Below are 53537 nucleotides of genomic sequence, written 5' to 3' on the forward strand. Positions count from 1 at the left end.
CCAACGCGATGTCCTGCGTGTTTGGCTACACCATCGGCAACGACGTCAGCGAGCGCACCTGGCAGCGCGGCGACCGGACGTTCTGGCGCGGCAAAAACACGGACACGTTCAAGCCGATGGGGCCGTGGATTGAGACCGATGTCGATCTGGATGCGATGGAAACCGTCGTCAGCGTCAACGGCAAGGAAGATTTGCGCTTCAAAACCAACGACATGATCTTTGGCATCGCGCATTACATCGCGGCGATGACCCAGTACCTGACACTGTACCCGGGCGATGTCATCTGGATGGGAACCGACGGAACCTCGCCCGATCTGGTGGATGGCGACGTTGTCGAAGTGGAACTGACCGGCATCGGCGTGTTGCGCAATCCGTTCGTGCGCGAGAAAGCCTGATGGGCAAGCTGACGGGCAAGGTCGCCATCGTTACGGGGGCCAGCCGCGGCATCGGGCAGCAGATCGCCGAGTTGTTCGCCTCGGAAGGGGCGAAGGTGGTCTGCGCGGCGCGGACGCTGAACGAAGGCGACCACCGGATGCTGGAGGGTTCGCTGTCGCGGACGGTCGCGCTGATCCGCGAGAAGGGCGGGGAGGCGACGGCGGTGACGGCCGACGTCTCGGCCGAAGCGGACTGTGTCGCGCTGGTCCAGGCGGGCCGGTCAGCCTATGGCCCGATCGATATTCTGGTGAACAACGCGGCGCTGAACTACTACGTGCCTACTGAAAGCTATCCGACCAGCCGTTGGGTGCGGTGTTTCGCGGTGAATGTGCATGCGCCGTTCATTCTGGCGAAAGAGGTGCTGACCGACATGATCCCTCGGCGATCCGGCGCGATCGTCAACATCAGTTCGGGGTCGGCGATCGGTCCTGGCCGGGGGCCGTACGACGACAAGGTGGCGCATGGCGGCGTGATGTATGGCGCGACCAAGGCGGCGCTGGAACGGTTTACTCAGGGGCTGGCGCAGGAAGTCGCGCAGTATGACGGGATCACTGTCGCGGCGGTGTCTCCGTCGCAGGTGGTGCCGACGCCGGGGACGATCCACTTCAAGCTGGTCGACGGTGTCGATGATCCGAGGGGCGAGCCGCCCATTCTGATGGCCCGAGCGGCGCTGCTGCTGGCGAGCGAGGGGGCGGCGAAGGTGAATGGACGGGTGACCTACAGCCAGCAGATATTGAAGGAATTCGGCTGGATCGAGGACGCGAAAGGCCGTGGCGTCACCATCCGTGGGTCTGGGTATTCGCTGGTCTGATCAAACGAAACGGGGCGGACATTGCTGCCCGCCCCGCTTTCAGCATCGTTTCGGTCGTGTCAGGAGACCAGGTGGCCGCCGCTGGCGCCCACAAAGCCGACCAGCGACAGGCTGCCGATGGTGTCGCCGAGGTGCATCGCCTGGCTGCCACTCGTGTTGTAGGCCATGGTCTGGATCGGTGCCGAGCCAGCCTGGAAGGCCGCCTGGCTGGTGAACACATAGGCGAACATGTCCGCACCGGCGGTTGTCGAGAAATGGCCGCCGGCGATCGGGGTGTTCGTCAGCACGTTCGTTGTCGCATCGGCGTAGATTTTTTCGCCAGACGTGACTGAGCCCTCAAAGTAGATGTTGGCGTTCGATGCGAACGGGTTGGCGTTGTTGCTGATCTCGATAAAGGCCATGGTGTTGCTGTTGGTGCCGGAGACCGTTGCCAGACCGTTCTGCACCTGCTTCAGCGAGACGGTGTTGCCGGGGGTGTAGGTGAATTCCAGCGTATCGGCCGTGCCGTACAGCTTGGTCAGGCTGCTGGTGGGCGTGGTGCCATTGACCGAGATGTCGCTATTGTTGCCGAGTACCTGGACCTCCTTGGTGTCGGAGGCGGTCACCGTCGTGTTGGCGGTGGTGGCGGCGGTCACGGTCACCGTATCGGCGGCGCCCAGAATGTTGCCTTGGGTTTGTGTCGCGGAGCCGGAGTCGCCGCACGATCCGCCGTTGCCGCCGTTGCCGCCGCTGCTGCCACCACCGCAGCCGTTGTTATTGCTGCTGCCGCCGCCACCGCATCCGTTGTTATCGTAGCCGCCACCATAGCCGTTGTTGCTGCTGCCGTAGCCGCTGCCGTAGCCGTTGTTGCCGCCGCCAAAACTCGAGCCACCGCAATTATTGTTCGTGTTCTGGTTTTCCGGCGTGCCGGCGCAGTCGGAGGAAGAGCCCTGCCAGCCGCAGGAATTGTAGCTGCTGCCAAAACCGCCGCCATAGCCATTGTAGCCGGTATCGCAGTAGCTGGATCCGTTGTAGCCGTAGCCGACGTTGCACGAACCGCCGCTGCCGTAGCCGGCGTTGTTGTCGCAGGATTTGACGCCGATGTTGTTGTAGTTGCTGGTGCCGCTGAGGCCGTTCTGGTTGAAGTTGCTGTAGCCGGTGCAGTTCGTGTCCCAGTTCAGGCTGGACGATCCGCAGTTGTTCGAACTGTCGGAAATCGACCAGGTAACACTGGAATTGTTCAGGCTGCAGCCGTTGGGGATTGTCAGCGGCACGCCGGTCAGGAAGACGCTGCCGGGGCTGCAGTTCGCCGGCAGTGTGGTTACCCAGCAATCGGTCGAGCTGTTATAGACCGTGGTCGCCGATTGGCAGGCGCTTGAGAAGGTGACGATCGAGTCCGGGCAATCCACGGTTATCGGATTGCGTCCGACGCCGCCGCCGCTGATCTCGCACGTGACGCCCTGGAACTTGTAGGTCGCGCCGTTGGCGCATGAGGTGGGATTGAAGGTGGAGGACAGCCAGGCGGTGCAGCCGCTGCTGAGGTTCGAGCCGCTGGCCGTGTGGCAGACCGAACCGGCGTTGCCCGGGGTGCAGGCAATCTGGTTGACCGTTTCGGTGTAGGTCAAGGACGTGCCGGCGGCGAGGGTGCCATTGAAGCCCTTCGTCACCAAGGTCGGGACGACGTAATCCGGGTTCGCCGCGGTCCCGATGTTGTCCTTGATGTTGATGTTGCTGAGCGGGGTGGAGCCGGTGTTGGTGACGGTAAAGGTGTAGGTCACCTGTCCGCACGAATTGACCACCATCGAACTGGGCTGTTTCAGCACGCTGAGGCCGCTGCTGGGTTTTTCCAGGCCCGCTTCGACGTTGTTGTCGACCTGTCCCGCGGTCAGGGTGATGGGCGAGGTCACGCCGGTCGTCTGGTTCGCGCTGCTGTTGACGGCAGCGTTGCTGTCGACACCTTGCGTGGTGAAGGTGTCGCCTGTTGGCGACAAGAACTTGACTTCATACACGCCGGCGTTCAGGCCGGTGAACTCATACCCGCCGCTGCTGTTGGTCGTGGTTGTCGCCAGGATCGAGCTTCCGGTTCCATTCAGCAGTTCAACCGTGACGCCGCCGACACCGGCTTCCCCGTTGTTCAGCAGGCCATCCTTGTTTGTGTCCATCCATACGATGTCACCGATCGCCCCGGTCGGGGGGGGCGGCGGGACGGTCAGCCCGGCATTGACGTTGTTATCGACTTCCCCGTTCGTGAGGGTGATCGCCCCTGTCAGGCCGGAACTGTTGGCGACGCTGTTGATTTCACCCGGGGTGGCGGGCGTGACATTCGGTGTCGTGAAGCTGTCACCGCTGGGCGCCACGAACTGCACTTCGTAGGTGACGTTCGTGGGCAGGCTGGTGAACGAATAATTGCCGGACGCGTTGGTTGTCGTGGTCGCGATGATCGTATCCGTCGTCGCGTTCAACAGATCGACCGTGACTCCGGCGACGCCTTGTTCGCCATTGTCGTCCAGGCCGTTGTTGTTGGTGTCCAGCCAGACGGTGTTGCCGAGCGAGGCGGTGCCGGTTCCGGCGGATCCGCCCGGGACGAGCCCAGCTTCGACGTTGTGATCGGCTTCGCCGGCGGTCAGGGTGATCTGGGCGGTGATGCCGGTGGTCTGGTTGGCGCTGCTGTTGACCGCGGCGTTGCCTCCGACGCCTTCGGTCGAGAAGCCATAGCCTGTGGGGGAGACGAATTTGACCTCGTAAATGCCGGCCGCCAGTCCGGTAAAGCTGTACAGACCGTTGGCATTCGTCGTCGTGGTCGCCAGCACGCTGGTGCCGGTGCTGTTCAGCAGGTCGACCGTTACGCCGGCGACACCCGGACCCGCGTCGAAGCCACTTTCCAGTCCGGTGTTGTTCAAGTCGGCGAAAACGATGTCGCCGATGGACGCGGTCGCCGGCGCGGCGATTGTGCCGAAGCTCTGCTGAAACGCACTGATGACCACCGAGGACGCACTGGTGCCGGTCGAGCCGATCGACATCGTCAGCGTGACCTGCACGTTGACCGTCTGCTCCGGCGTGCTGAGTGTGATCGTGGGCAGGTTCGTTGCGCCCATGGTGTAGCTATCGGTCCCGAGCAGGGTGCCCGACGTGCTATAGATGTTTTCAACGGCGGTGAGACTGACACCCGGGCCTGAAAATACGTCGGCGGTGTAGAGTTGACCAACCGTATCGATCAGCGTCGAGGCGGATGTGCTGCTGACCGTGTAGTCGAAGTTCACAACCTCCGACGAATTGGCGCCATAGACGCCCGCGTTGACCGCACCCCAGGTCAGCGCTGTGCCGAATGGTGTTACCCCGACGCCCGCTATGCCTGGAAAGGTGGTGAACGACGCCACGGAGCCGGCGTCGGTCTCGGTAATATCGATGTTGGTGAACGACAAGGCATTGTAGGCGATTGGATTTAGCGTAAGGATGGACATGTTTCATCGTCCCCGTAAGAGGTTCGAAATCTTAAGAAACTGGAAGACTGGATCAGGCTAGCTGAGCCTACGTGTCTTCCGGCGAACAAAACCGAGCCCGGCGACGCCAACCGCGAGAAGGCTCGCGGATAGTGGCTCGGGCACGGTTGTGAAACTGACTGTGGCGGTCGACATCGTCAGACTGCCGGTTGTGATCGAGGCTCCATTCGTTTCGATATCAGTGCTTAGCACACTCTCGGAACTGACCGGCGTGAAGGCGACCGATTGCAGTGTTGGTGAAGTGGCAAGACTTGTTTTGGCGCCCGGACCACTTGGATTGCTGATCGTGCCTTCAGTGACGGTCATTTTGTTGGCAAAAGCCGAATTGCCCGCACTCTCCGATCCACTGACATTGACCGAGGTGGCATCGATCGATTTGCCGGCATAGGTAGCTGTTATCGATCCGAAGGAGAGATCGGAAATCTGACCCGCTCCGACGGTTTCCAACGGTTCGGCGGTGGATCCTGAAAACGACGAAAACACCAGCGACAGCGTGCTGCCGGAAATGGAGGGCGTCACCTCATCCGTGCCTGAACACGCGCTGGCGGTCCCGCCGGCGGGGAGAACGTCGCAATTGCTGAGCGTAATGGACCACGACCCGTCGGTTATCGTTGTCGTGGATTGTAACACAGTCGCGCCGGCCGTCTGAGCCTTCGCGGGGATCGCGATGGTCAGCACAATGGCAGCAGCCCCGACGGCTAACTTCAACTGTCTGTTCACACCAAACTCCGCCCCAAGATGGTCTCAAGGCGACACAATTAACGCATCGCCACAATGATTAGATCGCAACATATCAATAGAAAGATGATATGTAAATTGTCTATGTGATTTTCTAATTCTTTGGATGAATCTGTCCAAATTATGGTATGACAGAGACGGAGCGTTGAAAGTGTTCTGTAACTATTGTAATCTAATGAGATTTTGCATTCGCGGGTGTGTCTCGCCCGCTTGTGCCTGTCACGCCGTAATCCTTCACGGTGACGGCGGCACGTGCCTTGCGCGAAATTTCCGCATCGGCCTGTCGTGTCAGTGACGCGACGATCTGTTCTCGCACCGAGTCCAACGGGGGTGCCGGCGTTTGCTGCCGGCCCTCGACCTGGATAACAAACCAGAGTCCGTTGCTTCGCACGGGGTACGCCGTTGTCTGGCCCGGCGACAGTGCGAACGCGACCGCACCGATCTCGGGCGTCAGGAGGTCGCGCCTGGTATAGTTGATCTCGCCACCGTCGAGGTTGGATGGGTCCCGGCTTTCGTCACGCGCGAGCTTGGCGAAATCGGCGCCGTTCCGCAGTGCGGTCAGCACATCGTTCGCGGCCGACTCGGTGGTGGTGGCGATAACGCGGAACCGTACTTCATCCGGGCCCGGCTTGCCGGCGAATATGGCGTCGTATCGATCCTTGATCGCTTTTTCGGTGATCAGTTCCGGCAGGATGCGCTGGACCATCGCCCCGGCCAGTGCGTGATCGGTTGCTTCGCCGATGTGCCGTTGTGCCACCGCGTCCTTGTCGACACCCAACTCCCTCGCCTTTATCGCCAGGGCTCGTTGTTGGATCAGATCGTCCAGCGCGGCCTTGTAGACGACAGTCTCGGGCAGCGCGGCCAGTTGGGGCGGGAGGTCGCGTAGACGGTCCGCCACCATGCCGAGGGTAATGGGTGTCCCGTTCACATCCGCCACGATCGTGCCGGACGATTTGTCGAACTGATCGGCGAGTTGGACCAGGCTGTTGACGGCGGGAACCGGTGGTTGTGCTTCCGGTTTGCCAGAGGGGGTGGCAGAGGGCGGGCCGGACAGCACGGTTTGGGCGAATGCGGCGGAGCGCATTGGAGTTGTCAGTGCCGAGGCGCACATCAAGGCAACTGCGATTCGCCACGGCGTGTGTCGGTGGGGCGGGCGAAGAATGGGACCACGCGATTCGACGCGAACGGGCATCGGTAAACATCCCCGATTGGCTAGATTCCAGGTTTATTAGGCGCGGAATGTTCGTTGAAGGCGGTTTGCACCGCCGATGGGCGGAATCGCTAGGCCGCGATGCGTTTCTGCCGCGTCGAACGCTTCGACCGGCGGTGGACGACGACTAAACCGGTCAAGGCGGTTCCGAACAGCGCGATCGAAGCGGGTTCCGGGGCCTGGTAGGTGACGCTGGTCAGCGTGATCAGACCCTGGTTTCCGGCGGACAACTCCGTGCTGACTTTCAGATCGATGCCCAAATATAACGACGGGCTGCTTGTCGCTGTGTTGAAGGCGGCGAAACTTGCTGTATCGGTCAGATTGGTGAGATTGGTCGTTAAATTAAAGTTGGGGTTTGTCAAGTTCGAACTGACTGCGGCGCTGACTTCACCGGCTGCCGCGCTGTTGCCGCTGTTGCCGCTGCCAGCAAGCGTGTCGGTGAAGGATGTCAAGGCAATGCCCGGCGTGCTGGAGGTGATTGTTAAATCGAACGTTATGTCACTGACGGTCTGCGCCCCCGTGCCAGCGAGGCTGAGCAAATTCGCGCCTGGCGTGGAATCAAGCACTTCCATGGTGGTCGAGCGGCCTGTGCCGGACGTTTCGAGTTCGGCACCCGTTGGCCCGCAACTACTTTGTGACACGCCTGACAACGCATAGGCGCAGTTCGAAATCGTGTAGGTCAATCCGTTGGCTGTTGTAAGGGAATTGCCATTCGCCAATGCGACGGTCGTCTGAGCCGACGCGCCATGGCTCACGCCAATCGCGGCCAGGACCGCCAAGCTTAGGACCTGATATTTCCAGCTCGATCTCAAAGGTCAGCCCTCAACTGCAGCCCGCACGCCTTTTAGGGCGAAATCACCGCGAGACGATGATGTATCATAATTAAATTGCGACGTAAATAGACGCGCATGTATCTTTTATAATAAAATTACGTAAAAATAGATCGCTTATCGAATCGTGAGACTGGCAACGTCAGTTGGCGCCGCCGCTCGAGACCTCTTTTCCGTTAATGCTGTATTCCCGCACTGTTGCGTCTGCCAGCGCCTTGGTCACCACGTCACCCACGCCCTCACGCAGCATCTCTTGTATCAGTCGGCCCCTTACTTCCGCGAAAGTCGGCGTGCCGACGCGCTTCCGGTCCTCGACCTTGACGATGAACCAGGACCCGGCGCTGTGTACCGGATAGGGTGCGAACTGACTTGGTTGCAGGGAGAAGGCGACCGCGCCTACCTCCGGGTTCAATCCATCCAACCGCGCGTAGCCCAGATCGCCGCCCACGGACGCCGTGGTATCCAGGCTCGACTTCTTGGCCAGCGTCGCGAAATCGGTCCCTGCTTTCAGTTCGGCGATCAGCGCCGTCGCCGCGTCCTCGGTCGGGACCATGATGACCCGGACATGCACTTCCTCCGGTCCGGGCTTGCCGGCGATTTCCTTGTTATAACGGTCCAGCAGCTTCTGCTCGGTGATCGTGCGCGAAATCTCCTGATGCAGCAGGGCATCCGCCATCACCTGGTCGCCCGCGGCCTTGACCTTGCGCCGGACGGCCGGATCCTCATCCAACGCCTGCTGTTGTGCCCGGATGACGAGGGCCTGCTGACGTACAAGCTTCGCCAGCACGCTTGGGTATAGTTCGGCGAACGGCAGCGCGGACACGCTTGCGGGCAATTCCTTGATGGCGTCCCCTACGTCGCCCAGGGTCACCGTGCGTCCGTCAACCTCTGCCACCACCGTGCCGGCGCTTTTTTCCGCCGCGTGGGTCGTGTCGTATACCGGCGTCTGGGTGTCGAAGATCGGCTTCTTCAGGTCGCCCGGGGCCAAGGGGGATGGATCCGGGGCCGGGGCGAGTTGCGCCTGGACCGCAGTGCCGCCCACCACCGAGCCGATAAACGGGATTAGCGCCAAAAGCAGCCATCGCTTGCGTGGAGACATATCTATCCATTTGAAATCATTGACCTGCCGCCGTCCATAGCACAGTCCGGCCCGGCAACGCGACAACACTGTTCCGCGGCAAGGATTATCCCTGCCGCCGGGCGTTCGGTTGCTGGAGGCTACGGCGACTCGAGGTGGGCTATCCCTGGGCGCGACGAAAAAAGCGACGCCGGGCGGCGGTCAAACCGATAAGACCGGTCGCGAACAGGGCTACCGAGGCAGGCTCCGGCACCGGCTCGAAAAGCAGCGCCACGTTGGTAAGCGTCAGCGTGTCGCCGGCCGTTCCGCTGCCGGTACTATCAAGTAGCTGGTCGTCGAACGAGAATGAGCTGAGCGAATTGGTGAAATTCACTGTGGTCGAGGGTGTGGACAGATTTGATGTCGCCGATGTGGGGCTGACATTGGTCAGGGGGTTGCCGAAGGAACTGAGCGTGGATGAAACCAGACTTTTGTCGGAGGTGTCGGTTGATACCGCCAGTGAACCGTTTACTATATTCGTAACGGATGAAATACCGTTACTTCCTGCTATCTGACCGACAGTAATACCCAGGGTATTCCCATCCTGCGCGCCGCGCGCGGCGCCGCTGAAAATGGCTGAAGCGGGCGGATCACCTTCAATCTCGATCTCTGATCCGTTATCGTTCGCAATCCCGAGCAAAGCGAGGCCACCACATGCGGAGGTGCAGGAAAAGCTGAACGTTGCATCATCAAATTCATAGGTGGTGCCGGCGACGATCTGTGTGGCGGTCGAGGTGGACAGCGGAACGGTCTGGGCGCCTGCAGGTCCAGCCACGCCGAGTATCGCGAGCAGCACTAATCCCGAGCTGGCGAACTTCCAAACGTTTGTCATATGTCCCCGCAAACCCGGATCAACCCATGTCCGCCCGTCCATCGGCGTGCAAAAGAATGGCAGAGCCACTCACTGATGTAAAGTCCAACGATTGTGACTAAAAGCCAATTTATAAAATTTCTGTATTTCTCCGGCATGAAACCAATTTGCAACCTTTGCTGTATGATAGATTTGTTACCTGCGGAACATTCGCCGATATTGGTCTGAAATCGATATGATAAACCGCAAGGTGTCGGCTGATGCGGCGGTCAGGCCTGGACCGCCACCGTCCGCCCTTGAACGGCCGACGCGGCCACGGCCTCAAACACGGCCACGCCGTGCATGATCTGCCGCAACGGTGTCGGGAATGGCTGTCCGCCCGCGATGCTGGCCGCGAATGCCTCCAATTCGGCCGTCAGCATGTTGAAGCCGGTGGTTTCGGTCACTTCCGGCGTGCCGGCGCTGAAGTGCCCGCTGTCCCCCACCGGGACCAGCCGGAACGTCGTCATCTGATGCCCTAGCACCTCGGCGAAACCCTTGGTGCCGTAGACCGCCATCCGGTAGTGCGGCGTCGCGGCGGTCGAGCAGAAGATGTGCCCGGATGCACCGTTTTCGAAGCGCAGCAAGACATCCGTGGTGTCGTCGGCCAGCGGCGCGGCGCGTCTGGCGACCTCGGCGTAAACCTGGCGAACCGAACCGAACAGGTCGATCATGCCGTCAACCAGATGCACGCCGATCGCAGTCATCGCCCCCGCCGGGGCTTCGTCCGGCCGAACGCGCCAGGCATCGGCTTCCATCGCGATGCCGTGAAGGGCCGTCTGCTCGGCGCTGATCGTCACCAGGGTACCCAAGCGACCGCTGGTCACGGCGTCCCGCAGCAAGCCCATCGAGGGGTGGAAGCGCCGGTTGAACCCGACCGCCAGCACGACGCCTGCCTTGTCCGCCGCCGCCTTTGCCTGGATGGCTGTGGCGAGCGACAGGCTGAACGGCTTTTCCACGAAGACATGCTTGCCGGCACCGGCGGCGCGAATCACCTGTTCGGGGTGCTGGGTATGCGGCGTCGCGAACACGACGGCGTCGATGTCCCTGTCGGCCAGGATGGCGTCCAGCGAGTCGACCCAGCACAGGCCGGCATTCGTGCAGAAGCCGGCGGCCGTCGTTCGGGTGCGCGTATTGGCGGTCGTGAACCGAATCGCCTCACTGGTGCGCACGCAGTTGACCAGGTTCTGGCCCCACCGGCCGAGTCCGACGATCGCCGCGCGTATCATTTGTTTCCCCCGTCGATTTCGTCCAGCAATGCGGCAACGAAGTCCCGCATTGTCCGGGTTCGCGCGTCGGCCAGTGCCTGACCTGCTTTGGTCTGGAAATTTCCCGCAACCCTGAACAGTTTCGCACCGAAGTGGTCTAATGCGAAGTGCCGATCGTCCAGGTCCCGGTGGACCGCTTGCGGATCGTCGGGGTTGTAAAGACCCGATCCCATCCGGCCGGCCACGTAGAAGCAACGGGCGATGCCGATCGCACCGATCGCGTCCAGCCGGTCGGCGTCCTGCACGATGCGGGCCTCCACTGTTTCCGGGGCGATGCCGGCGGAGAAACTATGGGCCTCGATCGCATGTGCCGCGGCGTCGATCCGTTCGGTGTCCCAGCCCATGTCCGCCAGGACGACACGAGCGCGGGCGGCCGCCAGCCGGGACGCCATCGCGCGTTGCGGCGAATTCTTTTCCACGGCCACGCAGTCGTGCAGAATGACCGCCGCCGTCAGCACGGTCCGGTCGCACCCGGACTCCTGTTCGGCAATGGATGCCGCGTTCTGCCAGACGCGCAGCAGGTGGGACCGGTCGTGCGACCCGTCGTCGCCTTCGGTGCCGAGGACGGCCAGCAAGCGTTCCGCTAATTCCGCCTGATCCCCGAAAATTGCCGCAATCGCACCCATACATCCGTTCCCGCCCGTCAAGGAGACGCACCATGCCGACCCGCCGCCGCATCCTGCAAGCCGCTGCCGTGTTGGCCTTGCCTTCGGTGGCGCGAGGCCAAGGGGCACACGTGCTGAAGGTGGTGCCGCAGGCGGATCTGGCGGTGCTCGATCCGGTATGGACGACGTCCTACCAGACCCGCGATCACGGATTCCTGGTGTTCGATACGTTGTTCGGGTTGGATTCGAACTTTCGGGCGTCACCGCAGATGGCGGATGGGGTGGTGACCGAAGCGGACGGCAAAACCTGGCGGATCACCCTGCGCGACGGACTGACGTTTCATGACGGCAGCAAGGTCCTGGCCCGCGACGCCGCTGCCTCGATCCGGCGCTGGGGCGCCAGGGATGGGTTCGGGCAATCGCTGCTGGCGGCGTGCGACGAGATCGCGGCGCCGGACGACAAGACGATCGTGTTCCGCCTGAAGCGGCCGTTTCCGCTGCTGCCGGATGCGCTGGCCAAGGCGTCGCCGAGCATGTGTCCGATCATGCCGGAACGTCTGGCTCGCATTGATCCGTTCACTCAAGTAACGGAAATGGTCGGCAGCGGGCCATACCGCTACAAAGCGGACGAACGGGTGGCGGGCGATCGCGTGGTCTATGAGCGCAACGACGCCTATGTGCCCCGTTCGGATGGGACGTCAGACGGCACCGCGGGGCCCAAGGTCGCGCATTTCGACCGGGTCGAGTGGCATATCATCCCGGATTCCGCGACCGTCGCGGCGGCGATGCAGCAGCAGGAGATCGACTGGTGGCTGATCCCCGACGCCGATCTGTTGCCGCTGCTGCACCGGCAGACCCATACCACGGTGGAAACGGTCTGGCCGACGGGGTTCATCGCGACGATGCGCTTCAACCAATTGATCCCACCGTTCGATAATCCGGCGATCCGCCGTGCCATCATCGGGGCGGTGTCGCAGCCGGACTACATGATTGGCATGGTCGGCACCGATCCGGCGCTATGGCGCGACCAGGTCGGATATTTTTGTCCGAACACGCCGATGGCGAGCAGCGCGGGGATGGAGGCGCTGACCAGCCGGCGCGATCTGGGCGCGGTTCGGAAGGCGCTGGCCGACGCCGGCTACAAAGGCGAGACCGTGGTGGTGCTGACGCCGACCGACATCGCCTCGGCCAAGGCGCTGGCGGAGATCACGGCGGATATGCTGCGCAAGCTGGGCATGACGGTCGAGGCGCCGGCGACGGACTGGGCGACGCTGGTGCAGCGGCGGGTGAAGACCGATCCTGTGGAGAAGGGCGGGTGGAGCATCTATCACACAAGCTGGGCCGGTCTGGACATGATCAATCCCGCCGGCCACCCGTTCCTGCGCGGCAACGGTCGCGCCGCCGGTCCGGGATGGCCCAGCAGTTCGGCCATCGAGGCCCTGCGCGACGAATGGTTCACCGCGCCCGACCTGGCCGCGCAGCAATCCGTCGCGCGCCGGATACAGCTTCAGGCGTTCACGGACGTTCCTTACATTCCACTGGGGCAGTATTTCGCGCCCACCGCGTACCAGTCGAATTTGACTGGCATCCTGAAGGGGAATCCGGTGTTCTGGAACGTGCGGCGGACGTGACCGGGCGATTGGCCTCCGATCAGTTCGTCGCGGCGATCGCCTCATTGATGCGGGCCTGGATGTCGGGGGAAATCTTCATCTCCAGCGCTACCTTTGTCTGGTCGGCCATCATCAGCTTGCGCACCGCCTCCAGTTCTTCGGGCGGAACGTAGGCGAGCTTGACCCCCTTGGCCTTGAGTTCCTGTTCTGCCCGCTGCTGGTCGGTCGCCAGGTTCGTCCGGTAGATGCCGATGTTTGCCGCCCATAGATCGGTGACCAGGGTCTTCATCGCCGGGCTCAGCGTATTCCAGAACGAATCGCTGATCATCGGGATGTAATCGCCCATGGTCTGGTGGTCGATCAGCCCGTAGCGCAGCCCGGCATCCCACAGTTTGGCGCTGGCGCAGCTTTCGTTGGTGCTTTGCAGGGCGTCGAACGTTCCCTGCGACAGGGCCAGCGGCACATCCGGCCATGCCGTCATGTTCGGGACCGCGCCGAAGAACCGTGCCCGCCACGGCTGTGCGAACCCGCCGGAGTTGCGGATCTTCAGGCCTTTCAAATCCGCCAGCGTGGTCAGTGGCTTACGGGTGCCGTACCAGTTGGTGTATCCCAGGTCGATCCATCGTCCGGGGATCATGACCCGCAGCTTTTTACTGACCTGAGCGTTCACGAGATCACCGGGGATGCCGTCGATGGCGCGGTGTGTGGTCTCGACTGGTTGGCCGTAGAAGATGGGCAGTTGGGCGAAATCGGCCTCCGGCACGTAGGCGGACACCAGCCAGGTGCCGGGCGCGGCCATCTCGACCTGCCCGAGCACCATGGCCTTGATGACGTCCCGATCGGCGAAGAGCTGGCCGCTGTCGAAAAGCTTCGGCGCGATCTCGCCCTGCGAAGCGGCTTCCAGCTTCTTCAGGAAGTCGGCGATCGACCGGGTGCGGCCATGGGTGGACGTGGTATCGACCGACACCCGCATCTGGATCGGATTGGCCCGCGCCGTCCGGATGAACGGCGCGGCAAGCGCCGAACCCAGAAGGATCCGGCGCCCAACCATTGTGCTCATGCCCGGCTGGTCGAAGCGGGGGCGGTGAGGTCGCGTGCGTTGATCGACTGGATCGCCGACAGACGCTTGAACAACACATCCGCCGGGATCGGTGAATCGCCCGCATCCAGGCAATCGGCGAATTTCTCGAAGATCTGCTGGTCGGTCAGCGGCCGTGACGGATGGCCGGTGGCTCGTGCGACCGGCTGACCTTCGAGGGTGCGGCCATTGGCCAGTTTCACCGAGACCTGGTCGTGCGGGGCCGCGCCGGGCAGTTCAGGATCGTAGGCGGAGGTTGTGACGACCTCCACCTTCTTCATCAGCGCCTGGATGTCGGGGCGCTGGACGAAATCGTCGGTCAGTTCCCGCAGGCCGACGCGCTGGGCGACGATGCCGCTGGCCATGCAGAACTCGATGCTGAACTTCGCGGCCAGGCCGGTGTCGGGCTGATGATTGCGCAGCACGGTGGCGAAATAGTCGCTGATGTTGACGGTGATCTTCTCGACGTCATCGACTTTGATCGGGCTGGCCTTGACCAGATCCAGGATGCCGTCGATGGCTCGGTGGGTGCAGTAGCAGGTGGGGTATTTCTTGATGCCCAGGCCCTGGGTCAGGATCGCCCATTCGGTGCCGGCCTTGCTGTCGCTGGCGCGATCCTCTGTGCCGGTAGGGGAGATCGCGTGCAGGAACCCCTGCGGATGCTCCAGCGCGTCGGTGTTGGCGGTGAAGCCGGCTTCCGCGAGACGTGCCGCCATAATGCCGGCGTGGGCGGCTTTGCCGGCGTGGAAGGGCTTGGTCATCGTGCCGAAATTCGACATCAGTCCGGCGGACTGGGAGGCACCCAGGGCGATGGCGATGGCGGATTTCTCGGCGTCGAGCTTCCGCAGTTTGGCGCAGGCCGCGGCGGCGCCGACCGCGCCGTACAGGCCGGTGGGGTGCCAGCCCTTCTGATGCAGCAGGCCGCTATCGCGGCGGAACAGTTCGGCCCAGGTCTCGTATCCCGCCACGTAGGCGGTGATCATGTCGGCGCCCGACGATCCCAGATGTTCGGCTTCGGCCAGGATCGCTGGCACCAGGACGGTGCTGGGATGGCCACGCAGGGCCACGTCGTCGTAGTCCAGCGCATGGGCGGCGGTGCCGTTGATCCAGGCGGCTTCCGGGGCAGGGGCCTTGCGGTCGCCGAACGTCAGGGTGGCGGGGCCGTCTCCGGGGGCGAGGGTTTCGGTCATGATCCGCACGCTGTCTTCGTTGCGGCCGGCGATCATGGTACCGATGGTGTCGATGAAACCCATGCGGGCGATACGTGCGGCTTCTTCCGGCAGGCGATTGGGTGACAAATCGGCGACGAACTGGCCCACCGATCGGGTCAGCGGCAATGATGTCGACGTCATGGACGGTTCCTCCGGGTTCGGACGGCAGCTTCAGGCAGGCTGTCGGGGCGCCCGATATTCCCCCGATCGGCCGGAACGTCAACCGGCACGCCGGAGGTGACGGGCGATCACCTCAAGGCGACGTGACCATTGCGAAAAGTGCCGCCGGACCCATTTTGTCGAAGGGAAACCGCGTGGCTGGAGAAATCCCGTGGGGCCCTCTGACAGACAAGCGCCATCACTGAAAAACGGGAGGTTGTATGCTTCGACGTTCATTGGCTCTCGCCAGCATCGCTGTGCTCATCGCCGGGACCGCTTCGGCGGCAACCCAGAAATTCACCGCGACACTCACGGCCCAGGCGGAGGTGCCGCCCACCAACTCCACCGGGTCGGGGACGGCGACGGTGTCGCTGGATACCACGACGCATGAGATCACCTACGACGTGACCTTCAGTGGCTTCGCCAGCGCGGTCGCCGCGGCGCATATCCACGGGCCCGCCGCGGCCGGCAAGAACGCGGGCGTCGTCGTGCCGCTGGGTAATAGCCCGACCAGCCCGATCCATGGCACTGCCAAGCTGACCGCCGAACAGCAGCAGCAACTGGTGGCTGGCGAGTACTATGTGAACGTGCACACCAAGAACCACCCCGGCGGGGCCATTCGAGGTCAGTTGGCGGCGGCGCAATAGGCCGGACGCGTTCGAGGTGGCGGCCATGAGTCCGGCCGTCACCGACAGCGTGAGGCGACCCGACGCGTGGCCGATGGGTCAATCGTCCGTTGAAGCAGCCTGCAGCAGCGCGACGATCATGGTGTTGACCGGCGTCGCGATACTGTGCCGGCGGCCAAGGCGCGCGACCGCGCCGTTGCGGGCATCGATCTCGATCCGCCGTCCCGCCAACCGATCGGCGTGCAGGGAGTTGATCGCGTCCGCCGGTCCGTCCCGGTAGCGCTGCACCACCGTTTCCACCCAATCGTCGTCCAGGATCGCACCCTCCGCTCGGCCCACGGCGATGCACTCCCGCACCAACGATCGCATGATGTCCGCGATCGGTTCCCGCGCGGCGATGCCGGCGGGCTTCAGTACCAGCGCCGACACGGCGCCCGCACAGTTCAGCGCGAGCTTGCGCCAGGCATGCGAACGAAAATCCGGGGTTGTCGTGACTGTCAGGCCGGCGCTGTCGAACAATCCCATGAACGCCTGACCGTTGGCATCGTCCGGGACCGTCAGCAGGCCGTCGCGGCGTTGCCGGACGCGGCCAGGTGCGGCGCGTTCCGCCGGCAGATCGATCACCACGGGGACGAGCGCGGATACCGGGACGACGGAGCAAAACCGCTCTATGTGCTCGACGCCGTTTTGCAGCACCGCGATGCGTGTTCCTGGCCTGCTGAGTCGCGGCAGCCAAAGCGCCGTGGCGGCGACGTCGTACGCTTTTGTGGCGATCAGGACCCAATCGACCGGGTTGGCCTGTTCAGGTGAAATCAGCACCTTGGGTGTCGCGGTGATCAGGCCGTGCGGGGTGTCGATCACCAGGCAGTCGAACGGTGTCCGAACGCAGACTGTCACTGTGTTGGCCGGATTTTGCGCAAGCCAGGCGGCGACTGTTCCGCCGATCGCACCCGGGCCGATTACCGCGATAGTGGGCATCTTCTATGACGGTATCTGGGTGCGATCGGCACGGAACCTCCTAGCCCTTTGCCGTCGAGCGCTGAATGGCGTCGACGATCAGCGCCTTTGCCTCGGCGGCGTCACCCCAGCCGTCGACCTTGACCCATTTGCCGGGTTCCAGGTCCTTGTAGTGCTCGAAAAAATGCTGGATCTGTTCCAGCGTAATCGCCGGCAGGTCGGTGTAGTTGTGCACGTTCTTGTAGCGTTGGGTCAGCTTCGGCGACGGCACGGCGATGATCTTTTCGTCTCCACCGCTTTCGTCCGTCATTTTCAGAACACCGACGGGGCGGACGTTGATCACCGCGCCCGGCACGATCGGGCGGGTGTTGGCCACCAGCACGTCGATCGGGTCGCCGTCATCCGATAACGTGTGCGGCACGAAGCCATAGTTTCCGGGATACCGCATCGGCGTGTAGAGGAAGCGATCCACCACCAGCGTGCCGGCTTCCTTGTCCATCTCGTACTTGATGGGTTCGCCGCCGATGGCGACTTCGATGATGACGTTGACGTCCTCCGGCGGGTTCTTGCCGATGGCGATGGCATCGATGCGCATGCGTGTTCTCTCCTTCGATCGTGTCGCCGGCCTGGCAGGGCAGGCGGCAGGGATTCGGCCAGGCGCACGTCTGGGCGACGCGACGCACAAAGCACGTCTTGGCGACGCGACGCCACAAAGATAGCAGATGTGTGGGCCGCGATCAGCTTTGCTTGAAACGCCAGCCCATGGCGTCCAGCCGCTGACGCGAGGCGACCAGGTCGGGCAGCGTGTTTTGGCTGATCGCCTCGATCACCACGCCCTGTGTGTAGCCGATATCCGTCAGGGCATCTCGGATCGCGCTGAAGTCGATGGCGCCGGTGCCGATGGGATCGTGGCGCCACTGACCGGGCGGGGCGTCCGACAGGTGAACCAGCTTGATGCGTTCGGCCAGCGTGCGGATGCCCCGCGCCGGGTCTTCGCCGATCGCGGCGGCGTTGGTCACGTCGTAGAGGACATCGACGTTGCCGTAGTCCTCCGCGTCCAGGAACGCCTTGGCCGCCGGGGCGTCGGACAGCAGCATGCCGGGAATGTTCTCCAGCAGCAGGCGGACGCCGCGCGGTTGCGCGGCCTTGGCGAGGTGTTCGAGCGCGCCGCGGTAGATGCCCAACAGCCGGTCGTCCGGTGGTGGCAGCAGCCCGTGCTTGCGGCCGGAATTGATCGTCAGCCAGCGTGCGCCAAGTTCCGATGCCACATCGAGGACCTTGAGGTAGGCGGAGACCGAGAAATCCACCACCGCCGCGTTCACGCTCGCCAAATTCGTCTCGCTGCTGGGTAGATCGACCGCCAGGATCGAGCCGCCGATCCGGTCCACGGTGCGCCGCATGGCGGCCAGCATGGTGCGATCCGAGGCCCAGGGATCGAGATGGGGTGAGCCGGCGAGATACTGGAAATCCCGAAACCCTGCCGCCGCGAGATCTTCGGTCGCCTGCGCCGCGTTGCGGTCCCAGATAAAACCGAACGTGTGGACTCCTAGAAATTCCATTTGTGCCCTTGTCGTCTATCGCGGGCCGTGTTTCGCCTGAATGACGAGGCGGTTCAAGTCGTTCGGGCGATGCTGCCGGCGGTTTCGTCCCAGCGCCACTGTCCATCCGCCAGGATATTGCCGACCCAGCGTTCGGGCGGCCGCAGCGACAGGTAGTCGATCCGTTCGGCAACCACCTGCCGTCCGGTGTCGGTGATCGTCGCTATGCGGGGGAACGGTTTTTCGCCGGGTTCTATCGTCAGCGCCGGCGGGTTGGTGCGCGCCATCGCCTCGACGGTGCCCAGAAGTCCGATATCGCCCATGAACACCAGCGGTTCCCGCCCGTTCACCATGGCGGCGAGGATTCGCCCGATGGGCGTTGGGCTCTCGGTCAGGATATCCAACACAAGGCGTTGGGTGAGCGACAAGCCGTCCGCGACGCCGGGCAGTTCCCGCAAATGCCGCCAGAGCGCCGGCGCGGCGATCGGGAGGGCGGGCGTGGCGGTCTCGGCGATTGCCTGTAATCCGGTTGGGTCGGGTTGGCGCAGTGCCGCCCAGATTGCCTGTCCGAGCGCGATCTGTTCGGGGGTGACGGATTTGCGGGCTGGCCAGAGGGCTGCCAGCGCCGTCGGTCCCAATTGGCCCAGGCCATTGAAGCGCGGGATGTCCGGGTGCCGGTCGATGCAGATCAATTCCAGGCATTCCGGCAGTGGGCCCTCGGCGAGCCGCGACAGGCAGCGGGCGAGGATGAGTTGGTCGTAGGAGTCATGCTCGAACCACAACACAACCCGCTGGTACTGGTGCGCCGAGGACAGGCGCTGTTCGGCCTGCCGCAGGCCGGCGAGGCATTGGGCTTCGGAGAAACCCATCAGTTGTCCAGGACCGGCGGCCAGTATGCGCGCGCGGGCCGCGACCAGGTCGGGGATTCCGGGCAGCGGGCCGTCGTGGACCGGATCCGAATATTCCAGGAACTCGCCGCCGAACCCAGCCGAACGCAACGTGTCGCGGATGTCGGACCCGCAACGGATATGCAGCGTCGGACGATCGTCATCGATCATGCCAGCATTTCCTGCAGCCGCGATGAGACGACGGACAGAACGCTGGCCCAGTCGCCACGTTCCGGCTGCCGCAGCAGCCACATCGATGGATACCACGGGCTGTCGTCGCGTTCCATCAGCCAGCGCCAGTCCGCCAGATGGGCCAGCAGCAGCCAGACCGGCCGATTCAGGGCGCCGGCCAGGTGGGCAATGGACGTATCGACGGATATCACCACGTCCATCAGCGAAACCAGGGCGCCGGCATCGCCGAAATCCTGTGGAATATCGGCGTGGTTCCGCACGTAGGGACGGTCTTGCAGGCCGGTTCGATCTGGCGCGCGGAGTCCGGTTTGGAGGACGTGGAACTCGATGTCCGGCCGATCGGTCAGCAGCGTCGCAAAGACGTCGAACGGGATGCTGCGGCGGGCGTCGTCGCGGTGCCTGGGGTTGCCCGACCAGGCGATCCCTACGCGCAAACCTCGCCGCGGACCCAGCGTGTTGCGCCAGCGTGCCATTCGGTCCTCGGGGACCGTCAGATAGGGGACAGCGGCGGGAATGCTGTCCAGGTCTGTGCCAAACACACGCGGCAGACTCAGCAACGAACAATGCACGTCGAACGGCGGCGGTGTCGTTGCGGTGTCGATCAGCCTGGCCACGCCTGGAAGTTTCGTCAGCAACGGGATTATCTCGGCGTAGGCCTGCAATATCACCCGGCCGCCGCGCGCTGCCACCAGGGGGGCATAGCGGGCGAATTGCAGCGCATCGCCCAGGCCCTGTTCGGCGTGCAGCAGGATGGCGCGCCCGTTGAGCGGCTCGCCTTCCCAGTTCGGCTGGGCGAAGGCACGCCACAGATGCCGATTGGCTCGGGTGCGAAACCGAGCTTCGTATTTGCGCCAGCCCTCGTGGAATTGGCCGTAGCGGAGCAGCCACATGGCGTCGGTTTCCTGCGCCTCCGGCAGGTCGGGACGCAGGGTCAGGGAGCGGCTGAGGCAGGCAAGGGCCTCGGCGTCGCGTCCCAGGACGAACAAGGCGGCGGCCAGGTCGTTGAACGCCTCGGCGCGGGTCGGATCCATGCGGGTGGCGGTGGTCAGAGCAATCGCGGCTTCGGCGCAGTCTCCCGCCAGGAACTGGCAATTGCCCAGGGCGTATAGGAAGAAGGGGTCGTCGGCGCCGGATTGGATCGCCAGTTTGAGCAGCGGGATGGCTTCTTCGGTGCGGCCGGCTTCCAGCGCTGGAATCAAGGCATCGTGCAGCGCGGCGGTGTAGGGGTTCATCCGCGGCGGATCGCCCATTGATCGAGATTGTCGCTGACCTGGCCGATGACGGTGTGCCAGTCGCCGCGCCGCTTCTGGCGGAATAGCCGCAGGCTGGGGTACCAGGGCGAGTCGTCCCGGTCCCGCATCCACCGCCAGTCCGCGCTGTGTGCCAGCATGACCCAGGTGGACATGTTCAGGGCGCCAGCCAGATGGGTAACCGCGGTATCGACGGAAACGATCATGTCCATCGACGCGATCAGCGCGGCGGTCTGGGCGAAGTCGGTCAGCGACGCGCTGTGGTCGGACAAGGCCGGGAAATCGGCCATCGTCTGGCGGTCGGCGTCATGGATGTCGCGCTGGATAACGTGACAGGCGATATCCGTCCGTTTCAGTAACGGTGCCAAAAGGCTGAGCGGTATGGAGCGGTTTCGGTCGTCGGCGTGCTGCAGGCTGCCGGACCAAGCCAGGCCAATCCGCATCTTTTGCCAAGGACCCAGCTTGTCGGACCACGCGGCGACCAGCGCGGGGTCGGCGGCCAGATACGGCATGGTCGAGGGAATGGCCTGAAGGCCGGTGCCGAACGCGGCGGGCAGGCTCATGAGCGAGCAATGCAGGTCGAAATGGGGCAATGGGTCGCCTGGCTCGAAAAGCTGTGTCACGCCGGGGATCGATTGGAACAGCGTGCCCAGGCCGCGCTGTACCTCCAACAGGACGGTGGCGCCGCGAGCGGCGACCATGGGGACGTAGCGGACGAACTGGATGGCGTCGCCAAAACCCTGTTCGGTGGACAGCAGGATGGTGCGTCCGGCCAGGTCTTCCCGGCCGGTCCAGATCGGGCCGGGGAAGGCGCGCACGCCGGACATCGCGGCGGGCAGCGTGAGGCGGGCCTCGTGTTCGGCCCAGGCGTCCGGCATCTGGCCGAGGGCCAGCCGCATCAGACTGCGAAAGTAATGGACGCGCGCGTTGCCAGGCTGGAGGGCCAGCGCCAGGTCGTATTGCCGGATCGCTTCCTTGGTGCGGTTCAGGCGGCCGAACAGACTGCCCAGGTCGCAGTGAGCGATGGTTTTGTCGGTCGCCCGGCGCAGTGATTCCTGCGCCCAGAGCAAGGCTTCCTCCGGCCGGTTCAGGGCGACCAGCGTGGCGGCGAGGTTGCCGTAGGCGTGCGCCAGTGTGGGTTCCAACGTGATCGCCCGTTGTAGATGCGGCAGGGCGTTTTCGTTACGGCCGAGGCTGCGCAGCGTCTCGCCCAGGTCGTTGTGCGCTCGGGCATGGTTGGGGTCGATCGCCAGGGCGTGCGTCAGCAGCCAGGCGGCGTCGTCGAACTGGCCCCGCAGGTAGGCCAGATGGCCGAGGAAATGGACCGCGTGGGCGTCGTGGCCGCTGCGGCCGATCACCAGACGCAGAACGGCCTCGGCTTCGCCGGCCCGGCCGGATTGGTGGGCCTGGAAGGCCGCTTCCAGCAGCAGATCGGTGTAGAGGCTCACGCGAGGGGGGCGGTTGCGTCGGACAGGGCGGCGTTGATCGCTTCCACCACTTGCGGCCAGCCGAACAGCTCGGGTTGGCGGAACAGGCGCATGGTGGGGTACCACGCAGTGGTGGTGCCGGCGGTCAGCCAGCGGTATTCGGCACCGAATGGCAGCATCGTCCAGGTCGGCTTGGCGAGGGCGCCGCCGAGGTGGATCAGCGCGGTGTCGACGCTGACGATCAGGTCCATCAGTTCCGTTACGGCGGCGGTGTCGGCAAAGTCGGCCAGATCCGTGCTGTGGTCGATCAGGTGAGGAAGGTGTTCCAGCGTGGTGCGGTCATCCGGCTCCATGGTGGTCTGGATGATGTGAAATTCGCAGTCGGTACGATCGAGCAGAGGCTCCAGCAAGGGGAGCGGGATGGACCGGTTCCAGACGCTGCTGGTGCCGGTCCAGGCTATGCCGATGCGGCGGCGGCCGTCGGAGGGACCAAGCCGCTCCTGCCATTTGGCCAGGCTGTCCGGGGGAACGGTCAGATAGGGGGCCGCGGCGGGGATGGTGTCCGGCGTGGTGCGGAAGGCGCGCGGCAGGCTCATGAAGGAGCAGTGGGTGTCATAGGGCGGTGGGTCCTCGCCGCGGGCATAGACGTCGGGCAGGCCGGCCAGCATCGGCTTCAGCGCGGGCTGGACCTCCAGGATCACGCGGGCGGCGCGTTGGCGCAGCAGGGGGATGTAGCGGAGGTACTGGATGGTATCGCCGTGGCCTTGTTCGGCATGCACCAGGATGGTGCGGCCCGTCAGGTCGGCGTCGCCCAGCCAGTACGGCCCGGGGGCGACGCGGCGCAGGGGTTGGCCGAGATGGGCATACCAGCGGGATTCGTGCTTGCGCCAGCCGTTCTCGAAGTCGCCCAGCGCGAGGAGCGCTAGCGCTTCCAGATAGCGGGCGTCGTTGGCGCTGGGCTGGATCTCATACACGCGCCGGTAGGCAGCGAGGGCTTCGGTGTAGCGGTTCATGCTGCACAGGCACATGGCGATGTCCGAATGGACCTGCATCTGGTTCGGATCGAGTTCGGCGGCATGTTCGAGATGCGGCAAGGCGAGGTCGGGGCGTTTCATCGCCACCAGTACTGAGCCGAGATTGGCGGCGATCGGACCTGCGTCCGGCGTCAGTTGCAGGGATCGGCGGAACAGTGCGGCGGCTTCGGCCAGGTGGCCTTGTGTCCGGCGGGTTTCGCCCAGGTTGTTGTGCAGGTGGGCGTCGGTTGGGGAATGCTCCAGCGCGTCGGCGTAGCGGGCGGCGGATTCGTCGAGGTCGCCGCGGGTGCGGGCGATGAAACCGAGGTGATGATGCACGTCCGCGTCGTCGCGGCCCGCCGCCAGGGCGTCACGGAAATGCACCTCCGCGGCGACATGGTCGCCCTGCGCGAAGGCTGCGCGTCCACGTTCCATGACGGTTTCGATATTGATGTCCACGGGCGGGGTCTTACCAGTGGCGTGTTGGAAGGTTCAACAGGCTGGCATTAAAATCAGAGCGGGTGCCAATATGGCTGACCATGCCGCATCCAGAGACTTGGCTGAAAGTCTTACCCGCCGGCCTGTTCTGCGAACCGGGCGGGTTCTTTATCGACCCGCTGCGGCCGGTGGACCGAGCGGTGATTACGCATGGGCATTCGGACCATGCGCGGCCGGGGCATCGCGCGATGCTGGCGACGGCGGACACGCTGGCGGTGATGCGGGCGCGATTGGGCGACTGGGGAGAGTCTCGGCAGGCGCTGGATTGGCATGAGCCGATCACCCTGGGCGATGTGCGGGTCTGGCTTGCTCCGGCCGGGCATGTGCTGGGCAGCGCGCAGGTGGCGATGGAGTATCAGGGCTCCCGAGCCGTGGTGAGCGGCGATTATAAGCGGGTGGCCGATCCCACCTGCGCGGGGTTCGAGCCGGTGCCGTGCGACGTGTTCGTCACCGAGGCGACGTTCGCCCTGCCGGTGTTCGTGCATCCGCCGCCGGCGCATGAGATCAAGCGGCTGCTCGATAGCGTGGCGTTGTTTCCGGAACGGACGCATGTCGTCGGGTGTTATGCACTGGGAAAATGTCAGCGGCTGATTGCGTTGTTGCGGCAGGCGGGATGGGACCGGCCGATCTGGCTGCACGGCGCCTTGGAGTCGATGTGCAAGGTCTATCGCGAGCGTGGGGTCGAACTGGGCGATCTGCGGCCGGCGACGGTGGCGGCGAAGGCGGAATTGGTAGGGGCGATCGTGCTGGCTCCACCCAGTGCCATCGCGGACCGGTGGGCTCGGCGGCTGGAGGACCCGGTGGTGGCGCTGGCATCGGGCTGGATGCGGGTGCGGCAGCGGGCGAAATCGCGTGGGGTGGAGTTGCCGCTGGTGATCTCCGACCACGCCGACTGGAACGAGTTGAATGCGACTCTGGATGATGTCGGTGCGCCGGAAGTGTGGGTGACGCATGGGCGGGAGGAAGCGCTGATCCATGCCGCCGGCCTGCGCGGGATACGCGGACGGGCGCTGCGGCTGCTGGGGTATGGGGATGATGACGAAGCGGAGGTTGCGTGAGATGAACGAGCCACTGGTGTTTACGTTCGCGGACGATGGGGCGATCCCGAATTCGCGGTTGCCTTTGCTGGTTTACCGGGATGCGGCGCTGGCGGACGCGGTTGCGATCGAGCGGATGTTTGCCGCCAATCGGTGGCCTCCGGCGTGGCGCGACGGGGTGCATCCGTTCCACCATTTCCATAGCACGGCGCATGAGGTTCTGGGTGTTGCGCGAGGCGAGGCTTCGGTGCTGTTCGGTGGTCCGAACGGGCAGGTGCTGACGGTGCGGGCGGGCGATGTCGTCGTCGTGCCGGCCGGGGTGGCGCACTGCAATCAGGGGCAGTCGAGCGACCTGCTGATCGTGGGGGCTTATCCGGATAATGGGCCGGGGCCGGATTTGCGGCGCGGGAAGCCCGGCGAGCATGATGCGGCCGCTCGCGCGGTTACGGCAGTGCCGGTGCCGGCGGCTGATCCGGTCACCGGGGCGGATGGCGCGTTGCCTCGGCTGTGGGGGTGATATGCCGCCGTGGGTGACAACCGGGGCGGCACGCCGCCGTCCCCGGTTGACACGCTGCTATTCGGCGGCGGTGCGGGCGCCGCCCAGGCCCGGGGAGGCCAGGAATTCCGCTACCTTGGCGGGCTCAAAACCGAGCACGTCGCGGAGGATTTCTTCGGTGTGCTCGCCCAGGAGGGGGGAGCGTTTTACCTCGGAGGCGCTGGCGGACAGTTTGATCGGGTTGCCGACGGACAGGTATTTGCCACGGGTCGGGTGATCGACCTCTACCACCGTGCCGGTGGCGCGCAGCGATTGTTCCTCGGCGATTTCCTTCATCGACAGGATCGGGCCGCAGGGGATGTCGTATTCGTTCAGGATGTCCATGGCCTCGAATTTTGTCTTGGTCATGGTCCATTCCTCGATCGTGTCGAAGATGGATTTCAGGCGGGGCAACCGGGCAGGGGGTTTGGCATAATCCGGGTGGGTCTTCCATTCCGGCTTACCGATCACGTCGCAGATCGACTCCCATACCGGGGCTTGGGCGATGAAGTAGATATAGGCGTTGGGATCGGTCTCCCAGCCTTTGCACTTCAGGATCCAGCCGGGCTGGCCGCCGCCGGAGGCGTTGCCGGAGCGGGGCACCGCCTCGCCGAATTTGCCGTCGGGGTATTGCGGGAATTCGGTCAGCGGGCCGTGGGCGAGGCGCTGCTGGTCGCGCAGCTTGACGCGGCACAGGTTCAGCACGCCGTCCTGCATCGCAACGTCCACTTTTTGCCCGAGCCCGGTGGTGTTGCGCTGGAACAGCGCGGCGACGATACCGAGCGCGAGGTGCAGGCCGGTGCCGGAATCGCCGATCTGGGCGCCGGTGACCGTCGGCGGCCCGTCATCGAAGCCGGTTGTGGACGCCGCGCCGCCGGCACATTGGGCGACGTTCTCGTAGACCTTGCAGTCCTCATACGGGCCGGGACCGAAGCCTTTGATGGACGCCAGGATCATCCTCGGGTTCAGTTGTTGCACGCGTTCCCAGGTGAAGCCCATGCGATCCAGCGCGCCGGGGGCGAAATTCTCCACCATCACGTCGCAGGATTTCACCAGGGACTCGAGCACTTCCTTGCCGTGCTTGTCGCGTCCGTCGATGGTGATGGAGCGCTTGTTGTGGTTCAGCATGGTGAAATACAGGCTGTCGACGCCCTTGATGTCCTGCAACTGGCCTCGGGTGATGTCGCCGACACCGGGCCGCTCGACCTTGATCACGTCGGCGCCGAACCAGGCGAGCAACTGCGTGCAGGTGGGGCCGGACTGGACATGGGTGAAGTCGAGGATTTTTACGCCGTCGAGTGCTTTGGTCATGTGTTCCTCACTTCTTCAGGTTGCTCTTGGGGTTGAGATTGCCGATGTTGCCGCTCTCGCTGCCGGCGGCCGGGTCGATCGCGGCGTTGATCAGCGTGGGCTTGCCGGACTCAATGGCCGCGTCCACCGCGCGTTTCAGTTCGTCTGGGGTGGTTACGTGGACGCCGACGCCGCCGAAACCGTCGATCATCCGGTCGTAGCGGGAGCCTTTGACGAACATGGTCGTTGCCGGGTCGTCACCGCCGCTGAGGTTGACGCCGTCGCCGCGATAGATCCCGTCGTTGTTGAATACCACGACGCAGACCGGCAGGTTGTAGCGGCAGATCGTTTCGACCTCCATGCCGGAGAAGCCGAAGGCGCTGTCGCCCTCAATGGCGAGGACGGGTTTGCCGGTTTCGACCGCGGCGGCGATGGCGAAGCCCATGCCGATGCCCATCACGCCCCAGGTGCCGACATCCAGGCGCTTGCGCGGCTGATAGATGTCGATGACGCCGCGCGCCTGGTCGAGCGTGTTGGCGCCTTCGTTCACCAGGATGGTGTCCGGACGCTCCTTGATCACGTCGCGCAGCACGCGCAGTGCGGAGTGGTAGTCCATTGGCGTCGAGTTCTTGCCGAGGCGGGACGCCATGCGAGCAATGTTGGATTCTTTCTTGGTGTTGATTGCTTCGACCCATTCGGACGGTGGTGGCGTCCAGTCGTTCCCCATGCTGCGCAGCATGGCGGTGACGCAGGACCCGATATCGCCCACCAGCGGCGCGGCGATCTCGACATTGCTGTCCATCTCACGCGGTTCGATGTCGATCTGGATGAACTTCTTCGAGCCGGGCGGCCCCCATTGCTTGCCCTTGCCGTGACTTAGCAGCCAGTTGAGGCGCGCGCCGATCATGACGACGACGTCGCTTTCCAGCAGAACGGTGGAGCGGGCAGCGGCGGCGCATTGCGGGTGCGTGTCGGGCAGCAGGCCCTTGGCCATGCTCATGGGGATGTAGGGAATGCCGCTTTTCTCGACCAGCGTGCGAATGTCGTCGTCGGCCTGGGCGTAGGCGGCGCCCTTGCCGAGGATGATCAGTGGACGCTTGGCGCCGCGCAGCACATCAAGCGCGCGATCGACGGCGGATTGCGCCGGAATCTGTGCCGGCGCCGGGTCGATCACCTTGACCAGTGACCGACGGCCGGCCTCTGCTTCCATGACCTGGCCGAACAATTTGCCCGGCAGGTCGAGATAGACGCCACCCGGGCGGCCGGACACCGCGGCGCGGATCGCTCGGGCGACGCCGATGCCGATGTCGGCGGCGTGCAGCACGCGGAAGGCGGCTTTGCACAGGGGTTTGGCGATGGCGAGCTGGTCCATCTCCTCGTAGTCGCCCTGTTGCAGGTCGACGATTTCGCGTTCGGAGGAACCGCTGACCAGGATCATTGGGAAGCAGTTCGTTGTCGCATTGGCCAGGGCGACGAGGCCGTTCAGGAAGCCCGGGGCCGAGACGGTCAGGCACACGCCGGGCGATTTGGTCAGGTAGCCGGCGATGGCGGCGGCGTTGCCCGCGTTCTGTTCGTGGCGGAATGAAATCACCCGCATCCCGGAGGCCTGGGCCAGGCGGCCGAGATCGGTGATCGGGATGCCCGGCACGCCGTAGATCGTCTTGATGCCGTTCAGCATCAGCGCGTCGATGACGAGGTGGAACCCGTCGGTCAGTTCGGTTTCGGTGTCGTTTGTCGTTGCCGACATGGTCATTTACCTCCGGTTTCGGTTTTCGGCCTGTCGATAAAGTCGCCATGGCGTTCGACATGCGCCGCCAGGCCCATTGTGTGATCGCGCACCAGGCGTTCGGCGTGATCCGGATCGCCCGCACGCAGCGCGGCGATGATCGCGCGGTGGTCGGCGACGGAGCGCTGGGCTCGGTTGTCCTGGGTCATGGTGACGGCCCGGACGGCGCGCATGTGGATGAACAGCGAGTCGGTCAGGGTGGTCATCAGGCCGATGCCGCCCAGGCGGATGATCGCCTTGTGAAATTCCATGTTGGCGTCGGAGTATTCGGTCAGATGGCCGGTCGGGTCTTCCTCGAACGCGTCCATCAGTTCGGTCAGTGCGGCGATGTCCGCCGGGGTTGCGGCCGTGGCGGCGATGCGGGCGGCCATGCTCTCGATCGCGGCCCAAACGGTGATCATCTCGACGATCTCGCGCTTGCTTTTGCGCACAACGATGATGCCGCGGCGGGGGATGGAGCGGACGAAGCCTTCCTGCTCCAGCACCGACAGGGCTTCGCGGATCGGCGTGCGGCTGACGCCCAGGTCTTCGCTTAGCCGGCGCTCATCGAGGCGGATTTCGCCGGCGCGGCCATAGATATCCATGTCCATGATGGCGCGCTTGATCGCGTCGCAGGCTTGCTTGCGCAGGCCCGTGCCGATGTCCAGCGGTTCGATTCGCAGTCTTGGCTGGGCTTGCGACAACCCGTCCCTCCTCGTTGCGGGTATTTTGTATTTTGTATGCCACGGGCGTCAAGAGGCTGGGATCGCCGAGGGTGATGCCGTGGCCCTGGTCAATCCGGTGCGGTTCCGCTTCACTGGTTGCCATAATGACGGGGGAAGCGGGGCATGGTTGCGGTGCGGGAGTACGATTTTGTCATCGTGGGCGCCGGGTCGGCCGGGTGCGTGCTGGCCAATCGCTTGAGTGCCGATCCGAACAACCGGGTCCTGCTGCTGGAAGCGGGGGGCAAGGATACCGATCCCTGGATCCACATTCCCGCCGGGTTCTATCGCAACATCTATAATCCCAAGGTGGCATGGTATTTCGAGACCGAACCGGTGCCGGAGATGCACAACCGCCGCATCTCCTGGCCGCGCGGCAAGGTGCTGGGCGGGTCTTCGTCCATTAACGGATTGATCTATATTCGCGGCCAGAGTCAGGATTTCGACTTGTGGCGGCAACTCGGTAATGCCGGATGGTCGTATGACGACGTGTTGCCGTATTTCCGCAGAGCGGAGGACCAGGAGCGCGGTGCCAACGAATTCCATGGTTCGGGCGGGCCACTGGGGGTTTCGGATTTGAAGACAGATCACCCGTTGCACGACGCCTTCATCGCCGGGGCGCAGGAGGCGGGGTATCCGTACAATCCCGACTTCAATGGCGCGAAGCAGGAGGGTGTCGGGCCGTTGCAATTGACGGTGAAGGGGCGGCGGCGGTCCTCGGCGGCCGTGGGGTATCTGAATCCAGTCAAATCGCGCCGCAATCTGCAGGTTGAAGTGCGTGCCCTGACCCATCGTGTACTGCTGGAGGGCAAACGGGCGGTCGGTGTCGAATACAGCCAGAATGGCGCGTTACATCAGGCTAAGGCGAAGAAGGAAGTGCTGTTGTGCGGCGGGGCCATCAACTCGCCGCAGATTTTGCAGTTGTCGGGCGTCGGGCCGGGCGAGTTGCTGCAATCGCTGGGACTCGAGGTGAAGCACGACCTGCCCGGCGTGGGGGAAAACCTGCAGGATCATGTCGGCGGCCGCATCATTCATCGCTGCGTCGACGGCACAGTGACGATGAACGAGATTTACCATAACTGGCTGCGCCGGCTTTACGCGGGGGCCGAGTGGATTTTGGCGCAGAAAGGGCCGCTGATGACCGGTGCGGGCCCGATCGGGCTGTTCGTGAAGACAAGGCCGGAGCTGGACAGCCCGGATGTGCAATACCAGTTCCTCGCCGGCAGCGCACAGAAGACCGGGGAGCCCATGCATCGCTTTCCCGGCTGCACCATGGTGGCGATTCCCTGCCGCCCGGAAAGCCGCGGCTGGCTGCGCATCCAGTCGCCCGACCCGGCGAAACCGCCGGCGATGCAGCCGAATTACCTGTCCACCCAGGGGGATCGCGACACCATGGTCGCCGGCCTGCGGGTCACTCGCAAAGTTTTCGCCACGGTGAGCATGCAGCGTTTCTGCAAGGAAGAAATCTATCCCGGGCCACAGGCGCAGACCGACGAGGACCTGCTGAACCATGTCCGAGAAACCGCCGGCACAACGTTTCACCAGACCAGCACCTGCATGATGGGGCCGGGACCCAAGGCGGTGGTGGGGACCGATCTGAAGGTGAAGGGGCTGGAGGGGCTGCGGGTGATCGATGCGTCCATCATGCCAACGGTGGTGTCGGGCAACACCAACGCCACCGTCATCATGATCGCGGAGAAGGGGGCGGATATGATTCTGAAGGCCGCATGAGCGTCGAGCAGGTCTTTGCCGGCAAGGTCGCCCTGGTCACCGGGGCGGGGAAGAATATCGGGCGCACCATCGCGCTTGACCTCGCGGCGCGGGGCGCCTCACTGGTTATCAACGGGCGCGGTGATCGGGCGGCCGTCGATGGCGTGGTGGCGGAGATCAATGCGGCGGGCGGCCAGGCGATCGGTTGCCTGGCGGATGTGTCGGATCCGGTGACGACTGGAGCCATGATCGAGGCAACCGTCGCGGCGTTCGGCGGCATCGATATCCTGGTCAGCAATGCCGGGCTGCGCCGGCAGACCCCGTTCCTGGAGATGTCGCTCGTCGAGTGGCGGGAAATCCTGTCCGTTGCCCTGGATGGTGCGTTCATTTTGGCTCGGGCGGCGGTGCCGCACATGCTTGGACGCGGGGGCGGGGCGATCGTCGCGCTGTCGGGGATTTCCACCCATGTCGGGACGCCGAACCGTTGCCATGTCTCGGCGTCGAAGGCGGGGTTGGAGGGGTTGATGCGGGCGCTGGCAGTGGAATTGGCGCCGCATGACATCACCTGCAACACGGTCGCGCCGGGTGCCGTGGATACGGTGCGCGGGGCGTCGGCGGGTGCGTTGCCGAAGACGCTGATCGATGGCGGTATCCCGCTGGGACGTAAGGCGGCGGTGGAGGAGATTGCCGCGGCGGTGCGCTTCCTGGCCGGGCCGGACGGGCGGTACATCACGGGGCAGACGCTGCATGTGAACGGGGGGGCGTTTCTGGGGTAAGGCGTTCACTTGCTTTACCTCGGCCGGCATGGTCCAAGGCGCGGGATCAAGCGCTGGTGAGCCCCGTCATGACCGATTCCCTGCCTGATCCCGCAGACACCCAAGAACGCATCCTGATCCTGGACTTCGGCAGCCAGGTCACTCAGTTGATCGCCCGCCGCCTGCGTGAGTCGGGCGTCTACTGCGAAATCTGGCCGTTCAATGCCGATGCGGCGCGCATTTCCGCCTGGCATCCGCGCGGGATTATCCTGTCGGGCGGCCCGGCGTCGGTGCATGAGGCGGTCTCGCCGCTGGCGTCGCCGGTGGTGTTCGATCTCGGCGTTCCGGTGTTGGGCATCTGCTACGGCGAACAGCTTCTGTGTCATCAGCTTGGCGGGGCAGTCGAGCCGTCCGACCATCGGGAGTTCGGCCGCGCCTATGTGGATGTGTCGGATGACTGCGCTCTGTTCCACGGCGTCTGGGCGAAGGGCGGTCGCGAGCAGGTTTGGATGAGCCATGGCGATCGGGTTACTCGGTTGCCGCCGGGTTTCCGGGTTGTCGCCACCAGCGAGGGGGCGCCGTTCGCCGCCATCGCCGATGACGCGCGCCGGTTCTACGGCGTGCAGTTCCACCCGGAGGTGGTGCATACGCCGCACGGTGCGCAGCTTCTGCGGAATTTCACCCATGATGTTGTCGGGTTGTCCGGATCTTGGACTATGGCGGGATTCCGAGCGACGGAGATTGCTCGGATTCGAGCTCAGGTGGGGGGTGGACGGGTGATTTGCGGGCTATCGGGCGGGGTGGATTCCTCGGTCGCGGCGGTGCTGATCCATGAGGCGATCGGCGAGCAACTGACCTGCATCTTTGTCGACCACGGGCTGCTGCGGCAGAACGAAGCGGATGAGGTGGTGGCGACATTCCGAGACCGGTTCAACATCAAGCTGGTGCATCGCGATGCGTCGGAGCTGTTCCTCGGCGCGTTGGAAGGGGTGACCGATCCTGAAACGAAACGCAAGACGATCGGCCGCCTCTTCATCGAGGTGTTCGAGGAAGAAGCTGCTCGTATTGGCGGTGCGGACTTCCTGGCGCAGGGCACGTTGTACCCGGATGTGATTGAAAGCGTCAGCTTTACCGGTGGCCCGTCCGTTACGATCAAGTCGCATCACAACGTCGGTGGCCTGCCGGAACGGATGCGCATGAAGCTGGTGGAACCGCTGCGCGAATTGTTCAAGGACGAGGTTCGGGTGCTGGGCCGCGAACTCGGCATGCCGGAAACGATCGTCGGCCGGCATCCGTTCCCCGGGCCGGGGCTGGCGATCCGCATTCCCGGCGCCATCACGCGGGAGAAGGCGGATCTGCTGCGCAAGGTGGACGCGATTTACCTGGAGGAAATTCGGTCCGCCGGCCTGTACGACGCGATTTGGCAGGCCTTCGCTGTTCTGCTTCCCGTTCGGACCGTCGGGGTGATGGGCGACGGGCGGACGTATGACATGGCGTGCGCGCTGCGGGCGGTGACCAGCACGGATGGCATGACGGCGGATGTCTATCCGTTCGAGATGGCGTTCCTGACGCGGGTCGCCGGGCGGATCGTTAACGAGGTACGGGGGGTGAACCGGGTGACGTATGATATCACCAGCAAGCCGCCAGGGACGATTGAGTGGGAGTGATGGGGAGTACTGTGGAGTAGAACAAGGTAGGAGCGGATACCAAAGTGAGTCGATGGTCGTCGTTGGCAGTCGATAGAGAGTAGGTGTCTAGTCCTTGTGCCGTAGTCGCGTGCACGGTGAACCGATTCTTCGGTGAGGATGTTATCGCGGCCATCGCTTTGTTTTACTATCTTTTGTTAACCAAGCCCGTGTTCCAATACGCTTCCAGCCATCTGTTGAAGGTGTGGGTCGGCGGATATTCGCGCCGAACCTGTTCTATGTCGAAGTGAAAACCTTTGTCTTCGAACCAATGGTACATCACAGTCAGTTCCCTTCCCATCTTCTTCTCGAACTGATCCCAGGAAACCTGAACGTACTTCACGTCTCGCGCAGTCGCGCGGCTGAAGGCGTCGGCGATCTGCTGCATCGATAGTTCATCACCCGCCAGCGAAAATGTCCTGTTCTTCCATTTGCCGGGATCCTCGAATGCAAGCGCTGCAAACGCGCCGATGTCATCCACCGCTATCATCTGCAAGTTTGCCGTCGGGCTTAACGGCTGTTGCAGCTGCCCGTTGCGGATCGACTCGCCGAACCCTCTCCACCAGTTCTCCATGAAAAAGACGGGCCGCACAATTGTATATTGTAAACCGCTCGACCGCAGATGCTCTTCCACTTTAACTTTGCTTTCGAAGTGGGGAATGCCTGTCTCTTCGTCCGCTGACCCTACTGAACTGTAAACAAAATGGCTGACACCCTGCCGCTTTGCCGCCTCGATAACCGCCACTCCCTGCAGGATCTCATTAGCCGTGTAGGGCTGCACGGAGAATACGCCATACACACCGTCCATCGCGCGCATCAGGCTGTCGGGATCATCGAGGCTTCCCTGAAACACTTTCTCCCCATACCCCATCAGTTGACGTGCTTGTTTGCTATCGGGATCCCGCACCAGCGCGCGCAACTTGAATCCTTTGTTCCGCAGGTGCTGGTAGACGGCGCCTCCCTGCCTTCCGGTGGCGCCTGTCACCAAAATGATTCGTTCGCTGTTCGTTGACACGCGTTCCATCTCCTTTAACCGTCGCTAGGGTCGTAAATCCGTTACTGTGTCTTCTTGAACAGGTCCTGAAAGATCAGGGGCGCCCAGATCCCGTCCCGCCCCTGCACGAGCTGGCCGCCTTCCGCGATCTTGCCGAGATTAACCGGTGCATAGCCGAGCTGCTCGACCAGGGCGGCGACCGTTGCGGTCGCGCTTTCATCGTCGCTCGACAGGAACACAACCCGTCGTCCGCCGTTGATGGCCGGGTCTTCCGCAAGGACGCGGGCAGGCAAATGGTTAAACGCTTTGACCAATTGAGCGTCGGGCAGGGCCCGGGCTATTACCGAAGAGGAAGGAAGACCCCCCAAATCTTCGAGCGTGTTCGTCACGTCGATCACGATCTTGCCTTTCCAACTTGCCCGTGTCTTCGCGACATCTCGGTGCTGCCCGTACGGGACAGCCAGCATGATGATGTCGGCCTCGAGCGCGTCCTTTAAGGTCTTGGGAACGGTCGTTGGGCCGATCGCGTTTGCCTGCGGCGCGAGCGCTTCAGGCTGACGCCTGCTTGCCACAGCCACTTCGATGCCCTTGCGGGCGAACATGCGGGCCAGCGCCTGGCCGACCGCGCCGAAACCTATGATTGCGTAACTCATGTCACTTTTCCGATCGGTATTTATATTTGTTGTACGGAATGACCCCGGCGCGATAAGCGTCTTCCCGGAGTGCCAGGCATCCACACGCTTTTCCGTGCGATTTCAGATGGCGGAGAAGCCGCCGTCGACAGACAGCTCCACCCCGTTCACGAAGCTCGAATCGTCTGAAGCAAGAAACAGCGCGGCCGCCGCAATTTCCTCGGGACGACCCATCTTTCCCCGTGGGATCAGGGATTCGAACATCCGCTTCGCCTCCTCGGTGAGAACCTGGTCCTGCATCGGTGTGGCGATCGGCCCCGGGCTCAACACGTTTACCCGGATATTCCTGCCCTTCAGTTCGTTGAGCCAAGTGCGTGCGAAAGAGCGCAACGCTGCCTTGCTCGCCGAATACACGCCGTAACCAGGAAAACCTTTCACTGAAGCAACCGACCCGGTCATGAAGATCGATCCGCCATCGTTGAACAGCGGCAACGCCTTCTGAACCGTAAACAGCGTGCCGCGCGTATTCAGGCCGAAGGTCGCATCGAAATGCTGTTCGGTGATTTCGCCCAGGGGGATGGCGTCGCCCATGCCGGCGCTCGCGTACAGGACATCGATCTTGCCCTTTTCCCGCTTGACTGTGTCGAACAGACGGTCGAGGTCGTCGAGATTGGCCGCGTCGCCGCGCACGCCGGTCACGTTCCGGCCAATCAGCCTGACGGCTTCGTCGAGCGCCTCCTGCCTCCGGCCCGTGATGAAAACATAGGCGCCTTCTTCAACGAACCGCTTGGCGCTCGCCAGCGCCATGCCGCTCGATCCCCCCGTGATGACCGCAACCTTACCGTCTAGCTTTCCCATGACCGTTCCTTTCAGGCTCTGTCGTTGGTCGTTCGGGGAAGTCCCCCGAGAGCCTCGAGATGGGTCCGCCGGCGTCAGGCGTTGAGTGCGGAAGCGCGCACATCGGTGGTGCGAAATCGATCCGGCTGGACGACTGACGCCAGCCGCGACGATCGGTGTCCGCCGTTCGGAATTGGGCCGCGTTTGTCGGCATGGGCTATGATGATCGCTGGTGCTACCCACATACGAGATGCTGTTCGATGTGTTGGACACGGGTTTTGGAAGGCGCACCTCGCGGTGCCGGATTGCACCATGATCGACTGGGATGACGTTCGCTACTTTCTTGCCGTCGCACGCGGAGGCTCGGTGCGGGCTGCCGCCGCGCACCTCGGGGTGAATCATTCAACCGTGCTGCGACGCATCGCCCAGCTCGAGGGACGCCTTGGGGCGCACATGTTCGAAAAGCTGCCTTCGGGCTACCGCCTGACGGAGGCGGGCGAGGAGGTCCTCGAGCTCGCGGTCCAGATGGAAGCGTCGTCGCACCAGCTGGAGACGCGGGTCTTCGGCCGCGACCAGAGCGTGCGCGGGCTTCTGCGGGTGACGTTGGCTCCGACCCTCGCGACACACCTGCTCATGCCGGACTTCGCCGATTTCGCGCGTCTGCATCCCGATGTCGAGATGGAAATCTTGTCGTTCGGCGAGCTGGCAAATCTGACCAACCGGGAGGCCGACGTGGCGATCCGCGTCGTCTACGACCGCAAAACTCTGCCGCTCAATCTCCACGGCCTGAAGGGACCGGAATTGTCCGGAGGCGTCTACATGTCCCGCGATCGACTCGCCGCGTGGCGTGCGGGCGCGCCTGATCCCATCCGGTGGATCGTCATAAGCAGTCATGGAATCCCTGACTGGGCCCGTGAGAGTGAGGTTCGCACCACGGGGGTTCCGTTCAGGACCACGGACGGCGAGGCGCAGATCGTTGCTGCACAGCAAGGGATTGGGATCACGACACTGCCGTGCTTCGTCGGAGATGCCGACTCCCTACTGGTGAGGGTGCCGGGCACCGACCTGCACATGTACGGAACGCTCTGGATTCTCACACAGGGGGAGACACGCAAGACGAAGCGCGTGCGGCTCTTCACGGAGTTCGTATCCCGCAGGCTTGCCGCGTACGCTCCGCTTCTTGCGGGGCTGTCCATATCGCGCGACTGACGCGGGGCGGGGCGGGGCGGGGCGGGGCGGGTCGCCGGCGACGTTTGCCGTAATCCGGTCGAAAGCCGAGCTGCGATCGCTTGAAGCGGCGTCGGTCAATCCGCGAATGGTGCGCCGTGTCGCAACCGGCGCGAAGGCCACACGACTGGCGGACGATGGACGTCACCATCGCTGACGGTCTTATGGGCAAGTAGCCTGGCAGCGCCACCGCAGGCAGCGCGAGCCAGCTTTGCTGAACAGCCTGTCGTATTCGCTGAGGCTGCGCTCGCGTCCATCGGTCTCGCTCCGATCCAACTCAATCCATGGCTGCCGGGTGGAGCAGGTTTTCCAAGCCGATATTGTGATACATTTCATTCCGCACCCGATCGGCGACGCCATTGACGATTTCCGCGCCATCCTGCGACGGATCGACGTGGACCCGGAAGGGACGCTTGCCAAACGGCATATCGACGACCCGCACGATCTGCCGTGCCACTTCCGCCGGATCGGCGTCGGCCGGCTCGAGACCGGCCAGACCTTTCAGCGCCTTGTCGGCGATGCCGGCATAGGGACCGGCCTCGTACTCCGCGACCCGCGCCGAATCCGCTGGCTTGCCCGAATGCGCGAAGTGATTGGTGCCCTTGGTGAAGGCACCTGGGACCATGATCGTTGTCTCGATGCCCCACAGCGCCAACTCGGTGGAGTAGGTCACCGCCAGAGCGTCCATCGCCGCCTTGGCCGCGAAATAGGGGCCGAGGAATGGCGGGGTACCACCGCGCGTCGAGGAGGAGCCGACCCAGACCAGCAGGCCTTTACGCTGGCCGCGCAGATGCGGCAGCGCCGCCCGGTTCACCCGCTGGGCGCCCAGAACGTTGACGTCATATTGCTGCATCAACTGCTCGGGCGTGAAGGCTTCGGCCGGACCGAACACCATGTGGCCGGCATTGTGGACGATCACATCGAGGCGCCCGGTGTCGGCGATGATATGGGCGACGCCGGCATCGGCCGAGGCGTCGGACTGCACATCCAGCTCGACGGTGCGGAGATCCGCTTTGTTTTCGGCGGTCCAGGCGGCGACGCCGGCAACCTGTAGCGCATTGCGGCCTGCGGTCTCGCGCATGGAGGCATAGACCGTGTGCCCAGCCGCGGCCAAAGCCTTGGCGGTCATGAGACCGAAGCCTGATGAGGCGCCGGTGACGAGAATGACGGACTTGGACATGATAAACTTCCTCGTTTGAGATGGGCTCAGATGATCCCGCCATTGGCGCGCAGGGTCTGGCCATTGATCCAGGCGCCGTCCGGGCCGGCCAGGAACGCCACCGCATCCGCGATGTCCTGGGGTTGGCCGAGGCGTTCGAGCGGTGCCAGCTTCGACAGCCGGTCGATCACCTCTTGTGGCTTGCCGTCCAGGAACAGCCTGGTCGCCGTCGGCCCGGGCGCGATCGCATTGACGGTGATGTTCCGGCCGCGCAGCTCTTTGGCGAGAATGCTGGTCATGGCTTCGACCGCGGCCTTTGTGGCGGCATAGACGCCATACGTCGGCTGCAGCAGGCCGGTGACGCTGGACGAGAAGTTGACGATCCTTCCGCCGTCACGCAGGCGGCGGGCCGCCTCACGCAGCGTGTTGAACGTGCCCTTCAGGTTCACCGCGATGTGCCGATCGAACAGGTCGTCGGTGCTATCGCTGATCGCCGCCAGGTTCATGATCCCGGCGTTGTTGATCAGCACGTCGACGCCGCCGAAGGCGGTCTCGGCCAAATCGAACATCCGGGCCACGGCGGCGGCATTCGAGATGTCGGCCTGAGCCGAGACGGCCCGACCGCCCGCCGCCTCGATCCGGGCGACAACCGCTTCCGCCGAGGCCGCGTTGCCGGCGTAGTTGACCACCACGGTGAACCCGTCCTTGGCGAGGCGCTCGGCGACCGCGGCGCCGATGCCGCCCGAAGCGCCGGTGACGATGGCGACTTTGTTGGGGTGGGTGATCATGATCTCTCTCCTTGGTGCCCGCCGTCGGTGATCGGCGTCGGTGAGAACAAGATACGTCTTCTTCCCTGGCGGATAATTAGTCATAGTCCGACATCATAATTCGAAAGTCCGGATAATGGATCGCTTCGATGCCATGCGCGTTTTCACCCGCATCGTGGAACGACGGAGTTTCACGAAGGCTGCCGAGGATCTCGGCCTGCCGCGCTCCTCCGTTACCGATGCCGTCAGGGGGTTGGAGGTGCGTCTCGGTGTCATGCTGCTACAGCGCACAACCCGCCAGGTCAGGCCGACGCTGGACGGCGAAGCTTACTATCAGCGATGCGTCAGTCTGATCTCGGACCTGGAGGATGCCGAGGGCGTATTCGTCGGTGCCAAGCCCTCTGGGCTCATCCGGGTCGACGTTCACGGCACGCAGGCGCGGCACTTCCTGCTGCCCGGCTTACCACGTTTTCGACAGCAATACCCTGGCATCCAACTGCACTTGAGCGAAGTACACCATTCTCTGGACATGGTCCGGGAAGGCTTCGACTGTCTCATGCGCAACGGCGATCTGGGCGACAGCTCCCTGATCAAACGACATCTGGGGACGCTTCCCCGTGGAACATTCGCCAGTCCGGACTATCTCAGCCGCCTCGGTACACCGAGAACGCCAGAGGATCTCGAAGGGCACGAAAGGGTGGGTCTGCTGTCGCCCCAAACCGGTGCAGTTCTGCCGTTCGATTTCATGGTCGGAGGTAAGCCTCATCAGGTGCCTCTGCCTGCGACTCTGACTGCGACCGGTCCTGAGACCAATGTCGCCGCCGCATGTCATGGCCTCGGGTTGATTCAGGCTGCGCGATATCGCGTTGCGCCCGAGTTGGCCTCCGGTGCGCTGGTCGAGGTGCTCGCCGATTTTCCACCCTCGCCGTTGCCTGTTTATGCCCTCTATTCCGGCACACGCCAGATGACGCCACGTCTGCGGGTGTTCATCGAGTGGATGGCCGAGCAGTTTCGCGAACGGCTCAAGTCAGCGAACCCGTGAATTTTGCCCTCCAATTTCAACTCGGCATGGATCGCAGCGACGGTTGCATGCGTGTCCTCGATGCCGACTGCCGGCCAGGGGCTCTTCGACGTCCGCGCAAGGCACCGCGCCGATCGGCATCAGGTTCACGTGCCGACAGTCGTGGCGGTCCTTTCTTGATCAGCTCTGAGAAGCCCTTGCCGTGGAGAGTTTCTGAAAATCGACCGATTGATGTCGATAGTCATCTGAACCGATCAGGCGGAACAGGCGACCGCATTGCAATTCAGGCCGCCTGTCCTCTGAATGCTGCGACGGCTTCGTCCACGAAGAGGCGGATGCTCACCGGAATCGGCTTGCTTGGCAGGTAGGTCGCGTAGAGTTCGATCGTTTCGGCGCAAAGCCCGTCAAGACAGGCGACAAGCCGCCCGTCCCGGACGTCGTCCGCGATATCCCATTCCGCTTCCAACGATAAGCCGCGACCTTCCAAAGCCCAGGCGCGCAAAACCTCACCATCGGAACTCGTCAGCGTCCCCTGCACCTGCACGACTTTCGGGCCGGTCGCGTCGATGAAACGCCAACGGTTCTGCAAGCTGTAGCGCCGAGCGAGGCAAAGACATTCATGGTGCAACAGATCTTCCGGACAGTTGGGGACGCCGTGTTTTGCCAAATAGGACGGTGCCGCGCAGACGATGCGGCGGCCCGTCAACAGCTTTCGTGTGAGTACAGCCGGATCATCCGGAAAGCCCACGCGTAGTGCCACGTCCAGTCCATCTTCGCCCACTTCAAGTCCGGCATCCGAAAGTACGAGATGCACCTCCAGCCCCTGGTGGCGCTTTGCGAAATCTGCGAGCAAAGGGGCGATGCGACGGCGACCCAAATCGGCTGGGGCGCCAACGCGAAGACGGCCGCGCGCGGTGCCCCCTCGTGAGGCCACCTCGGTTTCCAGGTCGCGTAACTGCTCCAGGATGCGACGGCCCTGTTCCAGGTATGTCGTGCCTTCGTCGGTTAAGCGGAAGCGTCGCGCACTGCGATCGGCCAGCTTCACGCCCAGCCGCTGCTCGAGTTCGGCCAGCCGGCGGCTGACCGCAGGTGGCGAGGAGCCGAGGATACGGGCGGCCGCGGAAAGGCTGCCCGCGTCGGCGATCGCCTGGAACAACTGCAGCTCGGCGACAACATCCGCCATCTTATGTTTCCACCATACGGAAGATAGACGTCCGGTTTGTTCTATATCCGGGACATCGGAGTAGTACTAAATCAGCCGCATGAAATTCGACAAGGCCCGCGGAGGATTGTCATGCCGAAATCGGCTTCACCGGACCAGAACGCCATCGCGGGCAACGTGACCACGGTACCCGCGAGCGCCGGCCCCGACCGATACATGCTGTTTGGCCTTGGACTCGCGACCTGGATGGAATTCTACACCTACGACGGCGTGAACCTGGTGCTGCCCGACATGGCCGGCACGCTGGGGATTTCCCAGGATCAGGCGAGTTGGATCCTGACGACCTATCTCTCGGCACTGCTGTTCGGCGTTCCACTGTCGATCTGGTTGGCCGGTCGTGTCGGGTATCTTCGCTACATCATCGGCAGCACCGTCGTCTTTGCGGTCGCCTCCGTCGGGTGCGCGGTCGCGCCGGATCTTGGCACCCTGCTGCTGGTGCGCGCCGTTCAGGGATTTGCCGGAGCAGGGCTGACCATGTGGTGGCGCGCCAGCGTCTACATGTTGATGCCACTGCCGCAGCGGAGCGGATCGATGATGCGGATCTCGATCATGCTCTATATGGCGACCGCGGCCGGCCTCGTCTTCTGCGGCTATGTCACGGACAATCTCGGCTGGCGGCTGATCTTCCTGCCCAACGTCCTGTTCGCCGCCATCGCCATTCGGCTGCTGGTACGGCATTTTCCGGACGTGCCGCGGTCCGCAAGCGCGCAAGCAACCGCCATCGATACGTTGGGCATCGTGCTGCTGGGCATCGCCCTGGTGTCACTCCAGGTCGTTCTGAGCCGCGGCGAAATCGATGATTGGTTCGGATCCGCGAGAATCCAGTTGCTGACCTGGATTGGCATGATCGCGTTGCTGCTGTTTGTTGCCTGGGAAATCAGTCCTCGAAACGCCACGCCGCTGCTGCAACTGAGCCTTATCCGTAATCGTAATGTTCAGGCAGCCATCTCCCTGGGCCTATTCGCCGGCATCATCCTGTCAGGCAGCATCTACGCCGTCCCGGAATTCCTGAGGAACGTCTTTCCGTACCAACTCAGCGCGACACAGGCAGGGCGCGTCATGTGCGTCTATGCATTGACCGCGGCCGCCATCCGCCCGTTGGTGTCGATATCGATCGCACGCTTCGGCCAACGCAAGGCCATCGCATTCGCCTTTACGACGCTCATTTGCTCGATGCTGCTGTTTGCGCGGCTGCTGACGACCGATACGCCCGATACCGACTATGTCCTGCCGTTGATGATTTACGCCTTCTGCCTTGCGCCGATGCTGTCCGCGATCGCCAGCGGGACGGTATCGAAGATTCCCCTGGCTCGGCAGCTTGATGCGGTGGCGATCTATATGACCTTCCGCCAGTTCGGTGCGTCGTTGGGTGTCACACTGGTCACCATCCTGCTGGACCGGCGCGAGACGCTGCATTCGTCCCGGCTGTTCGAACACCTGCGCGCCAGCGGGTCGCAGGCCCAGGCCTGGATGAACCAGGCAGCTCAATTCGCCATCGATCGGGGCGGCTATGCGCCAGCCCAGGCCCGGCACATGGCCGAACGGATGCTGAGCGACGAAAGCATTCGCCAGGCCGCCACCCTGGCCTACGCCGATGCATTTCTGTTCATGGCCGCCATCGGCCTGATCGCTCTTTGTTTCGTTCCGCTCATGTCTCCAAGCCAAAGGGCAAAGCAATGACCCAGGTAGACCTGCTGCTTCCCGCCGCACCCGATCGCTCAACGGATCTGATATCGCAACGGGTGGCGCCGGATGATCTCGCACATGCCGAGGCCGCCGCCAGCGAGCGGGACCAAGAGGCGGTGAGTTCCAAACCGGCGTCGAGACGGCCGCGTCGGCGGCTTCCCTGGTGGACGCTGGCGATCGGGGGCGCGTTCATCGCCGCGGCCGCCTATGTCTATGTGCCAAGTCTTTATGTCGTCGAGACCGACGACGCTTCGTTCCAGGCCGATACCGTTTCCATCGTGCCGAAAGTCGCGGCTTACGTATCGACCTTGCATGTGACCGACAACAGCGCCTTCTCGGCGGGACAGCTCCTCGTGGAACTCGATCCACGGGATTTTCAGGCAGCGGTGGATATTGCCGATGCAAATCTGCAGAGCACGCAGGCCGCGCAGGCGGTTGCCGAGGCACAGTTGAGCGAGCAAAGCCAGGTGATCACGGCAGACGAAGCCAATGTCGCGGGTGACCGCGGGACGCTGGTCTTCGCGACACAGCAGCTCGCGCGGTTTGGCGAGCTTGCCAAAACCGGTGCCGGTACCACCGAAAGCTGGCAACAGGCGCAGTCCAATTTGACGGAGCGGCAAGCGGCGCTGCAAAGGGATATCGCAACGCTCGCGGCGGCCCGAGGGCAGGTCGATGTGCTGCAGAGCCAGGTCGCGCAGGCGAAGGCCAATACGACCCAGGCGCAGGCAGCATTGGCGCAAGCAAAGCTTAATCTGTCGTACACGAAGATCTATGCGCCGTCGGCCGGCACGGTCGCCAGCCGCAGCGCGCAGGTCGGCAACTTCGTGCAACCGGGCCAGACGTTGTTTTCGGCGGTACCGAACGAGATTTTCGTCATTGCCAACTTCAAGGAGACGCAGTTGACGCGTATGCGGGTCGGTCAACCGGTCTCCATCAGTGTCGATGCGTTTCCCGATCGCACGCTGCACGGCCACATCGATAGTTTCCAGCGTGGGACGGGCTCGAATTTCGCACTTTTGCCGCCCGAAAATGCCACCGGTAACTTCGTCAAGATCGTTCAACGTGTCCCGGTGAAGATCCTTCTCGATGGTGCCGAACACGATCCCGGGTTACTGGGACCCGGCATGTCGGTCGAGGCAACGGTAACGGTGCGCACGCCTCCGATCTGGCTGACCTGGTTCTTGTAAAGAACCGGACGACGGAATGTTACGCTATAAGCAGTTCTACCTCTTTCGTTAATCGCGCGACTCAGAGCTTCGGCGATTCTGTCTCCGATTATCCCGCTCTGGCTCGGGTTATCGTGACGATGCCCTTTCGCTGCGACAAACAGATGGAAGGTGTATTGCTCAGCCGACCTTTGCGGCCTCCAGGGAAGAGCCCGAACCCAGCGGCTGCACCGGCTTAAGCCTGGACGCGGCGATTTCCCGAAGAATGGCGGCGAGGTCTCGAAATTCCTGGTCGCGTGCGTCACGGCGGCGCCAGACCAGCACAATGTCCCGCGCGAAGTCCGGCGCCGGCAGCGGCAAGAACCTGAGACCCGGACCTGTCTCTGCCGCCAGCGCCGGGATCAGCGTCAGGCCTTCGCTGGCCGCCACCATGTATTTCAGGGTCTCGAGACTGGTGCCGTGCCGGTCCTTCGAACCCGCGTCGGAGCCGATGGCGAGCACCTGATGGCGCAGGCAATGCCTGACGGCAGAGAACGCCGCACTGGTCCTTGTCGACCATCAAATCGACCTGATGACCGGCGTGCGCGACTATTCGACAGGCGAGCTGAAGCACAACGTCGTGGCATTGGCCAAAGCCGCCAAAGCGCTGCGGTTGCCGATCGTCGTCACCGCCACGGCGCGTGACAGCCTCTGGGGGCCGACGTTTCCGGAACTGGTGGAGGCGCTGCCCGGTATTCCGATCATCGATCGCTCCTCGGTCAACGCGTTTGACGACCCTACGGTCGCTCGTGCCATCACCGACACTGGTCGCACCAAGCTGATTTTCGCGGGCATCTCCCTGGAAGTTTGCGCGGCTTTCCCCGCCATCACCGCTATTGGCATGGGACTCGACGCCTATGTGGCCGTCGACGCCTCCGGAACGTTCAACGAGACCAAGCGGCAGGCCGGTCTTCTGCGCATGATGCAGGCCGGCGTGATCCTGTCCGACTATGCTACGCTGATGGTGGAAATCCTGAAGGATAATGCTCGGCCGGAGGCCGCGGCTGTTTACGACGCGATGGATATGCCACGGGCCAAGCTGGTTGGGCAGATCGCCCAGGCGTACGGTGGATGAACGACACGGCGGCGCGTCGCCGTATGGTATCGTGGCGGACATGCCATCGGATCTGATTCACCGTGCCGAGATGCTGCTGACGTTCTGGTTTGCGCCGGGGGACGACCGGCTTCGCGACATCTGGTTCCAAGCAACCCCGGCATTCGATGCCGCGCTCGCCGAACGTTTCCGAACCGACTACGACCGAGCGGCAGCGGGTGTCTGCGAGCCGTGGCGTGCCGCGCCGCGGACTTGCCTGGCGCTGGTCCTGCTGCTGGACCAAATTCCGCGCAATCTGTTCCGCAATTCGCCGCGGGCTTACGCCACGGACATCGCAGCGCTTGGGATCGCCCGTGAGGCCGTTGCCCGAGGCTATGATCGTGCGGTTGCGCCGATTCAGCGCAGCTTCTTTTACCTGCCGTTCCAGCACAGCGAGAGCCTCGCCGACCAGGAGGTGGGGGTGCGGCTCTATGCCGGTCTGCCGGAACATCCGGACAAGGAGATCTTTGTCGAGGCAGCGCGCGGTCATCATGAGATCATTGCCCGCTTTGGGCGCTTTCCACACCGGAATGGTATTCTCGGTCGCCCCAGCACGCCCGAGGAACAGGATTTCTTGCGGCAGCCCGGTTCGGCGTTTTGAATTCGTGGCTGCGCGCGCGGCGAAGGCGTCCCGCAGTGCCTTGATCAGTCAGCATGTCCGGCGCTCACCAGGTGCCCATGCACGCCTCGGGCCCGGCCCATCCAACGGACCACCTTGTCCATGTAGAGATAGACCACGGGCGTGGTGAAAAGCGTCAATACCTGCGACACGATCAGGCCTCCCACCATCGCAAACCCCAGCGGTTTGCGCAGTTCCGCGCCGGTTCCCGAACTCAGCATCAGCGGCAGTCCGCCGAGTATGGCGCACATCGTGGTCATCAGGATCGGACGGAACCGCAACAAGCACGCTTGGCGGATGGATTGTTCGGGCGACAATCCCTGCTCGCGTTCGGCGTGCAGCGCGAAGTCCACCAGCATGATGCCATTCTTCTTCACGATCCCGATCAGCAGGATGATGCCGATAATGCCCATCACGTCGAGACCGAAGCCAAAGACGTAGAGCACCAGGAGCGCCCCGACCCCGGCGGACGGCAAGGTGGACAGGATCGTCAGCGGATGAATGGTGTTCTCATACAACATCCCCAGGATGATGTAGACCGCGATCAGTGCTGCAACGATCAGGACCGGCGTGCTTGACAAGGAACTTTGAAACGCCTGGGCGTTTCCCTGGAAGTTGCCTCGTATCGAGCCGGGCAGATGCAGGCTGTCGACGGCACCATCCACCGCGGCCACCGCGACGCCCAAGGCCACGCCGGGCTTCAGGTTGAAGCTGATCGTAACGGACGGGAACTGGCCCTGGTGATTGACCGACAGGGGCGCCACGGTGTGGTGCAGGGTCGCCAGTTCGCTGAGCGGCACCATCCCGGCGGATTGCGATGCGACGTAGATCCGCTGCAGGGCATTGGGACCAAGCTGCAGGTCCGGCTTTGCTTCCAGAATGACAAAGTACTGGTTCAAGCTGGTGTAGAGCTGCGAAATGGGACGCTGCCCGAACGCATCGTCAAGCACTGCGTCGATGGCGGCGGGCGTGATGCCAAGCCGCGATGCGGTCTGCCGATCGATCTCCAGCGTCAGTTGCGGCGCGGTTGACTGCTGGTCGCTGGCGACATCGGTCAGCTCGGGCAACTTGGCCAGGGCTTGTTGTACTTTCGGCGCCCACGTATTGACTTCGGATAGATCCACATCGGTCAGGGTGTACTGATACTGGCTTGCCGTCAGCCGGCCGCCGATATTCACATCCTGCACCGCCTGCATGAACAGCCTGACACCGGTCAGACGGGCGACCGAGGCATTCAGGTCCGCCATAACCTTATCGATCGGGGGACGCTGTCCCTTCGGCTTCAGCGCGATGAACAACCGCCCCTGGTTTTCGGTCGAGGTAGCGCCGCCCGCGCCGATATAGCCCCCCACGGTGGCAACGGCCGGATCCTGCAAAACCGTTTTGATGACCTGCGTCTGTACCGCTGCCATGCCGCTGGGCGAGATATCCTCCGCTGCCTGGGTGATGCCCAGGATCAGGCTGGTATCCTCCTGCGGGAAAAATCCTTTTGGAATAATCACGAACAGATAGCCGGTCAGGGCGATCGTGCCCAGCATGACCATCAGCGTGGTGAAACGGTGGCGCAGGACGACGCCCAGCAGCGTGTCATAGCCTGATACCAAACCGTCGAACGCCCGCTCCAGCCCTCCTGACAATTTCCCTCGCCGCTCGGTGTGTTCGTGCCGCAGCAAGCGGCCACCCATCATCGGCGTCAGCGTCAGCGAAACCACGGCCGAAACAGCGATGGCAACTGTCACGACAACGGCGAATTCCTGAAACATACGGCCGACCAGGCCGCCCATCATCAGCAGGGGAATGAACACCGCGATCAGCGAGACCGACATCGACAGAATGGTGAAACCGATTTCCCCGGCACCGTCGAGCGCGGCTTGCAGCGGCGTCTTGCCCATCTCGATATGGCGCGCGATGTTTTCAACCATGACGATCGCATCGTCCACCACGAAACCAACCGCGATCGACAGGCCCATCAGCGACAGGTTGTCCAGGCTGTAGTTCAGCAGATACATCACCGCGAACGTGCCGACGATGGACACCGGAACGGCGATCGCCGGAATGATGGTCGCCCACAGGCTGCGCAGGAAAATGAAGATCACGCCCACCACCAGCCCGACCGTCAGCAGCAGGGTGAACTGAACGTCGGACACCGATGCGCGAATGGTCGTCGTACGGTCTGAAATAACTGTCGCCTTGATCGCCGGCGGCAGCGTCGACATCAGTTGCGGCAGCAACGTCTTGATGTGCTGGACCGTGCTGATGACATTGGCACCGGGCAAGCGCTGGATGGCCAGCACGATGCCCTGGTCCTGGTTCACCCAACCGCCCAGGGTCTTGTCCTGCGGCCCGATGATCGCCTGGCCGACATCGGACACCCGGATTGGGCCGCCGTTACGATAGGCGATGATCTGGTTATTCCAGTCCTGCGGATTGAGCAGTTGGTCATTGGTTTGCAAGGCGTAGGACCGGGTGTCGCCGTACAAGGTTCCCTTGGGCTGGTCGACACTGATGTTCGCCAGCGCCGAACGGACCTGCTCCAGGTCGAGGCCGGCGGCCGCCAGCTTCACCGGATCGATTTGCAGGCGGATCGCCGGATGTTGCGCACCGCCGATGGTGATCAGGCCGACACCCGGGACCTGGGACAGCTTCTGGGCCAGGATGCTTTCCGTGTAGTCGTCGACCGTCGTGATCGGCAGCGTGGTGGAGGTCAGTCCCAGTACCAGGATCGGCGCGTCAGCCGGGTTGGTCTCATGGTAGACCGGCGGCGTGGGCATGTCCTTGGGCAGCTGGCCGGACGCGGCGTTAATCGCCGCCTGCACAAGCTGCGCGGCGGCGTTGATGTCGTCGTTCAGCGCGAACTGCAGGGTGATGGACGTGTAGCCGAGCGAGCTGGTTGACGTCATCTGCGCCAGGTAAGGGATTTCCCCGAATTGTTTCTCCAGCGGCGTTGCCACCGACGATGCCATGGTCTTTGGGTCCGCCCCGGGCAACTGCGCGGTGACGGAAATGGTTGGAAACGACACGTTGGGCAGCGCGGCGACCGGCAGCATGGTGTAGGCCGTGCCACCCAGCAGAACGATTGCCACGATGAACAGCGCCGTCGCGACGGGGCGGCGAATGAAAGCCGATGAGAGGCTCATCCGAGCATTCCTTGCGTTGCTGGTGTCTGGTTTTGCACGTCGCTGCTTCCGGCTGGGACTTCGGTGATTGCGGTGCCGTCCTGCAGGCGGTACTGGCCTGCCGTCACGACTGTATCGCCGGCTTTCAGGCCGTCACTGACCAAGGCCCGCCCATCCAGCGTTTCGGCGATTTTCACCGGTTGCAGATGAACCTTGTTTTCCGGACCGACGACGAACACCTGTTGGCCGGTGGAACCCTGTTGCAGCGCGCTTGTGGGAACACTGATCGCCGAGGGCTGAACACCCGTCACCAACCTAACCTGCACGAATTCGCCGGGCCATAGTTTTGCGTTCTTGTTCGGAAATGTTGCTTTCAGCTCCACGGTCCCCGACGCCTGGCTGATCTGGTTGTTCACCAGCAGCAGCGAGCCCTGACCGAGGGCGTCGGTTCCGTCCTGCGGATAGGCGATCGCGCGCAGGGGTCCTTTCCGTATCGCGGCCTGGACCTCCGGCAAGTCCTTCTGCGGCAGCGTGAAGATCACCGAAATTGGCTGGATTTGGGTGATCGTGACGATCGGCGTGGTGTCGGCCGGGTGTACGATGTTGCCTATGTCCATCTGGCGGATACCGGTTACGCCGCTGATCGGGGACGTTATGGTGGTGTAGCTGAGCTGCGTCTGTGCAGTGTCGATCGCCGCCTGGTCGCTGGTGATCGCTGCCCGAAGCTGGGCGACGGAGGCTGTCTGGTCGCCGACCTGCTGCTGGGTGGAAAAGCCTTGTTTCAGCAGCGGGACGTAACGACTGAGGTTGGCCTGGGCGTTCGCGAGATGCGCCTCGTCGCGCGCCAGATTGGCCTGAGCCTGTTGCAGGGCGGCCTGGAACAGCCTTGGATCGAGCTGCGCGATCAGGTCGCCGGGTTTGACGATCTGGCCCTCGACAAATCCGATTTTCTGGATCGTGCCGGCAACCTGGCTGTGAACGTTGACGGTGTTGTAGGCCGCCACGGTCCCAAGCCCGACCTTCACCAGGGGCATATCCGACACGCCGACCTTGGCGGTCACCACCGGGACCGCCGGCGACGCCGCCGCTTCGGCCGGTGCGGGCGAGACCGGCACAAGCCACCAGCCTGCGACGCCGGCGGCAACGATAGTCACACAGGTCAAAGAAATGGTGCGGCGTCTCATACGAACAGGCTCCTTCGCTACAGGCCTGTCGGAAGATTGGGAGCCGCGCTGAAAGGTTGCCAATGCGCGTTCTTCACCGGAACATGCCTGTTTCGCATAAGCTGTCGGGGCTACGCTCGAAGCAGGCGGAGGGCCGCATGAACTGGCGGATGCTGGATCTTAACTTGCTCGTGGTCTTCGACGCTGTGGTGCAGGAACGCAGTGCGACCCGTGCGGCCGCCAAGTTGAACATGACGCAACCCGCGATCAGCCATGCGCTGGCCAGATTACGAAGCGCCTTGCGCGACGATCTGTTCGTCAGGACGCCGGACGGCATGGAGCCGACGCCCTATGCCGAACGGCTTGTCGGCCCGGTCCGGACGGCGCTGGAGAGCCTGCACACGGCGCTGGACGGCGCTGCCCCATTCGATCCGCAAACTGCCGAACGCGACTTCGCGGTCGCGATGGACAACCGGGCGGTGGTCGTTCTCGCCGCGCCCCTCGCCGCCGCGGTCGGAGAGCAGGCGCCTCGGGTCCGACTTGATATACGTCCCAGCGGCACATTGAAGCTTCCGGAATTGCTGGACCGTGGCGAATTGGATCTGGTCGTGGGCGGCCTTGCAGCGCCGGCCGAGCGGTTTTCCGATCTGCGCTTGTTTCACGATGACTTTGTCGCCGTCGTGCGACGCGGGCACCGGGCGGCGATTGACGGAACGATCTCACTGCCCGCTTTGGGCGACTATCCGCATCTTGTTCTATCCTCGACCGGCGAGGAGACCGACTTCGTGGACGCACAGTTGGCTCGCCACAACCTGAGCCGACGCGTCACGCTGCGCGCCCCGTTGCTGGCGGCGGCCGCCACGCTGGCGCAATCTGAGATGATCGCCGTTTTGTCGGAAAATACGGCCCGAACGTTTGCAAATTCAGCGCCTCTTGAGGTGCTGACCCTGCCTTTTCCATCGCCTCGGCTGCTGACGGCAATGATGTGGCATCGCAGGGTGGACAGCGTTCCTGCTCATCAATGGCTGCGCGGTTTGATTGCGCAGGTCGCAAGAATTTCTAAGCGACACTGACGGGTTCCTCACGGTTTTTCGAAGGACAGTCACTTACTTGCGATCATACGAAACGGACACCGACGATCTATTCGCGCTCCTGACGACCGAGCCCAACGCGCCGATCACGGTGTGACACCCCAAAGCCATGTTGGCGCTCCTGACTAGAGTGGACGGGATCAAAATGTGGATGAACACGCCAACGACCGAGGCATTGGCACTCCACCGTCCCTTGCGGGACGGAGCGCTACAGATTTTGGCGCGGGGTGAGAAGCAGGACGATGCTTCAACAACGCGATCGGGCGAACGCTAAAAATGTCCTCCAATCGCACCTAAAACAGCAATGAGTCTGCGCCCCGAGGTCCCCTTAAAACACTTGCCGGAGAATGACGTAGAGTGAGCCGGCGATCACCATCGCCGCCGGCAGCGTCAGTATCCACGCCAGGGCCATGTTCTTGATCGTGCTCCATCGCAGGCCCGACCCATTGGCGGCCATCGTGCCGGCCACGCCGCTGGACAGCACATGCGTGGTTGAAACCGGCAAGCCATAGACATCCGCCAAACCAATCGTTGCCATCGCCACAATCTCGGCGGATGCCCCTTGCGCGTAGGTCAGGTGTGTTTTGCCGATCTTCTCACCCACCGTCACCACGATGCGCTTCCAGCCAACCATCGTGCCAAGGCCAAGCGCGAGCGCGACGGTGACCTTCACCCAGTTCGGGATGAACTTGGTGCCGCTGTCCAGGGACGATCGCAGCGACTTCAGTGCGGCTACCTCGGTATCACTGAAACCGGCCGGGTGTGCGCCCATCACACGCACCGCATCCGACGCCAGATACATGTCGTTGCGCACGTTCGGCGTGGCCGCGGCAGGAACAGCTTTGATCGCGCCGTAGTTCTTCACCTGCTGGTCGATATCCCCGGTCAGCGTCGCCAGGGCGGCATAAACCGCTGGTGTGTTTACCGCCTTTGTCTTGAGCGCGTTGCCGACCGTTGTTCTGGCCGCGGCCGTCGCCGGCAGATTTTCGTCTTCTATATGCGCCTGGAACACGGTCTGCGCAGCGTGCGTCGTTTGCAGAAACAGCGGCGTGGTGCTCTCCGGCATGGCGCGGTTCAACGCATAGGCCGTCGGCGCGGCACCGATCAGGATGAGCATGATCAGGCCCATGCCCTTCTGACCGTCGTTGCTGCCATGGAAGAACGAGACCCCTGTGCAGGTCAGCACCAGAAGGGCCCGTATGGCGGCCGGCGGCGGCTTGTTGCCTTCGGGTGCGCTGTAGAGCGACGGGCTGCGTACCACGACCTTCATCAACAGGAGCAGCAATGCAGCCAACACAAAGCCGATCAGTGGGCTGAACAGCAACGCCTTCAGAACGCTGACCGCCTGCGCCCAATCCACACCCGAGGTCGCGGATCCCCCCGGCGCCATGAATTGATTGGCGATACCAACGCCCATGATGGAGCCGATCAACGCGTGCGACGAACTGTTGGGCAACCCCAGCGTCCAGGTGCCGAGGTTCCAGATGATTGCCGCGATCAGCAGTGCGAAAACCATGGCATAGCCGGCACCGCTGCCGACCTGAAGGATCAGTTCCACCGGCAGCAGGGTGACCACGGTAAACGCAACCGTCCCGCTGGACGTCAGCACACCGAGGAAATTAAAGGTTCCCGACCAGATGACCGCCGCCATTGGCGGCAGGCTGTGGGTGTAGATCACGGTTGCGACCGCGTTGGCCGTATCGTGGAAGCCGTTAACGAATTCAAAGCCCAGCGCGATCAGCAGAGCAATGCCAAGTAACACGAAAGCACCGACCGCCAGGGTGTGCTCGCCTGCATTGCTGATATCTTTGGAAATACTGAATGCGGCATAGCCGAGTCCGGCGACAAGCACGAGGAAGAAGGCCAGGGCGCCGCCAACGTGCGTTTTTTCGTCCAGATGTGGGCGTCGCGGCGGAACATCCATCATGCCGCGGTTGATCGTCATGTCTGACATAGCACCCCCCAGAGGCTTCACTATCATCTGCTGCAGCGAGCCGAGCACATGCTCTCGACTAGTCGCGCGGGATCTTGCTCGCCCATTTAATCGGAAGGTCGAAGGCGGCCGCCTGATTTTCAATCCACTGGCGCGCTTCATCGGGCGATGAGCAAAGCTGCGTCGCGGGCAGTCGCCTTGGCATATTTGGGATTGTGTCGCGTGTCGTGGTTTCGCCAACAAAGGCGCCGATGAATTCGCTGGCGCCAAATGGCTCAATCCAGGCGCGGAGGTTGCCGCTGGGTGTCATGAGCGAGAGAACTCTCAATTATGTACTGACAATCCGTACAGACCTCTGGACGCATTGTCTAGTCCACGGGGCACTTCATGCAGGGCAATCGGGCGAAGGAGTAGGTGACAAACGGCTAAAGGGCTGAATCCATACGATCCCTCGATTCGCTTCATAGGGGACAACGATGGACGC

47 protein-coding genes (1 of these 47 only partly in view) are annotated in these 53537 nt (G+C 63.4%); 16 read left to right on the forward strand and 31 right to left on the reverse strand.

Annotation, left to right across the window (positions count from 1 at the left end):
- Together GSQ89_RS15290 and GSQ89_RS15295 are read left to right on the forward strand one after the other, a co-directional pair.
- Positions 1 to 395: the 3' portion of a fumarylacetoacetate hydrolase family protein gene (locus tag GSQ89_RS15290; RefSeq protein ID WP_158926617.1), read on the forward strand. 391 nt of this gene lie to the left of the window's left edge; only the last 395 of its 786 coding nucleotides appear in the window; its start codon lies off the left edge, out of view; its stop codon occupies positions 393 to 395.
- Positions 395 to 1246: an SDR family NAD(P)-dependent oxidoreductase gene (locus tag GSQ89_RS15295; protein WP_158926619.1), complete on the forward strand. Its 852-nt coding sequence runs from the start codon at positions 395 to 397 to the stop codon at positions 1244 to 1246. Before GSQ89_RS15290 ends, GSQ89_RS15295 begins: the two co-directional genes overlap by 1 nt.
- Before the next feature lie 59 nt (positions 1247 to 1305).
- Here GSQ89_RS15295 and GSQ89_RS15300 read toward each other — a convergent pair whose 3' ends face one another.
- From GSQ89_RS15300 to GSQ89_RS15335, 8 genes are all read right to left on the reverse strand, one after another.
- Positions 1306 to 4686, reverse strand: a complete 3381-nt coding sequence (locus GSQ89_RS15300; RefSeq protein WP_158926621.1) for an SdrD B-like domain-containing protein — start codon at positions 4684 to 4686, stop codon at positions 1306 to 1308.
- A 57-nt stretch (positions 4687 to 4743) separates the two neighbouring features.
- On the reverse strand, positions 4744 to 5445 hold the full coding sequence (locus tag GSQ89_RS15305) for a PEP-CTERM sorting domain-containing protein (protein ID WP_158926623.1): 702 nt from the start codon (positions 5443 to 5445) through the stop codon (positions 4744 to 4746).
- 190 nt (positions 5446 to 5635) lie between these two features.
- On the reverse strand, positions 5636 to 6547 hold the full coding sequence (locus GSQ89_RS15310; protein ID WP_158926625.1) for a peptidyl-prolyl cis-trans isomerase: 912 nt from the start codon (positions 6545 to 6547) through the stop codon (positions 5636 to 5638).
- A 197-nt stretch (positions 6548 to 6744) separates the two neighbouring features.
- A complete protein-coding gene (locus GSQ89_RS15315) occupies positions 6745 to 7452 on the reverse strand; it encodes a PEP-CTERM sorting domain-containing protein (protein WP_158926627.1) in 708 nt (235 codons plus the stop codon).
- A 193-nt stretch (positions 7453 to 7645) separates the two neighbouring features.
- A complete protein-coding gene (locus GSQ89_RS15320; protein WP_158926629.1) occupies positions 7646 to 8602 on the reverse strand; it encodes a peptidylprolyl isomerase in 957 nt (318 codons plus the stop codon).
- A 139-nt stretch (positions 8603 to 8741) separates the two neighbouring features.
- Positions 8742 to 9452 (reverse strand): PEP-CTERM sorting domain-containing protein, encoded by a 711-nt coding sequence (locus tag GSQ89_RS15325; protein WP_158926631.1) that lies wholly within the window; start codon positions 9450 to 9452, stop codon positions 8742 to 8744.
- A gap of 248 nt (positions 9453 to 9700) precedes the next feature.
- On the reverse strand, positions 9701 to 10699 hold the full coding sequence (locus tag GSQ89_RS15330; RefSeq protein WP_158926633.1) for a Gfo/Idh/MocA family protein: 999 nt from the start codon (positions 10697 to 10699) through the stop codon (positions 9701 to 9703).
- Positions 10696 to 11364, reverse strand: coding sequence for an HD domain-containing protein (locus GSQ89_RS15335; RefSeq protein ID WP_158926635.1), 669 nt, complete (start codon positions 11362 to 11364; stop codon positions 10696 to 10698). Before GSQ89_RS15335 ends, GSQ89_RS15330 begins: the two co-directional genes overlap by 4 nt.
- A gap of 32 nt (positions 11365 to 11396) precedes the next feature.
- On the opposite strand from GSQ89_RS15335, the gene GSQ89_RS15340 reads away from it, so the two are divergent.
- Positions 11397 to 12974 carry an ABC transporter substrate-binding protein gene (locus tag GSQ89_RS15340; protein WP_158926637.1) on the forward strand — a complete coding sequence of 526 codons (1578 nt, stop codon included), beginning with the start codon at positions 11397 to 11399 and terminating at the stop codon, positions 12972 to 12974.
- A 19-nt stretch (positions 12975 to 12993) separates the two neighbouring features.
- On the opposite strand, the gene dctP is transcribed toward GSQ89_RS15340, so the two are convergent.
- Together dctP and GSQ89_RS15350 are read right to left on the reverse strand one after the other, a co-directional pair.
- Positions 12994 to 14013 carry a TRAP transporter substrate-binding protein DctP gene (gene dctP / locus GSQ89_RS15345; protein WP_158926639.1) on the reverse strand — a complete coding sequence of 340 codons (1020 nt, stop codon included), beginning with the start codon at positions 14011 to 14013 and terminating at the stop codon, positions 12994 to 12996.
- The gene (locus GSQ89_RS15350; protein ID WP_158926641.1) at positions 14010 to 15383 is read right to left on the reverse strand and encodes an MmgE/PrpD family protein; all 1374 of its coding nucleotides are present in this window, start codon (positions 15381 to 15383) and stop codon (positions 14010 to 14012) included. Before GSQ89_RS15350 ends, dctP begins: the two co-directional genes overlap by 4 nt.
- A 239-nt stretch (positions 15384 to 15622) precedes the next feature.
- Between GSQ89_RS15350 and GSQ89_RS15355 the strand changes: the two genes are divergently transcribed.
- Positions 15623 to 16048 (forward strand): CHRD domain-containing protein, encoded by a 426-nt coding sequence (locus GSQ89_RS15355; RefSeq protein ID WP_158926643.1) that lies wholly within the window; start codon positions 15623 to 15625, stop codon positions 16046 to 16048.
- A gap of 78 nt (positions 16049 to 16126) precedes the next feature.
- On the opposite strand, the gene GSQ89_RS15360 is transcribed toward GSQ89_RS15355, so the two are convergent.
- The 7 genes from GSQ89_RS15360 to GSQ89_RS15390 form a co-directional block, all read right to left on the reverse strand.
- Complete coding sequence (locus GSQ89_RS15360) at positions 16127 to 17005, reverse strand: 2-dehydropantoate 2-reductase (RefSeq protein ID WP_158926645.1); 879 nt, start codon at positions 17003 to 17005, stop codon at positions 16127 to 16129.
- Between the two features lie 40 nt (positions 17006 to 17045).
- The gene (ppa, locus tag GSQ89_RS15365) at positions 17046 to 17579 is read right to left on the reverse strand and encodes an inorganic diphosphatase (protein ID WP_158926647.1); all 534 of its coding nucleotides are present in this window, start codon (positions 17577 to 17579) and stop codon (positions 17046 to 17048) included.
- Positions 17580 to 17721: 142 nt separating this feature from the next.
- Positions 17722 to 18543 (reverse strand): sugar phosphate isomerase/epimerase, encoded by an 822-nt coding sequence (locus GSQ89_RS15370; RefSeq protein WP_158926649.1) that lies wholly within the window; start codon positions 18541 to 18543, stop codon positions 17722 to 17724.
- A gap of 53 nt (positions 18544 to 18596) precedes the next feature.
- Positions 18597 to 19580 (reverse strand): DUF1835 domain-containing protein, encoded by a 984-nt coding sequence (locus GSQ89_RS15375; RefSeq protein WP_158926651.1) that lies wholly within the window; start codon positions 19578 to 19580, stop codon positions 18597 to 18599.
- Positions 19577 to 20833: a tetratricopeptide repeat protein gene (locus GSQ89_RS15380; protein ID WP_158926653.1), complete on the reverse strand. Its 1257-nt coding sequence runs from the start codon at positions 20831 to 20833 to the stop codon at positions 19577 to 19579. Before GSQ89_RS15380 ends, GSQ89_RS15375 begins: the two co-directional genes overlap by 4 nt.
- Positions 20830 to 22299 carry a tetratricopeptide repeat protein gene (locus GSQ89_RS15385; protein ID WP_158926655.1) on the reverse strand — a complete coding sequence of 490 codons (1470 nt, stop codon included), beginning with the start codon at positions 22297 to 22299 and terminating at the stop codon, positions 20830 to 20832. The genes GSQ89_RS15380 and GSQ89_RS15385 overlap by 4 nt, the downstream gene beginning before the upstream one ends.
- Positions 22296 to 23750 (reverse strand): tetratricopeptide repeat protein, encoded by a 1455-nt coding sequence (locus GSQ89_RS15390; protein WP_158926657.1) that lies wholly within the window; start codon positions 23748 to 23750, stop codon positions 22296 to 22298. The genes GSQ89_RS15385 and GSQ89_RS15390 overlap by 4 nt, the downstream gene beginning before the upstream one ends.
- A gap of 80 nt (positions 23751 to 23830) precedes the next feature.
- Between GSQ89_RS15390 and GSQ89_RS15395 the strand changes: the two genes are divergently transcribed.
- A complete protein-coding gene (locus GSQ89_RS15395) occupies positions 23831 to 24847 on the forward strand; it encodes a ligase-associated DNA damage response exonuclease (RefSeq protein WP_158926983.1) in 1017 nt (338 codons plus the stop codon).
- Between the two features lies 1 nt (position 24848).
- Positions 24849 to 25343: a cupin domain-containing protein gene (locus tag GSQ89_RS15400; RefSeq protein ID WP_216856182.1), complete on the forward strand. Its 495-nt coding sequence runs from the start codon at positions 24849 to 24851 to the stop codon at positions 25341 to 25343.
- 57 nt (positions 25344 to 25400) lie between these two features.
- Here GSQ89_RS15400 and frc read toward each other — a convergent pair whose 3' ends face one another.
- From frc to GSQ89_RS15415, 3 genes are read right to left on the reverse strand one after another with little or no spacing between them, the layout of a single operon-like run.
- Complete coding sequence (gene frc / locus GSQ89_RS15405; protein WP_158926661.1) at positions 25401 to 26672, reverse strand: formyl-CoA transferase; 1272 nt, start codon at positions 26670 to 26672, stop codon at positions 25401 to 25403.
- Between the two features lie 7 nt (positions 26673 to 26679).
- Positions 26680 to 28398: an oxalyl-CoA decarboxylase gene (gene oxc, locus GSQ89_RS15410; RefSeq protein ID WP_254073221.1), complete on the reverse strand. Its 1719-nt coding sequence runs from the start codon at positions 28396 to 28398 to the stop codon at positions 26680 to 26682.
- Positions 28399 to 28400: 2 nt separating this feature from the next.
- On the reverse strand, positions 28401 to 29120 hold the full coding sequence (locus GSQ89_RS15415; protein ID WP_254073222.1) for a GntR family transcriptional regulator: 720 nt from the start codon (positions 29118 to 29120) through the stop codon (positions 28401 to 28403).
- Between the two features lie 144 nt (positions 29121 to 29264).
- Between GSQ89_RS15415 and GSQ89_RS15420 the strand changes: the two genes are divergently transcribed.
- The 3 genes from GSQ89_RS15420 (at position 29265) to guaA (ending at position 33270) form a co-directional block, all read left to right on the forward strand.
- Complete coding sequence (locus GSQ89_RS15420; protein WP_158926665.1) at positions 29265 to 30869, forward strand: GMC family oxidoreductase; 1605 nt, start codon at positions 29265 to 29267, stop codon at positions 30867 to 30869.
- Positions 30866 to 31624, forward strand: a complete 759-nt coding sequence (locus GSQ89_RS15425; protein WP_158926667.1) for an SDR family NAD(P)-dependent oxidoreductase — start codon at positions 30866 to 30868, stop codon at positions 31622 to 31624. The genes GSQ89_RS15420 and GSQ89_RS15425 overlap by 4 nt, the downstream gene beginning before the upstream one ends.
- 68 nt (positions 31625 to 31692) lie before the next feature.
- The gene (gene guaA, locus GSQ89_RS15430) at positions 31693 to 33270 is read left to right on the forward strand and encodes a glutamine-hydrolyzing GMP synthase (RefSeq protein WP_158926669.1); all 1578 of its coding nucleotides are present in this window, start codon (positions 31693 to 31695) and stop codon (positions 33268 to 33270) included.
- 166 nt (positions 33271 to 33436) lie between these two features.
- Here guaA and GSQ89_RS15435 read toward each other — a convergent pair whose 3' ends face one another.
- Genes GSQ89_RS15435 through GSQ89_RS15445 form a run of 3 tightly spaced genes read right to left on the reverse strand, consistent with a single transcriptional unit; the run spans position 33437 to position 35772 of the window.
- Entirely contained in the window at positions 33437 to 34303 is an 867-nt protein-coding gene (locus GSQ89_RS15435) for an NmrA/HSCARG family protein (protein WP_158926671.1), read from the reverse strand.
- A 41-nt stretch (positions 34304 to 34344) separates the two neighbouring features.
- The gene (locus GSQ89_RS15440; RefSeq protein ID WP_256367324.1) at positions 34345 to 35019 is read right to left on the reverse strand and encodes an NADPH-dependent F420 reductase; all 675 of its coding nucleotides are present in this window, start codon (positions 35017 to 35019) and stop codon (positions 34345 to 34347) included.
- Positions 35020 to 35037: 18 nt separating this feature from the next.
- A complete protein-coding gene (locus GSQ89_RS15445) occupies positions 35038 to 35772 on the reverse strand; it encodes an SDR family NAD(P)-dependent oxidoreductase (RefSeq protein ID WP_158926675.1) in 735 nt (244 codons plus the stop codon).
- A gap of 291 nt (positions 35773 to 36063) precedes the next feature.
- Between GSQ89_RS15445 and GSQ89_RS15450 the strand changes: the two genes are divergently transcribed.
- The gene (locus GSQ89_RS15450) at positions 36064 to 36960 is read left to right on the forward strand and encodes a LysR family transcriptional regulator (RefSeq protein WP_158926677.1); all 897 of its coding nucleotides are present in this window, start codon (positions 36064 to 36066) and stop codon (positions 36958 to 36960) included.
- 295 nt (positions 36961 to 37255) lie between these two features.
- On the opposite strand, the gene GSQ89_RS15455 is transcribed toward GSQ89_RS15450, so the two are convergent.
- Positions 37256 to 38158, reverse strand: coding sequence for an SDR family oxidoreductase (locus GSQ89_RS15455; RefSeq protein WP_158926679.1), 903 nt, complete (start codon positions 38156 to 38158; stop codon positions 37256 to 37258).
- A 26-nt stretch (positions 38159 to 38184) separates the two neighbouring features.
- Positions 38185 to 38925 carry an SDR family oxidoreductase gene (locus GSQ89_RS15460; RefSeq protein WP_158926681.1) on the reverse strand — a complete coding sequence of 247 codons (741 nt, stop codon included), beginning with the start codon at positions 38923 to 38925 and terminating at the stop codon, positions 38185 to 38187.
- Between the two features lie 115 nt (positions 38926 to 39040).
- Between GSQ89_RS15460 and GSQ89_RS15465 the strand changes: the two genes are divergently transcribed.
- The gene (locus tag GSQ89_RS15465; protein WP_158926683.1) at positions 39041 to 39946 is read left to right on the forward strand and encodes a LysR family transcriptional regulator; all 906 of its coding nucleotides are present in this window, start codon (positions 39041 to 39043) and stop codon (positions 39944 to 39946) included.
- Positions 39947 to 40208: 262 nt separating this feature from the next.
- Here GSQ89_RS15465 and GSQ89_RS15470 read toward each other — a convergent pair whose 3' ends face one another.
- Positions 40209 to 41081, reverse strand: coding sequence for a LysR family transcriptional regulator (locus tag GSQ89_RS15470; protein WP_216856183.1), 873 nt, complete (start codon positions 41079 to 41081; stop codon positions 40209 to 40211).
- A gap of 138 nt (positions 41082 to 41219) precedes the next feature.
- Here GSQ89_RS15470 and GSQ89_RS15475 point away from each other — a divergent pair, with 138 nt between their 5' ends.
- Both GSQ89_RS15475 and GSQ89_RS15480 read left to right on the forward strand, forming a co-directional pair.
- Positions 41220 to 42827: a DHA2 family efflux MFS transporter permease subunit gene (locus GSQ89_RS15475; protein WP_158926687.1), complete on the forward strand. Its 1608-nt coding sequence runs from the start codon at positions 41220 to 41222 to the stop codon at positions 42825 to 42827.
- On the forward strand, positions 42824 to 44020 hold the full coding sequence (locus tag GSQ89_RS15480; protein ID WP_158926689.1) for an HlyD family secretion protein: 1197 nt from the start codon (positions 42824 to 42826) through the stop codon (positions 44018 to 44020). Before GSQ89_RS15475 ends, GSQ89_RS15480 begins: the two co-directional genes overlap by 4 nt.
- A gap of 159 nt (positions 44021 to 44179) precedes the next feature.
- Here the strand turns inward: GSQ89_RS15480 and GSQ89_RS15485 are convergent, their stop codons facing one another.
- A complete protein-coding gene (locus GSQ89_RS15485) occupies positions 44180 to 44500 on the reverse strand; it encodes a LysR substrate-binding domain-containing protein (RefSeq protein WP_158926691.1) in 321 nt (106 codons plus the stop codon).
- 40 nt (positions 44501 to 44540) lie between these two features.
- Between GSQ89_RS15485 and GSQ89_RS15490 the strand changes: the two genes are divergently transcribed.
- The gene (locus GSQ89_RS15490) at positions 44541 to 45113 is read left to right on the forward strand and encodes an isochorismatase family protein (protein ID WP_256367327.1); all 573 of its coding nucleotides are present in this window, start codon (positions 44541 to 44543) and stop codon (positions 45111 to 45113) included.
- A 40-nt stretch (positions 45114 to 45153) separates the two neighbouring features.
- A complete protein-coding gene (locus GSQ89_RS15495; RefSeq protein ID WP_216856185.1) occupies positions 45154 to 45732 on the forward strand; it encodes a DUF924 family protein in 579 nt (192 codons plus the stop codon).
- Between the two features lie 44 nt (positions 45733 to 45776).
- Here GSQ89_RS15495 and GSQ89_RS15500 read toward each other — a convergent pair whose 3' ends face one another.
- Together GSQ89_RS15500 and GSQ89_RS15505 are read right to left on the reverse strand one after the other, a co-directional pair.
- A complete protein-coding gene (locus GSQ89_RS15500) occupies positions 45777 to 48887 on the reverse strand; it encodes an efflux RND transporter permease subunit (protein ID WP_158926693.1) in 3111 nt (1036 codons plus the stop codon).
- Positions 48884 to 50050, reverse strand: coding sequence for an efflux RND transporter periplasmic adaptor subunit (locus GSQ89_RS15505; RefSeq protein ID WP_158926695.1), 1167 nt, complete (start codon positions 50048 to 50050; stop codon positions 48884 to 48886). The genes GSQ89_RS15500 and GSQ89_RS15505 overlap by 4 nt, the downstream gene beginning before the upstream one ends.
- A gap of 149 nt (positions 50051 to 50199) precedes the next feature.
- Here GSQ89_RS15505 and GSQ89_RS15510 point away from each other — a divergent pair, with 149 nt between their 5' ends.
- Positions 50200 to 51102, forward strand: a complete 903-nt coding sequence (locus tag GSQ89_RS15510) for a LysR substrate-binding domain-containing protein (protein ID WP_216856186.1) — start codon at positions 50200 to 50202, stop codon at positions 51100 to 51102.
- Between the two features lie 346 nt (positions 51103 to 51448).
- On the opposite strand, the gene GSQ89_RS15515 is transcribed toward GSQ89_RS15510, so the two are convergent.
- Together GSQ89_RS15515 and GSQ89_RS15520 are read right to left on the reverse strand one after the other, a co-directional pair.
- Positions 51449 to 53074 (reverse strand): inorganic phosphate transporter, encoded by a 1626-nt coding sequence (locus GSQ89_RS15515; protein ID WP_158926699.1) that lies wholly within the window; start codon positions 53072 to 53074, stop codon positions 51449 to 51451.
- A gap of 58 nt (positions 53075 to 53132) precedes the next feature.
- Positions 53133 to 53363 carry a hypothetical protein gene (locus GSQ89_RS15520; protein WP_158926701.1) on the reverse strand — a complete coding sequence of 77 codons (231 nt, stop codon included), beginning with the start codon at positions 53361 to 53363 and terminating at the stop codon, positions 53133 to 53135.
- Between the last annotated feature and the right edge of the window lie 174 nt (positions 53364 to 53537).

Source organism: Acidisphaera sp. S103 (assembly GCF_009765975.1).
GTDB lineage: Bacteria > Pseudomonadota > Alphaproteobacteria > Acetobacterales > Acetobacteraceae > Rhodopila.

Bases quoted from the DNA above. Each gene is read 5' to 3' on its own strand.
- GSQ89_RS15295 (WP_158926619.1), top strand. From the start codon at position 395: ATGGGCAAGCTGACGGGCAAGGTCGCCATCGTTACGGGGGCCAGCCGC.
- GSQ89_RS15300 (WP_158926621.1), bottom strand. From the start codon at position 4,686: ATGTCCATCCTTACGCTAAATCCAATCGCCTACAATGCCTTGTCGTTC.
- GSQ89_RS15310 (WP_158926625.1), bottom strand. From the start codon at position 6,547: ATGCGCTCCGCCGCATTCGCCCAAACCGTGCTGTCCGGCCCGCCCTCT.
- GSQ89_RS15320 (WP_158926629.1), bottom strand. From the start codon at position 8,602: ATGTCTCCACGCAAGCGATGGCTGCTTTTGGCGCTAATCCCGTTTATC.
- GSQ89_RS15325 (WP_158926631.1), bottom strand. From the start codon at position 9,452: ATGACAAACGTTTGGAAGTTCGCCAGCTCGGGATTAGTGCTGCTCGCG.
- GSQ89_RS15330 (WP_158926633.1), bottom strand. From the start codon at position 10,699: ATGATACGCGCGGCGATCGTCGGACTCGGCCGGTGGGGCCAGAACCTG.
- GSQ89_RS15335 (WP_158926635.1), bottom strand. From the start codon at position 11,364: ATGGGTGCGATTGCGGCAATTTTCGGGGATCAGGCGGAATTAGCGGAA.
- GSQ89_RS15340 (WP_158926637.1), top strand. From the start codon at position 11,397: ATGCCGACCCGCCGCCGCATCCTGCAAGCCGCTGCCGTGTTGGCCTTG.
- dctP (WP_158926639.1), bottom strand. From the start codon at position 14,013: ATGAGCACAATGGTTGGGCGCCGGATCCTTCTGGGTTCGGCGCTTGCC.
- GSQ89_RS15350 (WP_158926641.1), bottom strand. From the start codon at position 15,383: ATGACGTCGACATCATTGCCGCTGACCCGATCGGTGGGCCAGTTCGTC.
- GSQ89_RS15355 (WP_158926643.1), top strand. From the start codon at position 15,623: ATGCTTCGACGTTCATTGGCTCTCGCCAGCATCGCTGTGCTCATCGCC.
- GSQ89_RS15360 (WP_158926645.1), bottom strand. From the start codon at position 17,005: ATGCCCACTATCGCGGTAATCGGCCCGGGTGCGATCGGCGGAACAGTC.
- ppa (WP_158926647.1), bottom strand. From the start codon at position 17,579: ATGCGCATCGATGCCATCGCCATCGGCAAGAACCCGCCGGAGGACGTC.
- GSQ89_RS15370 (WP_158926649.1), bottom strand. From the start codon at position 18,543: ATGGAATTTCTAGGAGTCCACACGTTCGGTTTTATCTGGGACCGCAAC.
- GSQ89_RS15375 (WP_158926651.1), bottom strand. From the start codon at position 19,580: ATGATCGATGACGATCGTCCGACGCTGCATATCCGTTGCGGGTCCGAC.
- GSQ89_RS15380 (WP_158926653.1), bottom strand. From the start codon at position 20,833: ATGAACCCCTACACCGCCGCGCTGCACGATGCCTTGATTCCAGCGCTG.
- GSQ89_RS15395 (WP_158926983.1), top strand. From the start codon at position 23,831: ATGCCGCATCCAGAGACTTGGCTGAAAGTCTTACCCGCCGGCCTGTTC.
- GSQ89_RS15400 (WP_216856182.1), top strand. From the start codon at position 24,849: ATGAACGAGCCACTGGTGTTTACGTTCGCGGACGATGGGGCGATCCCG.
- frc (WP_158926661.1), bottom strand. From the start codon at position 26,672: ATGACCAAAGCACTCGACGGCGTAAAAATCCTCGACTTCACCCATGTC.
- oxc (WP_254073221.1), bottom strand. From the start codon at position 28,398: ATGTCGGCAACGACAAACGACACCGAAACCGAACTGACCGACGGGTTC.
- GSQ89_RS15420 (WP_158926665.1), top strand. From the start codon at position 29,265: ATGGTTGCGGTGCGGGAGTACGATTTTGTCATCGTGGGCGCCGGGTCG.
- GSQ89_RS15425 (WP_158926667.1), top strand. From the start codon at position 30,866: ATGAGCGTCGAGCAGGTCTTTGCCGGCAAGGTCGCCCTGGTCACCGGG.
- guaA (WP_158926669.1), top strand. From the start codon at position 31,693: ATGACCGATTCCCTGCCTGATCCCGCAGACACCCAAGAACGCATCCTG.
- GSQ89_RS15445 (WP_158926675.1), bottom strand. From the start codon at position 35,772: ATGGGAAAGCTAGACGGTAAGGTTGCGGTCATCACGGGGGGATCGAGC.
- GSQ89_RS15450 (WP_158926677.1), top strand. From the start codon at position 36,064: ATGATCGACTGGGATGACGTTCGCTACTTTCTTGCCGTCGCACGCGGA.
- GSQ89_RS15455 (WP_158926679.1), bottom strand. From the start codon at position 38,158: ATGTCCAAGTCCGTCATTCTCGTCACCGGCGCCTCATCAGGCTTCGGT.
- GSQ89_RS15460 (WP_158926681.1), bottom strand. From the start codon at position 38,925: ATGATCACCCACCCCAACAAAGTCGCCATCGTCACCGGCGCTTCGGGC.
- GSQ89_RS15465 (WP_158926683.1), top strand. From the start codon at position 39,041: ATGGATCGCTTCGATGCCATGCGCGTTTTCACCCGCATCGTGGAACGA.
- GSQ89_RS15475 (WP_158926687.1), top strand. From the start codon at position 41,220: ATGCCGAAATCGGCTTCACCGGACCAGAACGCCATCGCGGGCAACGTG.
- GSQ89_RS15480 (WP_158926689.1), top strand. From the start codon at position 42,824: ATGACCCAGGTAGACCTGCTGCTTCCCGCCGCACCCGATCGCTCAACG.
- GSQ89_RS15495 (WP_216856185.1), top strand. From the start codon at position 45,154: ATGCCATCGGATCTGATTCACCGTGCCGAGATGCTGCTGACGTTCTGG.
- GSQ89_RS15500 (WP_158926693.1), bottom strand. From the start codon at position 48,887: ATGAGCCTCTCATCGGCTTTCATTCGCCGCCCCGTCGCGACGGCGCTG.
- GSQ89_RS15505 (WP_158926695.1), bottom strand. From the start codon at position 50,050: ATGAGACGCCGCACCATTTCTTTGACCTGTGTGACTATCGTTGCCGCC.
- GSQ89_RS15510 (WP_216856186.1), top strand. From the start codon at position 50,200: ATGCTGGATCTTAACTTGCTCGTGGTCTTCGACGCTGTGGTGCAGGAA.
- GSQ89_RS15515 (WP_158926699.1), bottom strand. From the start codon at position 53,074: ATGTCAGACATGACGATCAACCGCGGCATGATGGATGTTCCGCCGCGA.
- GSQ89_RS15520 (WP_158926701.1), bottom strand. From the start codon at position 53,363: ATGACACCCAGCGGCAACCTCCGCGCCTGGATTGAGCCATTTGGCGCC.